At 65.2% G+C, this 55,773-nt stretch carries 60 protein-coding genes, 1 tRNA gene and 1 pseudogene (1 of these 62 only partly in view); 13 read left to right on the top strand and 49 right to left on the bottom strand.

The features are described 5' to 3' along the window. Positions 1–132 precede the first annotated feature (132 nt). The 6 genes from AC1AYN_RS04300 to AC1AYN_RS04325 form a co-directional block, all read right to left on the bottom strand. Complete coding sequence (locus AC1AYN_RS04300) at positions 133–1,617, bottom strand: hypothetical protein (RefSeq protein WP_476532328.1); 1,485 nt, start codon at positions 1,615–1,617, stop codon at positions 133–135. After that, complete coding sequence (locus tag AC1AYN_RS04305) at positions 1,617–2,984, bottom strand: hypothetical protein (RefSeq protein ID WP_476532329.1); 1,368 nt, start codon at positions 2,982–2,984, stop codon at positions 1,617–1,619. Before AC1AYN_RS04305 ends, AC1AYN_RS04300 begins: the two co-directional genes overlap by 1 nt. Next, on the bottom strand, positions 2,981–3,934 hold the full coding sequence (locus tag AC1AYN_RS04310) for a heme ABC transporter ATP-binding protein (protein WP_476532330.1): 954 nt from the start codon (positions 3,932–3,934) through the stop codon (positions 2,981–2,983). The genes AC1AYN_RS04305 and AC1AYN_RS04310 overlap by 4 nt, the downstream gene beginning before the upstream one ends. Then, positions 3,931–5,031: a FecCD family ABC transporter permease gene (locus AC1AYN_RS04315; RefSeq protein WP_476532331.1), complete on the bottom strand. Its 1,101-nt coding sequence runs from the start codon at positions 5,029–5,031 to the stop codon at positions 3,931–3,933. Before AC1AYN_RS04315 ends, AC1AYN_RS04310 begins: the two co-directional genes overlap by 4 nt. Further along, entirely contained in the window at positions 5,028–6,236 is a 1,209-nt protein-coding gene (locus AC1AYN_RS04320) for a heme/hemin ABC transporter substrate-binding protein (RefSeq protein ID WP_476532332.1), read from the bottom strand. The genes AC1AYN_RS04315 and AC1AYN_RS04320 overlap by 4 nt, the downstream gene beginning before the upstream one ends. Positions 6,237–6,502: 266 nt before the next feature. Further along, positions 6,503–8,719, bottom strand: a complete 2,217-nt coding sequence (locus tag AC1AYN_RS04325) for a fibronectin type III domain-containing protein (protein WP_476532333.1) — start codon at positions 8,717–8,719, stop codon at positions 6,503–6,505. A gap of 357 nt (positions 8,720–9,076) precedes the next feature. Here AC1AYN_RS04325 and AC1AYN_RS04330 point away from each other — a divergent pair, with 357 nt between their 5' ends. Further along, positions 9,077–10,204: a ribonuclease H family protein gene (locus tag AC1AYN_RS04330; protein ID WP_476532334.1), complete on the top strand. Its 1,128-nt coding sequence runs from the start codon at positions 9,077–9,079 to the stop codon at positions 10,202–10,204. Positions 10,205–10,299: 95 nt separating this feature from the next. Next, complete coding sequence (rpiA, locus tag AC1AYN_RS04335) at positions 10,300–10,998, top strand: ribose-5-phosphate isomerase RpiA (protein WP_034527071.1); 699 nt, start codon at positions 10,300–10,302, stop codon at positions 10,996–10,998. A 361-nt stretch (positions 10,999–11,359) separates the two neighbouring features. On the opposite strand, the gene AC1AYN_RS04340 is transcribed toward rpiA, so the two are convergent. Together AC1AYN_RS04340 and AC1AYN_RS04345 are read right to left on the bottom strand one after the other, a co-directional pair. Continuing rightward, positions 11,360–11,449, bottom strand: coding sequence for a 30S ribosomal protein bS22 (locus AC1AYN_RS04340; RefSeq protein WP_004268639.1), 90 nt, complete (start codon positions 11,447–11,449; stop codon positions 11,360–11,362). 147 nt (positions 11,450–11,596) lie between these two features. Further along, entirely contained in the window at positions 11,597–12,211 is a 615-nt protein-coding gene (locus AC1AYN_RS04345) for a hypothetical protein (protein WP_476532335.1), read from the bottom strand. A 147-nt stretch (positions 12,212–12,358) separates the two neighbouring features. Here AC1AYN_RS04345 and radA point away from each other — a divergent pair, with 147 nt between their 5' ends. Next, positions 12,359–13,852 carry a DNA repair protein RadA gene (gene radA, locus AC1AYN_RS04350; protein WP_476532336.1) on the top strand — a complete coding sequence of 498 codons (1,494 nt, stop codon included), beginning with the start codon at positions 12,359–12,361 and terminating at the stop codon, positions 13,850–13,852. Next, a complete protein-coding gene (locus tag AC1AYN_RS04355) occupies positions 13,849–14,619 on the top strand; it encodes a DUF1829 domain-containing protein (RefSeq protein ID WP_476532337.1) in 771 nt (256 codons plus the stop codon). The genes radA and AC1AYN_RS04355 overlap by 4 nt, the downstream gene beginning before the upstream one ends. Positions 14,620–14,658: 39 nt before the next feature. Here AC1AYN_RS04355 and ribF read toward each other — a convergent pair whose 3' ends face one another. From ribF to AC1AYN_RS04370, 3 genes are all read right to left on the bottom strand, one after another. After that, positions 14,659–15,783, bottom strand: coding sequence for a bifunctional riboflavin kinase/FMN adenylyltransferase (gene ribF, locus AC1AYN_RS04360; RefSeq protein WP_476532338.1), 1,125 nt, complete (start codon positions 15,781–15,783; stop codon positions 14,659–14,661). Positions 15,784–16,387: 604 nt separating this feature from the next. Continuing rightward, positions 16,388–17,257, bottom strand: coding sequence for a hypothetical protein (locus AC1AYN_RS04365; RefSeq protein WP_476532339.1), 870 nt, complete (start codon positions 17,255–17,257; stop codon positions 16,388–16,390). Positions 17,258–17,515: 258 nt separating this feature from the next. Next, a complete protein-coding gene (locus tag AC1AYN_RS04370) occupies positions 17,516–18,181 on the bottom strand; it encodes a LuxR C-terminal-related transcriptional regulator (protein WP_476532340.1) in 666 nt (221 codons plus the stop codon). 145 nt (positions 18,182–18,326) lie between these two features. Between AC1AYN_RS04370 and AC1AYN_RS04375 the strand changes: the two genes are divergently transcribed. The 5 genes from AC1AYN_RS04375 (at position 18,327) to AC1AYN_RS04395 (ending at position 23,189) form a co-directional block, all read left to right on the top strand. Beyond that, the gene (locus AC1AYN_RS04375; RefSeq protein WP_476532341.1) at positions 18,327–18,665 is read left to right on the top strand and encodes a hypothetical protein; all 339 of its coding nucleotides are present in this window, start codon (positions 18,327–18,329) and stop codon (positions 18,663–18,665) included. A 138-nt stretch (positions 18,666–18,803) separates the two neighbouring features. Continuing rightward, positions 18,804–19,727 carry a hypothetical protein gene (locus tag AC1AYN_RS04380; RefSeq protein ID WP_476532342.1) on the top strand — a complete coding sequence of 308 codons (924 nt, stop codon included), beginning with the start codon at positions 18,804–18,806 and terminating at the stop codon, positions 19,725–19,727. Continuing rightward, complete coding sequence (locus AC1AYN_RS04385) at positions 19,724–21,136, top strand: peptidoglycan-binding protein (protein ID WP_476532343.1); 1,413 nt, start codon at positions 19,724–19,726, stop codon at positions 21,134–21,136. Before AC1AYN_RS04380 ends, AC1AYN_RS04385 begins: the two co-directional genes overlap by 4 nt. A gap of 17 nt (positions 21,137–21,153) precedes the next feature. After that, a complete protein-coding gene (locus tag AC1AYN_RS04390) occupies positions 21,154–21,858 on the top strand; it encodes an ABC transporter ATP-binding protein (protein ID WP_476532344.1) in 705 nt (234 codons plus the stop codon). 62 nt (positions 21,859–21,920) lie between these two features. Next, on the top strand, positions 21,921–23,189 hold the full coding sequence (locus AC1AYN_RS04395) for an ABC transporter permease (protein ID WP_476532345.1): 1,269 nt from the start codon (positions 21,921–21,923) through the stop codon (positions 23,187–23,189). A 75-nt stretch (positions 23,190–23,264) separates the two neighbouring features. Here the strand turns inward: AC1AYN_RS04395 and AC1AYN_RS04400 are convergent. The 4 genes and pseudogenes from AC1AYN_RS04400 to nusA all read right to left on the bottom strand — a co-directional run. Further along, positions 23,265–24,635 (bottom strand): annotated as a pseudogene (locus AC1AYN_RS04400) (tRNA pseudouridine synthase B); the annotation flags it as partial. Positions 24,636–24,681: 46 nt separating this feature from the next. Further along, entirely contained in the window at positions 24,682–25,221 is a 540-nt protein-coding gene (rbfA, locus tag AC1AYN_RS04405; protein WP_476502895.1) for a 30S ribosome-binding factor RbfA, read from the bottom strand. A 223-nt stretch (positions 25,222–25,444) separates the two neighbouring features. Then, positions 25,445–28,462 carry a translation initiation factor IF-2 gene (gene infB / locus AC1AYN_RS04410; protein ID WP_476502896.1) on the bottom strand — a complete coding sequence of 1,006 codons (3,018 nt, stop codon included), beginning with the start codon at positions 28,460–28,462 and terminating at the stop codon, positions 25,445–25,447. A gap of 183 nt (positions 28,463–28,645) precedes the next feature. Further along, on the bottom strand, positions 28,646–29,749 hold the full coding sequence (nusA, locus tag AC1AYN_RS04415; protein ID WP_476502897.1) for a transcription termination factor NusA: 1,104 nt from the start codon (positions 29,747–29,749) through the stop codon (positions 28,646–28,648). A gap of 78 nt (positions 29,750–29,827) precedes the next feature. Between nusA and AC1AYN_RS04420 the strand changes: the two genes are divergently transcribed. Continuing rightward, positions 29,828–30,931 (top strand): hypothetical protein, encoded by a 1,104-nt coding sequence (locus tag AC1AYN_RS04420; RefSeq protein ID WP_476502898.1) that lies wholly within the window; start codon positions 29,828–29,830, stop codon positions 30,929–30,931. A gap of 366 nt (positions 30,932–31,297) precedes the next feature. On the opposite strand, the gene AC1AYN_RS04425 is transcribed toward AC1AYN_RS04420, so the two are convergent. The 3 genes from AC1AYN_RS04425 to AC1AYN_RS04435 form a co-directional block, all read right to left on the bottom strand. Then, a tRNA-Ser gene (locus tag AC1AYN_RS04425) sits at positions 31,298–31,383 on the bottom strand. A gap of 118 nt (positions 31,384–31,501) precedes the next feature. Beyond that, complete coding sequence (locus tag AC1AYN_RS04430; protein ID WP_476502899.1) at positions 31,502–32,302, bottom strand: transglutaminase family protein; 801 nt, start codon at positions 32,300–32,302, stop codon at positions 31,502–31,504. A 72-nt stretch (positions 32,303–32,374) separates the two neighbouring features. Further along, entirely contained in the window at positions 32,375–34,558 is a 2,184-nt protein-coding gene (locus AC1AYN_RS04435; RefSeq protein ID WP_476532346.1) for a circularly permuted type 2 ATP-grasp protein, read from the bottom strand. Positions 34,559–34,756: 198 nt separating this feature from the next. Here AC1AYN_RS04435 and AC1AYN_RS04440 point away from each other — a divergent pair, with 198 nt between their 5' ends. Continuing rightward, on the top strand, positions 34,757–35,698 hold the full coding sequence (locus AC1AYN_RS04440; RefSeq protein WP_476502942.1) for a tRNA pseudouridine synthase A: 942 nt from the start codon (positions 34,757–34,759) through the stop codon (positions 35,696–35,698). 325 nt (positions 35,699–36,023) lie between these two features. Here the strand turns inward: AC1AYN_RS04440 and rplQ are convergent, their stop codons facing one another. The 31 genes from rplQ to AC1AYN_RS04595 form a co-directional block, all read right to left on the bottom strand. Further along, positions 36,024–36,527, bottom strand: coding sequence for a 50S ribosomal protein L17 (gene rplQ, locus AC1AYN_RS04445; protein ID WP_101622008.1), 504 nt, complete (start codon positions 36,525–36,527; stop codon positions 36,024–36,026). Between the two features lie 90 nt (positions 36,528–36,617). After that, positions 36,618–37,616 (bottom strand): DNA-directed RNA polymerase subunit alpha, encoded by a 999-nt coding sequence (locus tag AC1AYN_RS04450; protein ID WP_476502901.1) that lies wholly within the window; start codon positions 37,614–37,616, stop codon positions 36,618–36,620. Between the two features lie 79 nt (positions 37,617–37,695). After that, positions 37,696–38,097 (bottom strand): 30S ribosomal protein S11, encoded by a 402-nt coding sequence (gene rpsK, locus AC1AYN_RS04455; RefSeq protein ID WP_034527262.1) that lies wholly within the window; start codon positions 38,095–38,097, stop codon positions 37,696–37,698. A 90-nt stretch (positions 38,098–38,187) separates the two neighbouring features. Then, positions 38,188–38,565: a 30S ribosomal protein S13 gene (gene rpsM / locus AC1AYN_RS04460; RefSeq protein ID WP_034527264.1), complete on the bottom strand. Its 378-nt coding sequence runs from the start codon at positions 38,563–38,565 to the stop codon at positions 38,188–38,190. 149 nt (positions 38,566–38,714) lie between these two features. Further along, positions 38,715–38,828, bottom strand: a complete 114-nt coding sequence (gene rpmJ / locus AC1AYN_RS04465; RefSeq protein WP_003814578.1) for a 50S ribosomal protein L36 — start codon at positions 38,826–38,828, stop codon at positions 38,715–38,717. A 20-nt stretch (positions 38,829–38,848) separates the two neighbouring features. Next, positions 38,849–39,067 (bottom strand): translation initiation factor IF-1, encoded by a 219-nt coding sequence (gene infA / locus AC1AYN_RS04470; RefSeq protein WP_004268611.1) that lies wholly within the window; start codon positions 39,065–39,067, stop codon positions 38,849–38,851. 157 nt (positions 39,068–39,224) lie between these two features. Continuing rightward, positions 39,225–39,791 (bottom strand): adenylate kinase, encoded by a 567-nt coding sequence (locus AC1AYN_RS04475; RefSeq protein ID WP_034527267.1) that lies wholly within the window; start codon positions 39,789–39,791, stop codon positions 39,225–39,227. A gap of 24 nt (positions 39,792–39,815) precedes the next feature. Then, positions 39,816–41,150 (bottom strand): preprotein translocase subunit SecY, encoded by a 1,335-nt coding sequence (gene secY, locus AC1AYN_RS04480; RefSeq protein ID WP_476532347.1) that lies wholly within the window; start codon positions 41,148–41,150, stop codon positions 39,816–39,818. A 257-nt stretch (positions 41,151–41,407) separates the two neighbouring features. Next, positions 41,408–41,857, bottom strand: coding sequence for a 50S ribosomal protein L15 (gene rplO / locus AC1AYN_RS04485; protein WP_476532348.1), 450 nt, complete (start codon positions 41,855–41,857; stop codon positions 41,408–41,410). A gap of 2 nt (positions 41,858–41,859) precedes the next feature. Further along, positions 41,860–42,042, bottom strand: coding sequence for a 50S ribosomal protein L30 (gene rpmD, locus AC1AYN_RS04490; RefSeq protein ID WP_476502905.1), 183 nt, complete (start codon positions 42,040–42,042; stop codon positions 41,860–41,862). A 3-nt stretch (positions 42,043–42,045) separates the two neighbouring features. After that, the gene (rpsE, locus tag AC1AYN_RS04495) at positions 42,046–42,798 is read right to left on the bottom strand and encodes a 30S ribosomal protein S5 (protein ID WP_084686093.1); all 753 of its coding nucleotides are present in this window, start codon (positions 42,796–42,798) and stop codon (positions 42,046–42,048) included. Beyond that, positions 42,795–43,166 (bottom strand): 50S ribosomal protein L18, encoded by a 372-nt coding sequence (gene rplR, locus AC1AYN_RS04500; RefSeq protein ID WP_034527275.1) that lies wholly within the window; start codon positions 43,164–43,166, stop codon positions 42,795–42,797. Before rplR ends, rpsE begins: the two co-directional genes overlap by 4 nt. Position 43,167: 1 nt before the next feature. Next, a complete protein-coding gene (gene rplF / locus AC1AYN_RS04505; RefSeq protein ID WP_034527278.1) occupies positions 43,168–43,707 on the bottom strand; it encodes a 50S ribosomal protein L6 in 540 nt (179 codons plus the stop codon). A gap of 17 nt (positions 43,708–43,724) precedes the next feature. Further along, positions 43,725–44,123, bottom strand: a complete 399-nt coding sequence (gene rpsH / locus AC1AYN_RS04510; RefSeq protein ID WP_034527281.1) for a 30S ribosomal protein S8 — start codon at positions 44,121–44,123, stop codon at positions 43,725–43,727. 91 nt (positions 44,124–44,214) lie between these two features. Further along, the gene (locus AC1AYN_RS04515) at positions 44,215–44,400 is read right to left on the bottom strand and encodes a type Z 30S ribosomal protein S14 (RefSeq protein ID WP_003814530.1); all 186 of its coding nucleotides are present in this window, start codon (positions 44,398–44,400) and stop codon (positions 44,215–44,217) included. A gap of 1 nt (position 44,401) precedes the next feature. After that, a complete protein-coding gene (gene rplE / locus AC1AYN_RS04520; RefSeq protein WP_476512467.1) occupies positions 44,402–44,977 on the bottom strand; it encodes a 50S ribosomal protein L5 in 576 nt (191 codons plus the stop codon). Beyond that, positions 44,974–45,309 (bottom strand): 50S ribosomal protein L24, encoded by a 336-nt coding sequence (gene rplX / locus AC1AYN_RS04525; protein WP_034527286.1) that lies wholly within the window; start codon positions 45,307–45,309, stop codon positions 44,974–44,976. Before rplX ends, rplE begins: the two co-directional genes overlap by 4 nt. A 1-nt stretch (position 45,310) precedes the next feature. Then, the gene (rplN, locus tag AC1AYN_RS04530; protein ID WP_034527288.1) at positions 45,311–45,679 is read right to left on the bottom strand and encodes a 50S ribosomal protein L14; all 369 of its coding nucleotides are present in this window, start codon (positions 45,677–45,679) and stop codon (positions 45,311–45,313) included. A 114-nt stretch (positions 45,680–45,793) separates the two neighbouring features. Continuing rightward, a complete protein-coding gene (gene rpsQ, locus AC1AYN_RS04535; RefSeq protein WP_034527291.1) occupies positions 45,794–46,063 on the bottom strand; it encodes a 30S ribosomal protein S17 in 270 nt (89 codons plus the stop codon). Between the two features lie 2 nt (positions 46,064–46,065). Then, positions 46,066–46,317: a 50S ribosomal protein L29 gene (gene rpmC / locus AC1AYN_RS04540; RefSeq protein WP_055428029.1), complete on the bottom strand. Its 252-nt coding sequence runs from the start codon at positions 46,315–46,317 to the stop codon at positions 46,066–46,068. A gap of 1 nt (position 46,318) precedes the next feature. Beyond that, positions 46,319–46,738 (bottom strand): 50S ribosomal protein L16, encoded by a 420-nt coding sequence (rplP, locus tag AC1AYN_RS04545; RefSeq protein WP_055428030.1) that lies wholly within the window; start codon positions 46,736–46,738, stop codon positions 46,319–46,321. A gap of 6 nt (positions 46,739–46,744) precedes the next feature. Next, positions 46,745–47,545: a 30S ribosomal protein S3 gene (rpsC, locus tag AC1AYN_RS04550; protein WP_034527300.1), complete on the bottom strand. Its 801-nt coding sequence runs from the start codon at positions 47,543–47,545 to the stop codon at positions 46,745–46,747. Between the two features lie 2 nt (positions 47,546–47,547). Then, positions 47,548–47,907 (bottom strand): 50S ribosomal protein L22, encoded by a 360-nt coding sequence (gene rplV, locus AC1AYN_RS04555; protein ID WP_101622003.1) that lies wholly within the window; start codon positions 47,905–47,907, stop codon positions 47,548–47,550. A gap of 15 nt (positions 47,908–47,922) precedes the next feature. Further along, on the bottom strand, positions 47,923–48,201 hold the full coding sequence (gene rpsS, locus AC1AYN_RS04560; RefSeq protein WP_003814508.1) for a 30S ribosomal protein S19: 279 nt from the start codon (positions 48,199–48,201) through the stop codon (positions 47,923–47,925). 15 nt (positions 48,202–48,216) lie between these two features. Further along, positions 48,217–49,047, bottom strand: coding sequence for a 50S ribosomal protein L2 (gene rplB, locus AC1AYN_RS04565; RefSeq protein WP_034527305.1), 831 nt, complete (start codon positions 49,045–49,047; stop codon positions 48,217–48,219). Between the two features lie 36 nt (positions 49,048–49,083). After that, a complete protein-coding gene (gene rplW, locus AC1AYN_RS04570; protein ID WP_476532349.1) occupies positions 49,084–49,380 on the bottom strand; it encodes a 50S ribosomal protein L23 in 297 nt (98 codons plus the stop codon). A gap of 5 nt (positions 49,381–49,385) precedes the next feature. After that, on the bottom strand, positions 49,386–50,042 hold the full coding sequence (gene rplD / locus AC1AYN_RS04575) for a 50S ribosomal protein L4 (protein ID WP_476532350.1): 657 nt from the start codon (positions 50,040–50,042) through the stop codon (positions 49,386–49,388). 6 nt (positions 50,043–50,048) lie between these two features. Beyond that, complete coding sequence (gene rplC / locus AC1AYN_RS04580; RefSeq protein WP_034527320.1) at positions 50,049–50,699, bottom strand: 50S ribosomal protein L3; 651 nt, start codon at positions 50,697–50,699, stop codon at positions 50,049–50,051. Between the two features lie 17 nt (positions 50,700–50,716). Further along, on the bottom strand, positions 50,717–51,025 hold the full coding sequence (rpsJ, locus tag AC1AYN_RS04585) for a 30S ribosomal protein S10 (protein ID WP_003827292.1): 309 nt from the start codon (positions 51,023–51,025) through the stop codon (positions 50,717–50,719). Between the two features lie 265 nt (positions 51,026–51,290). Continuing rightward, complete coding sequence (locus tag AC1AYN_RS04590; protein WP_476532351.1) at positions 51,291–52,163, bottom strand: YwiC-like family protein; 873 nt, start codon at positions 52,161–52,163, stop codon at positions 51,291–51,293. 45 nt (positions 52,164–52,208) lie between these two features. Next, positions 52,209–53,756: an MDR family MFS transporter gene (locus tag AC1AYN_RS04595; protein WP_476532352.1), complete on the bottom strand. Its 1,548-nt coding sequence runs from the start codon at positions 53,754–53,756 to the stop codon at positions 52,209–52,211. 198 nt (positions 53,757–53,954) lie between these two features. Between AC1AYN_RS04595 and budA the strand changes: the two genes are divergently transcribed. After that, positions 53,955–54,722, top strand: coding sequence for an acetolactate decarboxylase (gene budA, locus AC1AYN_RS04600; RefSeq protein ID WP_476532353.1), 768 nt, complete (start codon positions 53,955–53,957; stop codon positions 54,720–54,722). A 146-nt stretch (positions 54,723–54,868) separates the two neighbouring features. Further along, positions 54,869–55,773, top strand: the 5' portion of a protein-coding gene (locus tag AC1AYN_RS04605) for an amino acid permease (RefSeq protein ID WP_476502913.1). Its footprint extends 619 nt past the window's final position; only the first 905 of its 1,524 coding nucleotides appear in the window; the start codon lies at positions 54,869–54,871; its stop codon lies off the right edge, out of view.

Below are 55,773 nucleotides of genomic sequence, written 5' to 3' on the forward strand. Positions count from 1 at the left end.
GCCGTAGGCCGCGGGAGATGCGGTATCGACCGAAGGTCGATACCGCATCTCCCGCGGCCTACGGCCGCTCTTCTTCTCTCCCCCAGTCAGCCTGCGGCTGACAGCCCCCTCGTCAGAGGGGGCCACAGTGTCCTACAGCCCTAATCGCCGGTCCAATTCGGCGGCGGCGTCGAGGCCGAGGCGACGGCGGATGAGCCAGCCGGCCGCCAGCGGCAGGCCGGAGGCGACGGCCACCGAGCCGGAGCCGACGGCGATGGTGCGCGCGTTGTCGGCGACGAGCAGCGCGCCCGCATCACCCGAATCCGCGGAATCCGCGGAATCCGCCGCATCATCACCGGCGACGCCGCCGTCCGCATCGTCGCCCGCGCCATCACCGCCATCACCGCCATCACCGGAAACCGCACCCGCCGTTCCCGTGCCGTTCGTGCGCGCACCGGAACCAGTCGCACCGGACGCGGCCTTCCCCGTCGCGCCACTCGCGCCACTCACGCCGGAACCCGAACCGCCCGAACCGCGCGCGCTCCCCGACGCCGCTCCCCCGGCGGCGGTCCCGGCGTCCGGGCTCCCCTCGCCGGCGTCCACGACATACGACGCGTCGTACTGCACGCTCACCGGCAACGCGGGTTTCGCGAAATCGCGCGCGCTGTCCGACGTGTACCAGTACGCGGACTGGCCGGTTTTGAGCTGGAAGTCGACGAACGATTGCGGGAACGAGCCCCAATAGGCGGCGTTCGCGTCGCTTTTCGCGGCCTGCGAGCCGTGGTCGCCGCTCGCGTTCACCGCGACGCCGAGATAGTCGGGCGTCGCGGTGAAGCCGTGGTCGGCGAGCGCTTTCGCGACGTCCACCGCGTTGCCGCCGGTGAAGTCGGCGAGGTGGATCTCCTGCGGTTCGAGCGTGAGCCACTTGCTCGCGTCGTTCATGTCGGCGCCGTAGCCGGAGGCGGTGGCGGTGAGCGCGCCGGTGCCGTCCGCCGCGAGCGTGAGCGTCGGATCGGTGACGGACCAGTAGGTCATGCCGCCGTAGTAGGCGACCGTCCACGAGCCTTTCCAGCTGATGGTCGTCGTGCCGTCCGATTTCACCGTGCCGGTGCCGCCGCCGAGCACGACCTGCGATTCGGTGTTGATCGACCGGCCGTCGGCGCGCTTGCCCATCGTCACGTTCCTGCCGTCGCGGGTGAGGCATTTCGACGCCCAGGTCGCCTCGGTCCAGGTGCCGTTCGCGTCGGGTTTCTGGATACTCACCTTCCCGTCGCTCGCCTGGTAGAGGCTTTCATCCCAGGTCTTCGAGCCGCCCGTATTCGCGGCGACTCCCGCGGAGAGGAAGTTGCAGCCGCCGTAGAACGCGGCCGAGTTGGTCTCGTCGTTCACGCCCCAGCGCAGCGTCACGTCGGCGAGTTTCGTGGCGTTCCCGGAGTCGCCGGAATCGTCGCCGTCGCCGGAATCCCCGTTATCACCGGAACCGTCCGCACCGTCCACATTGTCAGCACCGCCCGCACTATCCGCACTGTCGGCGCCCACGGCGAACGCGGGCGCGACGACGGCTACTGAACCAGCGCACACGGTCAGCGCCACGGCGAATGCGCACAGCATCCTCAGCATCATGCGCCACACTCCCATCACGCGCCCTCCTGTGCCGTCACCGCGCCGGTCGCCGCATGACGGGTGAAGAACCCGCGGATGTCGGCCACGCGACGCGCGACGGCGGGCATCACCGTGGTCTCCCCCGTTGGAGGCGCGAGCACCTGCGTCTCGTCGCCGGCGGCACCCGCGACGACCGGCATCGTCCTGCCCGGCACGGCATCACCCGCCGCCGTAACGTCACCCGGCACGGCGACGCCATCCGCCGCCTCCGGCAGCGTGGCGTGCGTCATCGCCGCATCCGCGTCCGCCAGCAGGCCCTGCGCGCGACCGGCCTTCGCCTGTTCGCGCGCCAGCCGTTCGGCCTGCCTGCGGCGTCGTTTCGCCGATTTGAGTTCCTCGCGCACACGCACAGCCTCGGCACGACGCTCACGCCGCGCCATCTCCTTCTCCAACGCGGCCGGCGAGACGCCGAGCAGCAGCGACTTCGCGGCGAGATATCCGCCCATGCCCGCCGCGAGCACGATCACGGCGATGCCGAGGATGACGCCCGCCGCAACGATCAGCGTTCCCGCGACGCCGAGCGTCGGCGCGGCGATGGCTCCCATATCCGTTCCCTCCACTGCGGCGTCGGCGGCGGTCGCGCCCGTGCCCGCATCCGTCTTCGATGCCGTCGTCTTCTTCGATTGTGATCGCGGCGTGGCGGCCGTCGCGGCGGACTGTCCGCCCGAGGCGGAACCGTCGCCCGCGGCGGCCGTCTCCCCCGAGCCCGACGCGTCGGCCGCGCCCGCATCCTGCGCGGCCGCGGCGGACGCGCCGAACGTCAACGGCGTGAACGTCTCGTTGTTCGCGTTCGCGACGCCGTGCGCGCCGATCGTGATGATGCCGCACTGGACGGTCGTGCAGTCCACGTCGGACGGGTCGCCGTTGCGGTCGTAGCTCGTGAACCGCGCGCCCGGCACGGTGATCGTCGCGCTCCACGTGCCGTCGGACGCAATCGTGCCGCCATTCGCCGCGCTCGCCGTCGAACTGCCGGGAAACGCGACGAACACGTCGTAGCCGGCCGGATCGTTCTCGTCGTCCGGAACGTACTTGTAGCTTTCGCCGGTGACGCCGCCCTGCGACGGCTTCCACGAGCCGCCTGACGGATCGTTCACCCATCCGAACAGCACGTAGATGCCGCCGAACCCGTTCTTCACGGACTGGAATCCGCTGCCGGACAGCGCGACCGCCGTGTTCCCGTCCGGATTGAGCGTGCCGCCGTCCACGCTGACGGCGACGCTCGCGCCGGCGGCGTGCGCGGCGGGCACGCCGCCGAGCGTGACCGCCGTCGCGGCCGCGGCGAGCGCGAGCGCGGCGGACAGCGCGCATGCGGCCAGACGCGTCATCGTCCTCTTCACCATCATCGCGTCTCCTCCCCATGACCGGACATCTGACCGGACACATGATCGAACTGCGGCAGGTTCGCGCGTCCCTCGAGCGGGAACGCGCGGCGGCCGTACACGTGACGACTCACGGCCGGACGCTCCGGCAGGATCACGAGACTCCCGTCGCCGCGGCGCAGCACCTCGATCGGGCACTGGTACACGGCGGACAGGCGCGCGGACGTGAACACCTCCTCGGGCGCGCCGAGCGCGGCGATCCGGCCGCGCTCCAGCAGCGCCACGCGATCCGACCATGCGGCCGCCGCGTCCAACGCATGCACGATGACGACGACCGCGCAGCCCGCCTCGGCGTAGTCGCGGCCCAGGCGCATCAGCATCTCCTGATGCTTCACGTCCATCGCGGCGGTCGGCTCGTCGAGCAGCAGGATCGGCGCGGCCTGCGCGAGCACGCGAGAGAACGCGGCGCGCCCGCGCTCGCCGCCGGACAGGGACGTGTAGACGCGTTCCGCGAGCGGCGTGGATTCGGTCATCGCCATCGCCGACGCGACGATCATGTCGTCGTCGAGCTCGTCGGGCGTGCCCTCCCACGGCGAACGGCCCATGCGCACGATGTCGTCGACGGTGAACGGGAACGTGACGTCCACGTTCTGCGTGAGCACGGCCCGGCGCATCGCGAGCTCGGTCGCGTCCCACGCGGCGAGCGGTTCGCCGAACAGGCTGATCGAGCCGGACGTGACCGGCACGTCGCCGGTGATTGCGCCCAGCATCGTGGATTTGCCGGCGCCGTTGGGCCCGGCGATGGCGAGCAGTTCGCCGGCGCGGATGTCGAGGTCGATGCCGTCGAGGATTCGCCGGCCGTCGATCTCGACATCGACGCCGTCCAGTTCCAGCACGGTGTCGCCCGGCTGCGGCGGGACCGGCGGGCGATGCGTGCGGTTCGGGCTCAGGACGTTCATGGCCGTTAGTTTCATGCCCAACCTCCCGACTTGGAGCGGCTGCGGCGCAGCAGCCAGAAGAAGAACGGTCCGCCGACGAGCGAGGTGAGCATGCCGATCGGCAGGTCCGCGAATTGGATCGTGGTGCGCGCGGCGAAATCCGCGATGGTGAGCAGCAGCGCGCCGCCCAGCGCGGAGGCGGGCAGCAGCGCGCGATGCCCGGGACCGATGATGATGCGCAGCAGATGCGGCACGACGAGACCGACGAACGCGATGATGCCGCAGAACGCGACGGCCGACGAGACGAGCAGCGCGACGACGAGCATCGAGCAGAAGCGCAGACGCTCCACGTCGACGCCGAGATGGCGGGCCGGCTTCTCGCCGAGCGCGAGCAGGTCGAGACGATGCGCCATGAACTGCACGGCGATGACGCCGACCACGCACATCGGCGCGACGAGTGCGACCTGGTTCCAGCGCGAGCCGTTGAACGAGCCCATCTGCCAGAACACGATCTGGTCGCGGGCGGAGGTGGGCGCGGCGAACGTGCAGAACGAGATCAGCGCGCCGGCCACCGCGTTGACGGCCACGCCGGTGAGAATCAGCGTGACGACCTCGGTGCGGCCGTCACGGCGGGCGAGCAGGTAGACGGACAGGGTGGTGAACAGGCCGCACGCGAAGGCGAGCGCGGGCGTGGTGAGCGCGCCGAGGAAATCCCATCCCATGAGGATCGAGCAGCTCGCACCGACGGCCGCGCCGGAGGAGACGCCCACCGTGCCCGGCTCGGCGAGCGGGTTGCCGAACACGCCCTGCATGAGCGCGCCGGCCACGCCGAGCGCCGCGCCGACGACGATCGCCATGACGATGCGCGGGAAGCGCACGTTCCACAACGCCTCCTCGCCGAACGCGCGGGTTGGGCCTTGGAGCCAGTGGAGGCCGACTTTGTTGAGCACGGAGCCGAGCACCTGGTCGAAGGGGATGATGAGCTGGCCGAGCGACGCGGAGACGACGGTCATGACGACGAGTCCCGCGGCGAGCACGATGAAGGTGAGGGCGGTCCTGCCGACGCGTGGGGTGCGGGCGGCGAGGCCGAGGTCGGCCGCGTTGGCGCGGATGCGCGCGTCACGTTCGGTCATGACTTGTTCTCCTCCTGCATCTCGTCGAGTCGTTTCTGGATGACTTCCGGCTTGTCGTCCGGCTGGTAGCTGTGTTCGGGCGCGTAGACGGCGGTGGCGAGCGCGGCCAGCACCTGCGCGGTCTGCGGACCGAAGCTCATGATCTCGTAGTCGCTCATGTCGACGATGCGTCGGTGCCGGCCGGCGGGCGTCTCCGCGATGCCGGGCAGGGCGAGCATGCCGTCGACGCCGCCCGCGGATTGGACGCCGAGGGTCATCGCGAGGATTACGTCCGGTTTCGCTTTGATGAGTGCCTCCGAATTGGTGGGGGCCATGCCAGTGAAGCCGACCTCCTCGGCCACGTCGACCGCGCCGATCGATTGGATGAGCGAATCCGCGCCGGAGCCTTCGCCGAACCAGTAGTAGATCGATTTGCCGCGCACGTAGAGGAACACGATGCGGGGACGTCGCTTCTCGTCCGTGGGAACGAGCGTGCGTTGGATGTTCTGGATGGTCTGGCCGATCTCGCTGTTCGTGCGTGTGACGAGCTGTTTGCCGAGGTCGGATACGCCGAGCGCGTCGGCGACGGCCTGGATCTGCGCGCCCACGCCGGACACGCCCTTCTCGCTTTCCAACGGCACGAACACGACCGGAATCCCGGATTGGCGCAACTGCAACTGCACGTCGTACGGGCCGATCGACGTGTCGGTGATGATGACGGTCGGTTCCAGCGCGAGGATCGCCTCCGCGTTCAGGTCCATGCCGTTGACGGTCACCTTGGGCAGCTTGTCCATGCCGGACGATCCGGTGGCCGTGTCGCGGCCGACCAGGTTGCAGCCGAATCCGAGCGCGTACACGGCCGCGGCGAGACCGCCGTTCTGGTTGAGTGCGAGGATGCGCGTCGTGTCCGTCACGGTCTGTTCCGGCCCGTCCGCGCTTTCCACGGTGACGGGCAGCCGCTGCTCCTCGAACGGCACGTTCGTGATCGGGATGATCTGGTCCGACCGCGTGTACGCGGTGGTGAGGCCTTCGATCGCGCGCGGGTCGGTGAGCTGCGCCTGCGTGACGTCGGGCAGCTGCGGCGGATTCGGCTCGGTGGAGGCGGTCGGCACGTCGCAGCTGTCGAGGCTCGCCTCGGAGATCGTGCCGATGTTCGCGCATCCGCCGAGCATCAGCAGGCACGCGGCCACGAAGGCCGCAGTCGCGATCGCATGTCCGCTGGGCATCGGTATTCCTTCCGGGAGTGACGGGGAGATGGGTGATGGAGATGAGGGTGAGGGGCGGGATGCCCCCTCAGTCGGCTTCGCCGCCAGCTCCCCCACATGCGTGGGGGAGCAAGAACGGAACGTGCCTCCGGCACATGCCATCACTCTGCTCCCCCTGTCAGGGGGAGCTGTCGAGATCGACGGTCTTTCGGGCCGGCCCTTTGCGCCCCCTTATAGGGGGAGCTGGCCGGCCGGAGGCCGGACTGAGGGGGTACTCGCGCCACCTATCAGGCGTTGCGGCGACGCAGAATGGTCGCTCCGGCCGCGCAGGCGGCGAGGGCGATCATCACGGCGGCGAGGGCGGCGACGGAGGCGCCGGTCGAGCTCAGCGTGGCGGAGCCAGCGGCGTTCGTCGTGGTGTTCGCGGTGCCGGTGCCGGTCGTGGCCGAACCGGTCGTGCCGGACTGCGTGGTGCCGGTCGTGCCGGAGCCGGTGCCGTTGCCAGTGCCACCGGTGGTGCCGTTGCCGGCATTGCCGCCGGTCGTGCCGTCGCCATCAGTGGAACCGGAACCATCGCCATCGGTGGAACCGGAACCGTTACCATCACCATCACCGTTACCATCACCATCACCGTCATCATCAATCGTGACCGGCGCGGAGGCCGGGGACGCGGCGGACGCGCCGATCGCGTTCTTCGCAACGACGCTGGCCGTGTAGGCGACGCCCTTGGCGAGGCCGTCGAACGTGACGGACGTGGCGTCGGCAGCGACGTCCTGGGTCTTGACGTCGCCCGTGCCGCTGGCCGGGGTGAGCGTCACCGTGTAGCCGGTAATCGCGGAACCGTTGTCGGCCGGGGCGGTCCAGGTGACGGTGGCGCTGGTGCCGTTCGCGGCGAGCGTGGGCTGGGCCGGGGCCTCGGGGGCCTTCGGCTGGGCCTTGAGCGTGATCGCCGTGGCGGTGTCGAGGCGACGATCGGTCAGGGACAGACCGTGCGCGGCGGTCGTGCCGACCACGTAGGTCTTGCCGTATTCGAGCGAGCCGGCAGGCACGATGACGGTGGCGGTGAACGCGCCGTCCTTGATGTCGGCGGCCTTGACCCACGCGGCCTTGACGAAGTCGTTCGGCGAGGCCGGGTTCTGGCCGGCGTTCCACTTGCTCGTGTCGGCGACGACGGCGTACGCGCCGTAGAAGGCGGCGCCACCGGTGAAACCGGTGCCCTTGACGGTGAACGTGTTCTCCACGGCCGGGTCGATGCCGTCGGTCGGTTCGACGGTGACGGCCGGCGTGGCGGTCGGATCGGCGTTCGGGGTGACCGGGTCGGAGGCGGCGGAGGCGGCGGAGGAGCCTTCCGCGTTCTTCGCGACGACGGACGCCGTGTAGGAGACGTTCTGCGCGGTGAGCTTGCCGAACGTGGCGGTGGTGGTCTTCGCGTCGACGTCCTGGCTGACCGGGTCGCCGGTGGACGGGGTGAGGGTGACGGTGTAGCCGGTGATCGCGGAGCCGCCGTCCTTGGCCGGGGCCTTCCAGTCGACCTTCACCTGGTACGGGTCGGCCATGGTGCCGGCGACGGTCACGGTCGGCTTGGCCGGCACGTCCGGCACGGTGGCCTGCGGCTCCGGGGTCTTCGCCGTGTAGGCGACCTGGATCTCGGCGGGCGCCTTGCGCTGGTCGGCGGCGCCGCCGGAGGCGTACCAGTACGGGCCGGAGCCGGTCTTGGTCACGAAGTCGAGGAACGGCTTCGGCCAGCTCTTGAACATCGTGCCCTGGCCGTCCACATCGGTCTCGTTGAAGTCGGGGGTGACGACGGTGCCGTCGTCCTTCACGTCGACGTTGGAGAGCGTGGCGATCTCCACGTCCTTCTCCTCGTCGAGCACGGAGAACTTGCTCGTGTCGTTCATGTCGGTGCCCCAGCCGCCGAGCGTGGCGGTGAGCGTGCCGGAGCCGTTCGTCACGGTGAGCTTGAGGTCCTTCGCGTACCACTGGTTGAGGCCGGAGTAGTAGACGACGGTGAACGCGCCATCCCACGAGATCTCGGCGTCGTCGTTCGCGGCGTCGATCGTGCCGGAGCCCTTGGTAAGCTTGACGCGGTTGCCGCTGCCCTCGCCGGTCGCCGTGTAGGCGGCGGGCAGGTCCTTGCCGTCCGGCGTGGTCTTGAGGCCCGCCCAGGTGGAGGCCTTGTACGTGCCGTCCGCCTGCTTCTTCTCGATGGACACGTTGCCGTCCGTCTGCTTCCACTCGTTCTCCTCGACGGAGTCGTCGGCCGAGGTCTTGTCGACGATGCCGGCGGACAGGAAGTTGAACGTGCCCGGCGCGTAGGCGCGCCAGTTCGATTCCTTGTTGAGGCTCCACGTGAGCGTGGCGTCGCTGGTGGTCTTCTGCGTGTTCTGCGTGGATTCGGCGGCGTTCGCGGTCGGCGCGACGAGTCCGGAGCCGAGCGCGGCGACGGCCGCGAACGCGGCGATTACGGCGCTGGCGGCGTGCGCGCGGTGGGATGATGCGGTCATCCTGGGTTCCTTTCGTTCCTTCGTTCCCTTGCGGAGGTTCCCGTGCGGAGCCTCCTGTGCGGAGGTTCGCTTGCGGAGGTTCGCGGATTCCGCCCCTGATTCCCTGGAGTCGCTGGCAGGCGGCCGCGAAAGCATTTCGCAATCTACGAAGGATTCTTTGGGAAGAACAGTCTTGTGTCCACGGGATTCCGCCGCTATTCGCACGCGCGCGATGGCAGATTCCCGCCCCGAAATCAATAGGTGTGATAAACCTCACATTTGCCGGTTCGCCTCGGACTTCCCGCCGGCGGGGACTCCCGCGAAGCGGGTGGGACGGTCGTTCCCCGTCACGCCCGCGGGTGCCGTTAGGGTGGAGGCATGACTGACACGATTGTGGTATCGACGGACGGCTCCGCGCTCGGCAATCCGAACGGGCCGATGGGCTGGGCGTGGGCCGACCACGCGAAGGACGCGGGCGACGGCGGCGAACCGGGGCATGAGCACGACTCACGCGGCTACGATGCGGGCGGCGCCACGAACGGCACCAACCAGATCGGCGAGCTGTGCGCCGTGCTGGAGGCGCTGCGCACGCATCCGGGACCGCAGAAGCTCATCATCGAATCGGATTCGCAATACGCGATCAACTGCTCGACGAAATGGGTCAAAGGCTGGAAACGCAACGGCTGGAAGAACTCGCAGAAGAAGCCGGTCAAGAACCGCGAACTCATCCAGGCGATCGACGAGGCGATCTCACAACGCCCCGGTCCCGTCGAATTCAAGTGGGTGAAGGGGCACGCGGGCAACGCGGGCAATGAACTCGTCGACGAACTCGCGCGCACGTACGCCGGCGACTGCCGGTCGGGCGCGCGCGACGGCTATCTGCCGATCGAGGGGTGGCGCTCGCTGCTGAACTCGGAATACTCGCGCGGGACCGACGTGCCGCCGGACGTCCAGCTCGTGCTGGACGGCAAGGCGGACGCGGCGAGCCTGCGCGAGCACGCGGCCGGCGACGGGGCGACGACGGGGCGACGCGGCGGGGCCGGCACGGCCGCCGCGACGGGGCGCGTACGTCGCGACGCGATGGCCGGCTCTCGGGCGACGACGCGGACGGAATCACGGAAGAGTCTCGCGGATCTGCTCGCCGAACCGGAAGGCGTGCCGGACGATCTCGGCGGCGCGGGCGGCGACGCGCCGGATGCGGCGACGTCGCCCGCGGAGGCGACCGTCGCAGAGACGGCGACCACGCGGAGTGCGCAGACTGCGCAACCCGACGCGTCGCGTGTCACCGCGCAACCCGCACAGTCCGCGCAACCCGCGCAGTCCGCGCCGCAACCCGTGCCGAGTGGGCTGAAGGTGTCGGGGGCGGTGCGCTTCTCACCGGCGCCGAAGACGAGCCCGTTCTACGACGGCACGGCGATGCACGTGCACGGGTACATCGCGGTGGACGGATTCGTGGACGGCGACGGCAATCTCACGATTGTGAACGCGGATTTCCTGCGCAACTGAACACTTCGCGAACACGAGCGCACACAGCCGCGCACAATCTTCCACCCGCGTTAGGATGGAAACGACTTTTCACATGGAAGGAAAGGATTCACATCATGGATAAGGCACAGCAGGACGCCCTCAAGAAGGCCGCCGGCATCGAGGCCGCCAAGCTCATCGAGAACGGCATGATCGCGGGCCTGGGCACCGGCTCCACCGTCAAGTTCCTCGTCGACGAGCTCGGCCGCCGCGTGCAGGAGGAAGGCCTCCAGTTCACCGGCGTGACCACCTCCCGCCGCACGCAGGCGCAGGCCGAGAGCTACGGCATCAAGATCGTCGACATCGACGACGTGGACCACATCGACGTGACCATCGACGGCGCGGACGAGGTCGACAAGAACTTCAACGGCATCAAGGGCGGCGGCGCGGCCCTCCTGTGGGAGAAGATCGTGGCCACCAACTCCGACAAGATCGTGTGGATCGTCGATGAGTCCAAGGTCGTCGACACGATCGGCAAGTTCCCGCTGCCGGTCGAGGTGATCCCGTTCGGCGCCGGCCACGTGATCAAGAAGTTCGAGGCCAAGGGCTACAAGCCGGTCCTGCGCCTCGACGCCGAAGGCAAGGAGGTCCGCACCGACGAGAACAACTACGTCGTGGACCTGCACCTGGAGAAGATCGAGCACCCGTTCGAGCTGGCCGAGGACCTCATCAACACGGTGGGCGTCGTCGAGCACGGCCTGTTCCTCAACATGGTCGACAAGGTGATTGTCGGCGACCCGAACGGCCCGCGCGTCCTCACCAACGGCAACAAGTGAGATAGTTCGACCGACGTCGGACCGAGTCCGATGAACTAAGGGCTCCTGCGGTTCGGAACCGCAGGAGCCCTTGTCGTTAGCGTCCCGGCCGACCTGTTTCTCGGCTCCCCTTGACAGGGGAGCTGTCGGCGAAGCCGACTGAGGGGTAGACCACAGTTCGTCCCGGGCCGCCACGCTCCCCTCCCGATTCGTCACGGTTCACTCCGGAGCTGTCCACGTTTTCCCGTGGAAAATCCCGGAGTGAACCGTGATATCACCGGAACGACCATTACGTCCTCCCCTCCGACCCCGCAAAACAAACGAAGACCCCCGCGAACCTTCCGGTCCGCGGGGGTCTTCTCATGCCTTGATGCAGGTAAGACTACTTGCGCTGGTGGCGGGTCTTACGCAGCAGTTTGCGGTGCTTCTTCTTGCTCATCCGCTTGCGGCGCTTCTTGATGACGGAACCCATCTGAAGCCTCCAATCCGATTAATCGTAAAAGTTGCAACTCGCACGAGTATACACGTTCTCGCGGACTACGCCACCCGTGCGTCGCGGGAGACCATGCCGGGCGCGATGAAGGGCCTTACGCCTCACCGGCCGGGCGCCGGCCATGCGTCACAGCGGGAACTTCTCGTAGAACCGCTGGATCGAGGCCTTCGTGCCGGTGGCCTGGAACACGACCGTGTCGTTGCGCCACAGGGCGGTGGCCTTCTTCGCATCGTCCTTGTCGGTCTTCACCACGTAGTCGCCGGTGGTGTCGCCCTGCACCTTCACCGAACCCGAGGCGATCGACTTGCCGTCCAGCGCCTTGGCGAGCGCGTCGTACTGGGTCTTCGCCGGGTCGGACGTGCTCCATTGGGCGACGATGAGCGTCACGTCGGCGGTCTTCTTGCCGGTCGAATAGGTGAGCGTGTACTCCTCGAGCGGCGTGGCGGAGTTCCATGTGGTCGAGGCGTCCGCCTTGGTGCGCGCGAAGTTGAGCACGCTGTCCGGCATGGCCTTGAGCAGTTCGGTCGCGTTGTCCGGCAGCGCCGTGGCCTTGATGCTCGGCGTGGTCGGTTCCGAGGTCTGCTGCGTGCCGTTCTGTTCGCCGGCGGCGTTCTTGTTGAGCGCCCAGCCGGGCCAGACGAAGGCGGACAGCAGTGCGAGGATGACGACGAGCGCCGCGGCGATGATGACGGCGATCAGTTTGCCGTGGCCGTGTTGCGAGGAACTACGAGTATTCGACATGATTCCGATTGTGGCACAGCCTTGTGACGCTGCGGAAGGCGCGGAACGCCGGGGATGGGGAGACGGGATACCAGCGCGACACACCGGAAGCGGACGGAAAACGGTACGTATGCACCGATTCGCGGATCGCGTGCGTATCGTCGAGGCATGGCGAAGACGAATGTGCAGTACCTGTGCTCGGAATGTGGCTGGACGGGCACGAAATGGTATGGGAAATGCCCCGAATGTGGCCAGTGGGGCACGGTGGACGAGTTCCATGAGGCCCGGCCGGCCGCCGCGCGGCGCAGCGGCGGCTCGGGTGTGGCCGGCGGTGCCGGCGTGGGTCGCGGCGCGGCGGGCGGCGGGCGCGTCGGGCACACGCAGGCCTCGGTGGTGGCGGAATCGGCGGCGGTGCCAATCACCGAGGTCGGCACGGACGATGTCACGCGCATCCCAACGGGGTTCTCCGAGTTCGACCGGGTGCTGGGCGGCGGCATCGTGCCGGGTTCGGTGGTGCTGATCGCCGGAGAGCCGGGCATCGGCAAGTCGACGCTGCTGTTGGAGACGGCGGGCAACATCGCGCGCGCCCATGCGGCGGCGGGCGGCAGGGTGCTGTACATGTCGGGCGAGGAGTCACAGGGGCAGGTGCGCCTGCGCGCGACGCGCATCGACGCGGTGGAGCCGAACCTGCTGCTCGCCGCCACCACCGATCTGGGCACGGTGCTGGGCCTGATCGAGCGGGAGCGACCGACGTTGGCGATCGTCGATTCGGCGCAGACGATCGTCTCGCAGGATGTGGATGGCATTTCGGGCGGTTCCACGCAGGTGCGCGAGGTGGCGAGCGCGCTGATCGACGTGGCGAAGACGCTGGACGTGCCGGTGCTGCTGGTCGGCCATGTCACGAAGGATGGTTCGATCGCGGGACCGCGCACGTTGGAGCATCTGGTGGATGTGGTGTGCCAGTTCGAGGGCGACAGCGAGACCGCGCTGCGCATGCTGCGCGCGGTGAAGAACCGTTTCGGGCCGACGGACGAGGTGGGCTGCTTCGACATGAGCGGCGAGGGCATCGAGGAGGTGACCGATCCGGCCGGGTTGTTCCTGTCCGGCGGCGGCGGTTCAGGCGACGGTACTGACGGAGATGGCGGCGCAGGCGACGGCGCCCCCTCCCCCGTGGAGGGCACGTGCGTGACGTTCACGTTGGATGGCCACCGCTCGTTGCCGATCGAGATCCAGTCGCTGGTCACGAATTCGGTGCTGCCGACGCCGCGCCGCGCGGTGAACGGCGTGGATTCGAACCGCATCGCGATGCTCGTGGCAGTGTTGTACCGGCATGGTCACGTGAACCTGCTGCAAAACGACCTGTATATCTCGACGATCGCGGGCGGGCTCGCGAAGGAGCCGGCGTGCGATCTGGCAATCGTGGCCGCGTTGGCGAGCGCGGCGAAGCATGCGCCGATCCCCCGCACCACGTGCGCGATCGGCGAGATCTCCCTGACCGGTCAGGTGCGCCCCGCACCGCGATTGGAATACCGTCTGCGCGAGGCGGCTCGTCTGGGCTTCACGACGGCCGTGGTGCCGCGCATGCGCAAACGCGTCGAGATCCCCGGCCTCACCATCGTCCAGGTCGCCACCCTCAAATCCGCCTTGGGGGTCCTGCTATGACCGTCATCAATGCCGAAACCCTCGTCGAGGAGTATGGAGAATGGCTGGCACGTGAATCCTCCTTCCGCATGCTCGGCGATTGGCAGGAAATCACGCTGCCGTTCCTCGACCGTTCTAACGACGACCTGTGTTTCTACGCCAAGACCGATGGCCCTTCCATCAGTTTCACCGATGACGGTTATACGCTCGAGGCGTTCCATCAGAACGGCATCACACTCACCGAAACACGACGAGGGCGTGTGGAACGCATCGCCCGCAAATACGGTGCCCGCATCGAATCGAACGGCAGCGTCACTCTGTCCTCAGACGAGGGGCGCGCCGACGCGTTGAACCGGTATGTTCAGGCCTTGAACGGCATCGGTGCCGTCATGGAGGCGTCCCAGCGTCGTGTCTCCGAGTATTTCGCCGAGGATGTCGCCACTGAACTCACCGATTGCGGGGTGTACTACACGGAGAACGTGCAGGTGCGTGGCATATCCGGTTACGATGTGAATTTCGATTTTCTGTTCCAGCGTAGTGCCAATCACCCCACACGGTTCTGTCAGGCTCCCAACCGATTGGATAAGGCCACCATGCAGAGCATCATGTTCGGTTGGAACGACACCGTAGGAGACCCGCAACGGCAGGATTCCAAACTCATCGTCATCGGTGACGACCGGAACGGCGATTTACGGGATGGGGCCGTACAGGCGTTCCGTAACTACGGGGTGAGTGTCATCGCCTATTCGGAGCTACGGAAACGAGCCCCCATCGAGCTGGCGGCATAGGCGTATGCCCTATGCCGCCTGCGCGAACCTGCGAGCGTGTCAGGCGGTGAGGCGCTTGGTCTCCTCGACGTTGCGGGCGAGTTCGGCCTTGAGGGCGTCGACGCCGTCGAACTTGACCTGCGGGCGCAGGAATCCGGCGAATTCGACGCGCACCTTGTGACCGTAGAGTTCCAGCCAGTCGTCGGTGATCGCATACGCTTCGACCACACGCTCGTTGAGGCCGGTCTTCTCGCTGAACGTAGGCTTCGTGCCGATGGAGATGGCGGCGGGCCAGCGCTGGTCGCCGTCCACGAGCCAGCCGGCGTACACGCCGTCGACCGGTAGGTAGCCGATCACGTCGTCGCCGAGGTTCGCGGTCGGGAAGCCGATGGTGCGGCCGCGCTCCTCGCCGTGCACGACCTCGCCGACCACGCTGTGCAGGCGGCCGAGGATCGCGTTCGCGTCCTTGATGCGGCCGTGGCCGAGCAGGTAGCGCACGTTCGTGGAGCTCCACGCGCGCGCCAGCTTCGCCTGATGCTTCTTGCTCCACGCGCGGCGTTCCGCCTTGGTCGCGTTCGCGAACGGGTCGGCCGGCTCGCCCCACTCGGCGGGCATTTCCGGCTTCCAGTCGCGCGGGATGCGCACGTCGCCGGGACCGCGGTCGTCGACCACGTCGAGTTCGAACACGCCGGCACCTGCGGCCAGGTTCGAGATGGCCTTCACGTCGCCCTTGCGGCCCGCGCCCATCGCCGCGTCGGAGCCGAGCACGAGCGTGCGCATGCCGATCTTGCCGACCAGTCGGCCGAGGAAGAAGATGTACGATTTCGCGGCGAATGCGAGCGTATAGCGCACGACGAGCACGTGTTCGACGCCCGCCTGCTCCAGGTAGGCGAGACGGTCGTCCACGCCGCTCAGCGCGTTCGCATCGATGACGTCCGTGCCCGGCTCCTCGCCGTCGTGCGCGGCGGCCCACCCGTGCACGAACGCGGGACGCGGGTCGAACAGGATGACGATGGAGAACGCGTCATGCTTGCGCGCGAGTTCGACCACGCGGTCGACCACGGCCTGATGCCCCCGGTGCATGCCGTCGAACGCGCCGACCGTGACGACCGATCGCTTGTCGTTGTCGAAGGACGGCCACTCGACGTCGCCGGTCTCGTCAGGGGTCAGATAGGTGATGTCCATTGCGCTCCTCATACTCGTCGCCGCGGTGATGACCGCCGTGATGCCCACGGCGCCGCCCGCGGCGCTATCCGCGGCCGATCGCGGCCCGATTTCGCCGCGACCACTCTAGCAAACGCCGACGAAGTGGCAAAGCATGCACAATGACAATACCAGTTCCTTCGCAAGGTACTGTACACATGCATATCAAACATCCCCACAGATGGACGAATATCTTCATCCTTTAAAGCAAAGACCCAAGTAAAATGGTTGTTCAAACAAATCTCAAACTGCTATCAGATGCTAACCACCGCATCGATATCAATCAAATACTAAATGCAGTTTTCTGCATTTAGCTATATATCATTCACATGCAATGGTAAACATATTATAGAAAATAGTTTATTTAATAGGAGCAGTGCAAATTATGCATCACAAAACGACGATACGAAAACTACTATGCTACATTATCGCAACTATGATTTCGCTCAGTACATTATCACCCACAGCATTAGCAGTCACATCTCACAGAGAAAAAACCGATGACATTTCTCCGAGATATGTCCCATGCCCCTTATGGATACCCTGGATATGCAATCACAGTTAACTCAATCAATATAGTACTGCCCTATTCCATAGGAATATGAGCATACAAATTCCATCGATTATCGCGGCACTCTATTTCACACTTTCCACCCAGATTCACAATAATCTGTCTATAATATTCCAAGCCTGATTTTGAAGTAGGCACCGCCTCAACATTCCTTCGATAATCCGATAAACCAATCATCACCGACGCATCGGATATAGAAATTATCATGCAGTATGGATGACAGGGATCAGAATGCTTTACTATATTACCAAATAATTCTCTCAAGAACCCCTCTATAAGACAAATAGAATTGGCATAAATGACATCAAAATTACCAAACACAAGAACATCCCCCTTGTACCCGAGGCTACCCAATCTATCCCGATAACGCTCAATCCACTCTGATGAGAATCTACTTTCGGCGCAATCATTTTTATCCATCCCACAAGGGCTATCATTTTCCAATGATTGCATTATCGCGCGTATACCTGAAAGCGCAGACATGGCAGTTGTTTTAACCAGCAACAGGTTATCTTTAGTATTGTCGCGAATCATATTATCAGAAAGCATAATAATGTCAGCAAGATCATTTGTCACGTAGTCATGCAATCGTCTTGAAAGAACGAGATTCCTTTTTAAAGCATTACTTTTTTGCTGTTCCACACGCATATCACCAACAGCCCTAACAAGAGCACCCATACAAATAAATGTAATTATAAACGCCAGGAAAGAATAAGCACCACCTCCTTTCATCATCGACTTAGGAATAAATTCACCACTAATAAAAGCACATACTAATATCACAGCTCCGCAAAAAACACCACACCAAATACGATAATAACTTATTATTGACAATGCAAGAAAAGTTAGCATAAGAGTCGTAAACGGCGTTTGTATGTTTGACATCAGCTCCAATGACCCAAGTAGGCATATTATATACGCGCCCCATTTTGGCAGAATGACAAATAACGTAATGCAGATTATTCTACATATAAGAAGAACCAGCGCCTCATAGCTACCATCTACCACTATATATAAATAAATGCTTTCACTAAGACAAAGACCGCCGAGAATTAAAATAGAAAACGTAACATATGTGCTACCGGGATTAGTTTTCGACATTCTCCCACATATCCCCTCGTACCAGAGAATATATATATTTATTTATGCAATATGCAAAGAGCGGCATAAATCCATAGCCTCATACCATGTATCAACATTTAATTTCTTTTTAATATTACGTCGATGTGAGTAAACCGTATCAGTAGAAATATTTAGCCGTGCGCCGATCTGCTCAGCACTTAACAAACCAAGACTCAAAGAGATTACCTGCACTTCCTTGGGAGTCAGCATACGTTTTATACCTACCATATTATCCAATGGGGAAGAAATGTCATGTCGGACACATACCTCATCACTCTTCTTTATTTTACTATTTATCGCAGGCATGAGGGTATCTTCAAGCGTTGCTTTATCTAGCAGGACATCTATACCCGAGCAATAAGCAGCACTCCTATATGTTTCCAGATTATAGGAGGTCAAACCAATGAGCCGTGTTGTCGGTGATTTTTTGAGGATTTCCGGAGCAAGCTGTGCGCCGGTCATTCCATTAAGCGCCATATCAATCAGCAATATGCTTGTAGTCTTTGTCCTATCAGCACAAATTTGCAATGCCTCCGTTGGAAAAATAGTTCCCCATACTTCAATTTTTTGATTGAGGAATCGAACATGCGATTGCACCATATGAACAATGCAATCTAATGCACATGCATCATTGTCCAATACTCCAATTCTTAGCATCTTCATCTTTGCCCGCTGTACTATCACCATAATCGATATTATTATTCACCTCTTCTTACTTATCTGTTCGTTTTGCAGTTTCCTGCATACGCATAGAAATCATTGAATCCACACGTTATTGTTGATGTTGTGGTGGACGACGATGTACATCACCATAGAATCGAAAGGAACTCAAATGAAACGCAGACTGATGAAGGCGCTCGCTGCAGTGTTGATTGCGGTATCGCCTCTAGCTCTTGTTACTCCGGCAACCGCTGCACCGATCTCCGTCACCGCAGGTGGAAATGGCGACTATACCGCGAACGGCGTCCGGATCCGCAACCGGGGCGGCTACAACAGCACGACCGTCGGCATGGGGTACATAGGACAGGGGCTATACGCCTTTTGTTATGTGTGGAACTATGCAGAGAACAGCGGCGACTGGATTTACCATCGTAACACCACCACCGGCGTGTACGGTTACTCTTACTACACCTATGTGTACAGCAGGGCCAATCTTCCCAGCGGGTGCTGATAGCATCTTCAACAAATAGGCGCTTGCAATCGTCGAGGAGGACTAATGGGCGGACTCAGGAAATCGGTAATCACAGCTGTGGTGATGCTACTGCTCTGTACAGGGTGCGGGCAGGGCAATGCAACAGACAGCAGCAGGTTGACGTCCGAGGATATCTATAAGCAGGGCAACGACTCCGCGCAATCCCGGTCCAGCAATGAGTCCGCCGACTCCTCCGAATTGGACGACCTCAAAACCGAATCGCCGTTCGACCAGTACTTCCTGCAGGGCGACAAGAAGGACACGGTGAACCAGGCCCTCGTGATGATGAACACCGCGTGCATGGTGGAGCGCGGTTATCGTTACGAAGACACGGGCGGCATGGAGGCCGCGACCGACGATCCCGAAGCGATGTACGCGCCGCAGTGGGGCCCGCTGACCACCGCATGGGCACGCAAGTACGGTTACGCCCCGCAATACGACAAGCTCTACAAGTCCACCAAAAGCGCACAGTCCCAGTCATCAACAACAAAGAAGAACACGCAACAGTCCCCGAACGACGCCTCCCTCAAAGGCCCCTCCTCCTCCGGCTATGTCAAGGCGCTGGCGAATCCGGACGGCACCGGCTGCGACAATCAGAACACCACCGCCCTGGGATACAACGACGAATGGTTCGCCCAGATCGGCACCTACGACACGGCCCGGCGCAACGCCGATGAGAACGCCCTGCAGGATTCCCGCGTGGCCAAGGCGATCGGCGACTGGAAGACGTGCATGGGCGGCAAAGGCTACGAGTACAACGACCCACGCGACATCGTCAAGCACTACACGAACGGCGCATCCGGAAACGGTTCGGCAGGCGGCGGCACGCACACCGTCACCGACGAGGAACGGAACATCGCCGTCGCCGATGCCGGATGCAAGGCGTCCAGCGATTTGATGCGCACCGTGACCGATGTGACCTATGAGTACGAATCGCAGGCAGTCCGTGACAATCAGGCGACGATGGACACCATCAAGCGCCTGTCGGACGCCATGTTCCTCAAGGCGCAGGAGGAACTCGCCAAAGGTGACGGACAGTGAGCAATCGGACAGTGATCGACACTTCCAAGAGCGACGACCGCCGCATCGGCGAGCGTCTGCGCCGCCACTGGCTGGTATTGGTCGCCGCGATCTCCGTGGTCGCGGCGATCGTCGGCTTCGTGGCAGGCATGGCCATCAAATCGCCGCAGGATATCGCCGCGCATTCCGCCGCACCCACGCCATCAATCATTTCCGCGAAGGTGGAGCGGAAAGTGGTCAGCGACGTCATCGCCGTCCAAGGCACCGTCGAAGCCGAAAACACGGTTTCCGTCACCGGTTCCGGGCAGGGAGCGGCGACGAACGGAACCGGCGCCGTCGCATCGGGCACCGGCGCAGGCGCGCCCGACACCAATACGAACTCATCCGGCGACACTTCCTCCACTCAGCAAATCCCAAGCACACCAGACGCTACGGGCTCCACAATCGTCACCGCACTGCCGCTCGCCAAAGGCGCGGCGGTCAACGACGGCACGATCGTGGCGGAGGTCTCCGGCCGACCGGTGTTCGCGTTCCGTGGTGCGCTGCCGGCCTGGCGCGATATGAAACCCGGTATGAAAGGCCCCGACGTCATACAGTTGCAGACCGGACTGACCGCGCTGGGACTGTTGGACGGCAGCGGCATCACTGGCTATTACGGTCCACTCACCAAGGCGGCGGTCGCACGGCTGTACGCCGATAACGGCTATGACGCGACGCAGGCCGACGGCGGCACCGGCGCCGACGACGAGTCGCTTCGGCAGGCGCGCGCCGCCGTGCGCGCAGCCGAAGCGGCGGCATCCGGCGGCGACGCCACGTCACAGCAGGATCTCGCCGATGCCGAGGCCTCGCTGGAGGCGGTAGAGGCGCGTTCCGGCGCGACGATGCCGCGCGCCGAAATCGTGTTCGTCCCGAACATGCCGGCGACGGTCGCCGACGTCACGTCACAAGTCGGCGGCGACGCGTCCGGCACGGTGCTGACGCTCGCCTCGTCCGCGCTGGTGGTGCACGCCACGTTGGATTCCGCGCAGACGGACGGACTCGAGCCGGGTGCGAGCGCCATCGTGGAGACCGGAACGGGCGATGGATCGCCGTGCAAGGTCGGCGGCATCGTCCACACGGACGCGACGATCGTCACCGTGAACTGCGACCAGCCGCTTGACGCCGCGCTGTCGGGACGACCCGTGACGGTGTGTCTGACACGCGCCACCACGGGTGACGCCGTGCTCGCCGTGCCGATCGGCGCGCTCACCACCGCGACGGATGGCGGCGACGCGGTCATCAAGGTCACGGGCGGCGGGAGCGGCGAGGAGGATAAGCTCGCGCGCGTGCCGGTGAAGGTCGGTGTGCAGGCGAACGGGTACGTGCAGGTCACGCCGACGCATGCGAAGGACCTGCGCGCAGGCGACCGCGTGGCGGTAGGCGGACGATGACGGGAGCAGTGACGCCGATGGATGATACGAGAGTCCTGCCGGAACCGGTCATCGAACTCGAACACGTCGACCGGGAGTATGGCGGCGCGGTGCCCGTCCACGCGCTACGCGACGTGACCCTGACAATCCACGAGGGCGAGTTCGCGGCGATCGTCGGCGAGTCGGGATCCGGCAAATCGACGCTGCTGAACATCATCGGCCTGTTGGACGCGCCCACGCGGGGCGTCTACCGGTTCGAGGGGCGTGACGTGAGTGCGATGGACGCCGCGGAATCGGCGTATCTGCGCGCCTCGCGCATCGGATTCATCTTCCAGGCGTTCCATCTCATCGCCGCTCGCAGCGTGCTGGACAATGTCGCGATGGCGGGACTGTACGGCGGCGTGCCGCGCGACGTGCGACGCCGTCGCGCGTTGGAATCGTTGGAACGTGTGGGATTGGGGAGCAAGGCGCAGTCGTTGCCCCGCGATCTGTCCGGCGGCGAGCAGCAGCGCGTCGCGATCGCGCGCGCAATCTGCGGCAGACCGCGGCTGATTCTATGCGACGAGCCGACCGGCAATCTCGATTCCAAACGCGCCGAGTCGATCATGCGTCTGTTCGCGCAGCTGCATGACGACGGCATGACGGTGGTGATGGTGACGCACAACGAGCGGCAGACGCGGTTCGCCGACCGTGTGTTCCGTACGGAGGACGGCGTGGTTCGGGAAGAGCGGCGCGCATCATGAGGCCATGGTTCAAGTCGCGTTCCGCGTCGCGGGCGAAATCACGCGCGACATCGCGTATCACGATGTCCGATTTCATCTACGAAGTGGTGTCATCACTGTCCGGACGCCCGTCGCGCACACTGATGACGCTGGTCGGTACCGTGCTGGGCATCGCGGCGTTCATCGGCATCATCGGATTGACGCAAAGCGCGAACGGCCAGATCAGCGAGGGGTTCGACGAACTGGAGGCGACCACCGTGCATATCACGGACAGACCGGGTGCCGGGGATACGAACAGCGATGATGATGCCAGCGGTACCGGTACCGGCAACCTGATACCGGGTCTGGGATTCCCGCTGGACTCCGGTGAGCGTCTGGAACGGCTCAACGGCGTCGAATCGGCGACGCTGTTCTGGCGTGTGTCGACTGGTTCCGGGGATGACGGCAGTCCGGCGGCGATACGCACATCGCCATCGTCGGCCGCAGCGGCGGGCGCTTCCGGCAGCCGGGCCTCATTCCCCGTGTACGCCGCGGATACGGGGATCTTCGGCATCGGGGCCGGCATGAAGTCCGGCGTACCGTTCGACGCGGTGCATGTCCGGCATCGTTCACATGTGATCGTGCTGGGCACGAAGGTCGCGCAGGCGCTCGGCATGGACGGCAATCCGACGATGCCGCGGTCGGTCTATATCGGCGACGAACCATACACGGTGATCGGCGTCATGCACGCGGTACCGGAGATTCCGCAACTGTCGACCGCAGGCGTCATTCCCGTCAGCGCGGCGATCGGCATGTACGGCGCTCCCTCCGCGGATTCTCCGGCGGAGATGATGGTGCACACGCAACTGGGCGCGGCGCAACTCATCTCACGTCAGGCACCGTATGCGTTGCGGCCGGACGCCCCCGACCGATTCGTCGTGGATGCGCCACCGGACTGGTCGAAGGCGACCGGCGGCGTGAAATCATCGATGTCCGGCCTGTTGCTGGGGCTGGCGGCGATGGCGCTGCTCATCGGCTGCGTGGGCATCGCGAACGCGACGTTGACATCGATTTATGAGCGTATCCCGGAGATTGGATTGCGCCGGGCGTTGGGCGCACGTCCCACCCATATCGCCGCCCAGGTGCTGGGCGAGACCGCGGTGCTCGGCGGCATCGGCGGTCTGCTCGGCATGAATCTCGGTTTGGCGGCGGTACTCGTCGTATGCGTGGCGCAATCATGGACGGCCGTCATCGACCCGCTGCTGCTCGCATTGGGCCCCGCGCTCGGCATACTGACGGGCGTGCTCGCGGGGCTCTATCCCGCGTGGAAGGCGTCGCGCATCAGCCCGGTCGCCGCGTTGCAGCATCTGTGACGGACGACGATTCGGGTGGTCGACGAGGAGGTCGGCATTCGGCCGCCACGCCGCCCACCGTCGTTCCGCGGCCCACGCCGCCGGGAAGACGACGGCGGGCTTGGCTTGGGTGCGGTTGGCGCGTTCGATGATGGCGGCCACGTCGGCGGGGGCGATGGCACCGGCCGCGTCATCGCGCGTTTCTGCCACGATGGCGGCGTAGTGGACGCCTTTCTCCAGTTCGCGGTCGATGCGGCGGCCGAATCGCAGTTCACGCGCCTCGTCGGCGGTGATGGCGACGACCGGCATCGCGCCGCACGCCGCGTCGGCCATGCCGACGGCACGCGCGCGCAGCCAGTCGCCACGCGCGTCGCCGGACAGTCCTGCGGGCGTGTCGAGCACGCAACGGTTGCGCGTGACGGTCTCGCCGTCGCGGTTCGTGAACGTCTTCGGCTCGGCGTGCGCGGCGATGGCCTGCATCGCGGCATCGCCGGTCCCGGTGGTGCCAGCGGTCCCAGCGGTGCCAGCCGCATCGTCGCCGATTCCGGCGGCGTCCGCGACGGCCGGGAGGACGGTCACCTGCGCGAGACCGGAACGGTCGTCGGACAGCGCGAACCGGCCGACGCGCGTGCGCCGCAGGCGGGTGAGATACCCGCCGATGCCGAGCGCCTCGCCGAGGTCGCGGGCGAGCGCGCGGATGTACGTACCGGACGAGCAGCTCACGCGCACGTCCACGTCGATGACGGGGACGACGGCTTCCGTTTGTTCGACTTCGGGACCACCCTCGGGACCACCCTCAGTCGGCTCCGCCGACAGCTCCCGCCAGCGGGAGCGGGAAGTGGAGTCAGTTTGCAGCGGGGAGGCGGCGTCGCTCGTGCTCGCGACGCCGTCGCGCGTGGCGAGCACGGTGAACTCGCTGATGTGGACGGGACGCGCCTTCAGTGCGACGTCCTTGCCGGCGCGCGCGAGGTCGTACGCGCGTTGGCCGTCGATTTTGATCGCGGAGAACGTGTTCGGAATCTGTTCGATGTCGCCGGTGAACCGTTCGGCGATCGTCGATGCGATGACGGCGCGGAGACGGGCGGCGTTCGTGGCGTCGTCATCCGCCGCGTCCGGACGACCACCCTCAGTCGGCTGAGCCGACAGCTCCCGCCAGCGGGAGCGCAGGGAAGCGGTGTCGGGCGCGATGATGTCGCCTTCGGCGTCGTCGGTGGTGGTGGCGAGGCCGAGGCGGATCGTCGCCTCATACGTCTTGTCGTGTTCGACGATGTACTGCAGGAGGCGCGTGGCGCGGCCGAACCCGATGACCAGCATGCCGGTGGCCATCGGGTCGAGCGTGCCGGCGTGCCCGACCTTCTTCGTGTGCAGCGCGGCGCGCACGGCCGCGACCGCGTCGAAGCTGGTCACGCCCTGCGGCTTGTCGACGATCAGCAGGCCGTCGGCGCATGTGGTGGTGGTCATCGGCATTCTGGGCACCTCCGCAGATCTCTCCCTCATCGGGGAGGCAATGTCGTCATTCGGCGTCGTTCGCGGTGACGTCGAAATCGTCCATGTCGTCGAAATCGTCGTCGGAATCCGCATCGTCGTCGAAGCCATCCGCCTCGGTGTCGGCGTCTTCCGGCTCATCGTGCTTGTACGGGTCGGCGTCGCCCGCGTACTGGGCGGTGGCGCGCGCCTTGGCGAGCTCCTCGTCGCGCTTGCGCGCGATGGCGAGGATGTCCTCGATCTCGTGGGCCTCGCCCGGCACCTCGTCGAACACGAACTGGAGCTGCGGGGTGAGGCGCAGGCCGGCCTTGTGGCCGACGAGCTTGCGCAGATGGCCCTTCGCCTGGTCGAGGGCCTGCTGGGCGCGCTTGCGCTCACCCGCCTCCTTGCCCTCGTGGCCGTACTGCGTCCAGTAGACCTTGGCGATCTGCAGATCGTTGGTCACGCGCACGTCGGTGATGGTGATGTTCGTCAGTCGCTTGTCATGCAGCTCGCGTTCGATGGAGGACGCGATGACGCGCTGGATCAAGGCCGCGATGCGCGCGGCGCGGGGATTCGTTCCTGCCATGAAAGTCCTTTCGATGATTCGCTCCCGCATCCGGGGAAGGGGGAGCCCATACAGGTTGCTCCCCCTGTCAGGGGGAGCTGTCGTCGTAGACGGCTGAGGGGGTCGACCGCCGGATGACGGCGATCGCCGGCCCCCCTCAGCCTCACTTCGTTCGGCAGCTCCCCCTGACAGGGGGAGCATGAAAACCGCCGCCTCCGCTTCCCGCGGAGGCGACCATTGTGCGCTACTTGCGCTCGACCTCGCGCATCTCGAAGGTCTCGATGATGTCGCCGAGCTCGATGTCGTTGAAGGTGCCGAGGTTGATACCCGCCTCGTAGCCTTCCTTGACGGACTGCACGTCGTCCTTGAAACGACGCAGCGAGGAGATCTCCAGGTCGTTGACCGTGGCGACGCCGTTGCGCAGGATACGGCACTTCGTACCGCGCTTGACCTCGCCGTCCTGCACCATGACGCCGGCGATGTTGCCGAACTTGGAGGAGCGGAAGATCTCGCGGATCTCGGAATGGGAGGTGACGACCTCCTCGTATTCCGGCTTGAGCATGCCCTTGAGGGCCGCCTCGATGTCCTCGATGGCGCGGTAGATGACCGAGTAGTACTTGATCTCCACGCCCTCGCGGTCGGCGAGGTCCTGCACCTGACGGTTCGGACGCACGTTGAAGCCGATGATGACGGCCTTGTCGACCGTGGCGAGATTGACGTCGTTCTGGGTGATCGCGCCGACGCCGCGGTGGATGACCTGGATGCCGACCTCGTCGGACACCTCGATCTTCATCAGGGAGTCCTCGAGCGCCTCGACGGAGCCGGAGGAGTCGCCCTTGATGACGATGTTGAGCATGTCCACCTCGGACTTGGCGAACTGCTCCTTCAGGGACTCGAGGGAGACGATCTTGCGGCGCTTCGCGAGCTGCGCGGCACGCTCGGTGGCCTGGCGCTTCTCGGCGATCTGACGCGCGGTGCGGTCGTCCGGGGCGACGAGGAACAGGTCGCCTGCGGTCGGCACGGAGGTCAGGCCCAGCACCTGGACCGGCGTGGACGGGGTGGCCTCCTTCATGTGCTTGCCGTTCTCGTCGAGCATGGCGCGCACGCGGCCGTACGAAGTGCCGGCCACGATCGCGTCGCCGATGTGCAGGGTGCCCTGCTGGACGAGCACGGTCGCCACGGCGCCGCGGCCCTTGTCGAGTCGCGCCTCGATGGTGGCGCCGCGGGCGTCCATATCCGGGTTGGCCCTGAGGTCGAGGTCCGCGTCGGCGGTGAGCAGCACCGCTTCGAGGAGCTTGTCGACGTTGATGTTCTGCTTGGCGGAGATGTCGACGAACATGGTGTCGCCGCCGTACTCCTCCGGCACGAGGCCGAACTCGGTGAGCTGGCCGCGCACCTTGTCCGGGTTCGCGCCCGGCTTGTCGATCTTGTTGACGGCCACGACGATCGGCACGTGGGCGGCCTTCGCGTGGTTGATGGCCTCGACGGTCTGCGGCATGACGCCGTCATCCGCGGCCACGACGATGATCGCCACGTCGGTGATTTCCGCACCGCGGGCACGCATGGCGGTGAACGCCTCGTGGCCCGGGGTATCGAGGAACGTGATCTTGCGCTTCTCGCCGTCCAGCTCGACCGTCACCTGGTAGGCGCCGATGCGCTGGGTGATGCCGCCGGCCTCGCCCTCAATGACGTTGGTCTTGCGGATCGTGTCGAGCAGTCGGGTCTTACCGTGGTCGACATGGCCCATGACGGTGACGACCGGCGGACGCGGCTTCAGATCCTCGTCCTCCTGCAGCTCCTCCTCGTCCAGGTTGATGTCGAACTGCTGGAGCAGCTCCTTGTCCTCCTCCTCGGCGGAGACGATCTGGATGTTCCAGCCGATCTCCTCGCCCAGGATCTGGAACGTGGACTCGTCGAGGGACTGCGTGGCCGTGGCCATCTCGCCGAGATGGAACATCACGGTGACGAGGGCCGCCGGATTGACGTTGATCTTCTCCGCGAGGTCCGCGAGGGAAGCGCCCTGGCGCAGGCGGATGGTCTGACCGTTGCCGCGCGGGATGCGCACGCCGCCGATGGTCGGCGCTTTGATCTCCTCGTACTCCCTGCGCTTCTGCAGACGGTTCTTACGCGCCTTGGAGCTCTTGCCGCCCTGACGGCCGAACGCGCCGGCCGCGCCGCCGCGACCGCGACCGCCGCCGCGCGCGGGACCGTTGCTCGGACCGCCGTTGTTCTGGAAGCCGCCGGTGCCGGTGCCGGAGCGGAAGCCGCCGCGGGCGCCGCCGCCCTGCGCACCGCCCTGACCCGGACGGTTGTGGCCCCACTGGCCCGGACGCGGAGCGCCGCCCTGCCCCGGACGACCGTTGCGGAAGCCGCCGCGGGCGCCGCCGCGACCACGACCGCCGCCGTTGCGGCTGTCGTTCACGGTCGGACGCGCCATCGGATGCGGACGCGGGATGTCACCGGGCGTAGGCGTGTGCATGCCCTGCTTGCGGCTGAACGGATTGTTGCCCGGACGCGGGCCCGGGGTGTGCGGACGCTGGCCGGCCTGACCCTGCTGGCCGCCGTGCTCCTGGCCGGGACGCGGAGCGCCCTGCTGGCCGCCGCGCGGCTGGTTGTTGCGCGGGCCCGGAGTCGGGGCGCCGGTCGGACGGCCCTGGCCGCCGCGACGCTCGCCGCCCGGACGCGGGGCGCCGGAACGGTTCTGGCCGGGGCGCTCACCGCGGCGCTCGCCACGATGTTCGCCGCGCTCGCCGCGATGCTGACCGCGATCGCCGCGCTCGCCGCGGGAGCCGGCGCCGGCCTGCGCGCCGCCCTGGCCGGGACGATGCTGGCCCGGGTGCGGGGCGGACGGACGCGCGCCCGGAACCGGACGCTGCTCGTGCTCGGCCGCGGCCGAAGCCGGGGTCGGCGCCGCCGGACGCGGGCCCGGAGTCGGCGCGGAGGACGTGTGGGAGGTGTGGGACGCCGCCGGGCCCGGAGTCGGGGCCGGAGACGGATGATGCTGGCCGGGACGCGGCGCGGACGGGGCCGCCGGACGCGCGCCCTTCGCGCCGTGCGAGCCGGCGCCGTTCTGACGGTTGCCGCCCTGGCCACCGTTGCCGCCCTGCTTCGCGAAGGCGGACTTGAGCTTGCGAGCCACCGGGGGCTCGACCGTGGAGGAGGCGGACTTGACGAACTCCCCCATATCCTTCAGCTTCTCCAGCGCGGTCTTGCTGTCGATGCCGAGTTCCTTGGCAATTTCATAAACGCGTGGTTTCGCCACTACTTGTTCTCCTATCCGTGACCACGCGCCTGCGCGGTCAAAACTTGAAGACGACGAGCCTGTTCATCGTGCGACCATGATCGTGTAATCCTCGTTCTTTGGCCGGGCATGCTTACGCCCGGCATACCGCATCAAGCATACTCAAAGCGCTGGATGTGGGCACGCCGGGCGCAAGCCTTCCGGTTACTTCGCTTCCGGGGCCGATTCCGGGGCGGAGGCGGCGTCGCCGGACGCCGCACCGGCAGCCTCGGCGGCCTCAGCGGCCTTCTCCGCGGCGACCTTCTTCGCGTGGGCCTCGGACGACTCGATGCCGATCTTCCAACCGGTAAGCTTGGCGGCCAGACGCGCGTTCTGGCCCTCCTTGCCGATGGCGAGCGACAGCTGGTCGTCATGGATGAACGCGATCGCGGTCTTGTTCTTCTCGCTGATCACCTGCACGCCGGTCGCGACGGCCGGGCTCAGCGCGGAGGCCACGAACTTCGCCGAATCGTCGGAGTAGTCGACGATGTCGATCTTCTCCGGTCCGAGGTTCTCCATGACGGCGCGCACGCGGGCGCCGCCGGGGCCGATCAGCGCACCCTTCGGGTTCACGCCGTCCGTGTTCGCCTTGACGGCAATCTTCGTACGGGCGCCGGCCTCACGCGCGATCGCCATGATCGACACGGCGCCGGAGACGAGCTCCGGGACCTCGCGCTCGAACAGCTTGCGCACGAGCTCCGGGTGGGAACGAGAGACGATGATCTCCGGGCCCTTCACGCCGCGGCCCACGTTCACCACGTACACGCGCAGACGCTGGCCGTGACGGTAGCGCTCGCCCGGCACCTGCTCGCGGCGGGGCAGGATCGCCTCGACATCGCCGACGGCGATGTGCACGTTGGACGGGTCCTTCACGTCCTGCTGGACGATGCCGGTGATGAGCTTGCCCTTCTGACCGGAGAACGCGCCGAACACGCGCTCGTCCTCGGCGCGGCGGAACAGCTGGGTGATGACCTGGCGCGCGGTGGCGGCGGCGAGACGGCCGAAGTCGCGCGGGGTGTCGTCGTACTCCTCGCCGAGCGTCGGTGCCGGGTGCGGGTCCTCCTCGGTGGGGGTGCCCGGAATCTCGTCGGCGGCCCACACGGTGAACGTGCCGGCGCGCTCGTCGAGTTCGACGCGCGCGTGCTTGGCCGGGTGCGAGGTCTTCATGTAGGCGAGGCGCAGCGCCTCGGCGAGGGCCGCGTCGAGCGCGGCCGGGTCGATTCCTTGCTCGGATGCGAGCTTGTGCATGCCTTGCAGGTCCAGTTCCATGTCGCAAGACCTCCCTTGAGTTCAGTTATATCGGCTCTTGGCCCATTTGGTCACAGTCGATGTTTACTCTACTGTTTTATGCAGACACTTCGAGATTCAGCCGTGGGCGCGCGGGGCACGGGCCCCGGCGCCGTCATCGCCCGTCTCGCCTCGCGCCGCAGGTCGCGTCCCCTATCGCATCCCACGTCATCGCGTCTCGTCTCGCGTCTCGCCGCATCCGTCGCCGTATGCGCATTCGTCGCGCCGCTGGCGGGATGCGCCACGCCGCATCTCGAAGCGCGCAACACGGACGCGACGAAACTCGGCGCCTGCGAAAGCGCCTACCTGACCGCGCAGGCCGGCACCGGCGGCGACGCCGGCACGGCCGACGCGCAGCCGACGATGATGCGTTACCTCAACGGCCTCGCGGCGACGGACGCGTGGCTCACCGTCGCCTCCGTCTGCACGTCGCGGTTCGCCGAAGGCGCGTTGCGCTCGGCGCAGGTCGCCTACCGCACCGAGACGCTCGGCGCGGCGCTCGGCGTCGCCTCGCCCACGCCGCCGACCGTCGACTACGGCGACGTCGTGCGGCTCGACGCGGGAGCCGACGCGTTGGCGGCGATGTCGCTGGCGGAGGACCGCGCCGGTTTCGCGCTCGAGGTGCTGGCGGCGCGCGGCGTCGACGACGCCACGCTCGCCGCCTCCGACAACCACAAGACCGCCGCCCAGCGCCTGTTCACGCTGTCCGGTGCGAGCCGGGACCCACGTCAGAAGGTGTACGCCGTCGACGAGCTTCTCGCGCATCCCGACACGATCGAGGATTCCGCGGCCGGCGTGACAGCGCCGACGGTGGCCGTCGTCGAGATGGACTGCGCCCGCGCCTACCTCGACGCGATCGGCGGCGTCGACGATGCGGATTCGTCCGATATCGCCGCCGAATCCGATACGTCCAACAGCACCGCCACCTACGATTCGACGACTGGTTCCACGACGGATGATTCCGGATCGGCCGCCGGCTCCGGCTCCGCGGAATCCGGCTCGGGCACCGCCGATTCGAGCGGCACCGGTTCGTCCGACGCCTCGGGCACGGCCTCGTCCCCGTCGCGCAAGACGCTCGCCTGGCTGGCCCGCATGGCCGCCGCCCGCGCCTGGCGTGCGATGGAGCTCGGCTACCCCTCCGCCGACTCCGCCCTCTTCCGCTGAGAGCCCGGCTTGGACCCCTCTCTACGGAACATCGCCTCCCTCTGACGGGACATCGCCGTGAAGCAAACGCCAGAGGCGTTTGCAGGCGATGTGCGAGCCGACAGGCGAGCCGATGCGAGGTCGGCCGTAGGCCGTCCGTGATTGCGGACGAGGTGTCATCGCGAAGCGATGACGGAGGGAGAGAAGATGAGCGGCCGTAGGCCGCGGGAACATCGAATCGGCCTGCGGCCGATGCCGTATCTTCCGCGGCCTGCGGCCGCTGTCTCTCCCCCAGTCAGCCTTCGGCTGACAGCCCCCTCGTCAGAGGGGGCCAGAGAACGGCCGCATACGAAAAGGGCTTCGGGAATCCCGAAGCCCTTGATATCGCGGATAAGGCGAGATTCGAACTCGCGGAGGGGTTCGCCCTCACACGCTTTCGAGGCGTGCTCCTTAGACCGCTCGGACACTTATCCAGTCGTCACGTAAAACGCAACCTGTTCATTATAAGCCTGTTCGTCCGATACGCAAATCACCGCGCGTCGCGCACGCACCACATGCATGCCGGCCCGCACCGCCGCGCGCGACCCGCCGCTACAGCTCCTGCTCGTGGACGGAGGCGTTGACCCACTGGCTCTGCTGGACGTTGTATCCGGAGAAAATGCCAATGTCGAGCATGCAGTCGCGGTAGTCGCGGCCGTGGGCGATCGTGATGTAGTTGTCGTCGACCATGCGGTTGTGGGTCGGGTCGAGGCCGATCCACCGGCCGTTGTGATAGATCTCCACCCACGCGTGCGTCGCGCCCTCGCCGCCCAGCAGGCCCGCGATGTAGCGCGCGATCAGCCCGCAGTGGCGCGCCACGGAGAGCATCACGTGCGCGTAGTCCTGGCACACGCCCTTGCGCTGCGCCAACGCCTGCTCGGCGGTCGTGCGGATCGTCGTGGATCCGGGCGTGTAGACGAACGCGCGGAACACCTCGTCCATGATCTCGCGCGCCTTGTCGATCGGCGAGGCGCTGTCCGGCAGGGCGGCGAGACGCCCGCGGCAAATCGCCGTCAGCGCCTCGACCGCGGGCCCCGGGATCGTCAGCGCGGAGTCGAACCGGTAGAGCGGCTTGTAGATCTCCGGCTTGATGTGCTCGTTGTCGACGAACGCGATGCCGGTCACCTTGTAGTTGAACACGTCGTGCGGCTCGGGGATGTACCCGGTCTTCACGACCGAATCGAACGAGTCGATGGTGGTCTCCAACTCCACGTCCGGTTCGATGTCGATCTCCACGTCCACGACCTGCTGGCGCGGGCCGGTGGCGGGGATGCACCGCAACTGGAACCGGTGGTCGGTGACGGGTGAGCTGAAGCTGAGCTTCATCTCATAATCAAACACCAGTTTTTTCATGCTTCAGGCTCCGGGAAAGTGGACGGCATAGGAACGACATACTGTCTTCCAACTTTACCAGTGTGACCCAGGTCACGGCCTGCGCGCGTCCATGTTCATCGAGCTCAGCGAGCTGCCGTCCTTGATGTCGCCGTGGATGGACCGCCGGCCGAAGTCGCTGAGGAACTCCTGCAGGCGCCCGTTGAGCTCCGGGTAGCCGCGCTGCGGCAGCTGGCCGAGCAGCCAGCTCACGCCCTCGGCGAAGCACTGCGGCAGCGGCATGCCGTCGAGCGCGTGCGCGTAGGTCTCCAGCTTGCGCAGCGGCGCCTCCATCTCCGCCATCGGCATGCCGAAGCGCGTGTACAGGTCGATGCGTTCGATGTACTTGCCGATGAAGATGAACGCCTTGAGCGTCATGTCCGCCGCCGAGTTCTCGATGCCGCCCCAGAAGGCGAGCATGTCGTCGGCCACGTCGCGCTGCGTGTAGATGTCCTCCGCGCTGGCGGAGCGTTCGGCCGCGTCGGTGATGTTCGTCATCGCGAGCTCCACGTACTGCAGCAGACGCGACGACAGTTCCGGACGCAGGATGACCGCGTTGTTGAACGCGGCGACGATCGCGGAGCGCACCGAATCCGGGTTCGTGCCGTCATAGAGGAACGAGTGGATGAACGTGTCGAAGTCCTCGAAATCCTCCGGCAGGTCGAGCGCGCGGGCGAACGGACGGAACGCGTCCGGGTTCTCGTCCATCACGCGGTCGTAGAACGGGAAGAACTGGACGAGCGTGGTGAACGCGCGTTCGGTGTAGCGGCCGAGCCAGTACAGGTTGTCGGCCTTGGATGCGGTGACGAGCTGGAGCGAGTGCTTGCGCGCATGCGGCATGAGGTTCACCGATTCGATCTCGGCGCCGCGCGCGAAGTCCTTGCTGCCGTCGGACGGGGCGAGCACCCACGTGTCCTTGAAGCCGCCGCCCTGCGAGGAGTTGACGATCATCTGGCCAGGCACGGACGAGTAGCGGGTCAGGCCGGAATACCACACGTGCGTGTTCTGGCCGGTCACGACGAACGCGCGCAGGTCGCACTTGCGCGGGCTCCGCTCCCCCGTCGCCGGGTCGACCACGTCGATGTCGCGGAACTGGATGATCTCCTGCGCGATGAACCGGCGCGGGTCGGTCTTGATCTTGTCGGCCAGCTCCTCGCGCTTCGCCTTGTCGAGGTCGCGGCCGAAGACCACGCCGTAGCCGCCTGCCTCGGCTACGTCCTTGATGACGAGCTCGCCCATGCGGTCGAGGACCTCCTTGCGGTCCTTCTCGAACATCGGCATGTAGGTGGGCGCGTTGTGCAGGATCGGCTCCTCGTTGAGGTAGTACTTGATCATGCGCGGCACGAAGTAGTAGATGGCCTTGTCGTCGGCGGCACCGTTGCCCGGCGCGTTGACGATCGCCACGTTGCCGGCGCGGTAGGCGGACAGGAGTCCCGGCACGCCGATCACCGAATCCGGGTTGAACGCGAACGGGTCGAGGAAGTCGTCGGCGAGTCGGCGGTAGACGACGCCGACGCGATGGCGGCTGCCCGCGTAGTCGAGGAAGAACAGTTTGTTCTCGACGACTTCGAGGTCCTCGGGGAAAGCGAGTGTCGCGCCGGTCTTCTCCGCCAGATACGCGTGCTCGAAGAACGCGGAGTTGTAGCGTCCCGGCGTGAGCACCACGGCGATGCCCTCGGTGGAGACGAAGTCCATCGACTTGCGCAGCAGGCGCGGGTAGTCGCGGTTGTCGCGCACGTGAATCTCGCGGAACAGTCGCGGATTCGTGCGTCGTTCGATGTCGCGGGCGAACAGCGGGTAGCTGGCGCCGGACGGGATGCGCAGATTGTCCTCGAGCACCCACCAGCGGCCGTCCTCGCCCTGCACGAGATCCTCGCCGGCGATGTGCGCGAACACGCCGCCGGGAGGCGTCACGCCGTTGACCTGCGGGTAGTAGCCGGCGGACGTGTACACGAACTCCTCGGGCACGACGCCGTCGTGGATGATCCGCTTCTCCGAATAGATGTCCCTGAGGTAGGCGTTCAGCGCGTTGACGCGCTGCTTCAGGCCAGCCTCCAGCTCGTCGAACTCGTCGGATTCGATGACGCGCGGAATCGGGTCGTAGGGGAACAGACGGTCCTTGTACACGCCGTCCTTGTACACGCCGAACCGCACGCCGTTGCGGCTCAGTTCGCGGTTGATCTCCTCACGTCGCGCCACCAGTTCCGCCGCAAGCCTGCTCGCCGCCGATTCAATCATCGTGCCACTTTCCTTGTGATGGGTCTTGTCTTTCGTACCCGACTCACCGTAGGAAGACCCGGTTTCGGCAAACGCGCGCCAATGTTACGAACACGTCACCGCCGCATCGTCGCAATCATCACAATCGTCGCATCATCGCGTCACTGCATCGCCGCACCATCACCGCCGCATCGGCGCTGAACCGTATACTCGTTGGCTATGACACGACTGCGCATCGACCTGGCATACGACGGCGGCGGCTTCTACGGATGGGCCACGCAACCGGACATCCGCACCGTGCAGGGCACCATCGAGGCGGCGCTGCACAAGCTGCTGCGCGTGCCCGAACACGACCCGGACGAGCCGCTTCGTCTCGTCGTCGCCGGACGCACCGACACGGGCGTCCACGCGAGCCATCAGGTCTGTCATCTCGACATCGCGGAATCGACGCTGGAACGCGCCGTCGGGCACATGAAGGTGCCGGCGGCCACCGCGCTGGAGCATCGTCTGCAACGTCTTCTGCCGATGGACATCGCGATCCATCGCGTGTCCGTCGCGCCGGACGGCTTCGACGCACGGTTCTCGGCGCTGGAACGCACGTACGTGTACCGGATCGCCGACCGCGCGAGCGAGGTGGACCCGCGTCTGCGCGGCTGCGTGCTGCACATCGACGACACGCTCGACCTGGACGCGATGAACCGGGCGGCGGCGATGACGCTGGGACTCCATGATTTCGGTTCGTTCGCGACGCCGAATCCGGGAGGCACGACGATTCGCGAGGTGAAGCGCGCCGCGTGGACGCGCGTCCCGTCGCGCCCGCTGGTACCGGCGCGCGACGACGTCGCGACGCACGGTACCGGCGACGACGCGACGATCGGGTACGTGACGCCGACGCTGGAGTCGGGACTGGTGTGCTTCACGATCGTCGCGGACGCGTTCGCGCGCAACATGGTGCGATCGCTCGTCAACGCATGCGTCGCGGTGGGCATCGGCAAACGCGATCTGGACTGGTTCGCCGGCAAAATGGCCGTGCCGAAGCGCGAGGGATCGACGGGACCGATCGCGCCGCAGGGACTCACGCTGGAACACGTCGCCTACCCGCCCGACGACGAACTCGCCTCCCGCGCCGAAGCGATCCGCGCCGTCCGCACGTTGCCGTAACGCTTCCCCGCGACTCACTTCCCCACTTCTCCACAACCCACCTTTTCACAACCCACCATCCCATCACTCACCTCCCCATAGCGCCATCTCTCCCATGGTGCGGCAACACACTTTCTCCACAACGGCGGAATTCCGCCATTTTCGCCTACCGCACCATGGGTGTTTTACCGCACCATGGGAGGTTGAGTGGGTGATGAGTGGGGTGGATAGGTGGGATAGGTGGGATGGAAGAGAAGGAAGAGGACTTGGGTGGGTATGCGAAAGGGGTCGGGAACCCTGGTGGATTCCCGACCCCTTGTATCGCGAGTCAGCTGACGCTAACGGCTCACTCGGCCTGCTCGGCCGGAGCCTCGGTGGCCTCGGCGGCGGTCTCGGCCGGAGCCTCAACCGGAGCCTCGGCAGCCGGAGCCTCGGTCTCGGCGGACTTGGCGGCGGCTTCGGCTTCCTTCACGACGGCCTGCTTCTTGCTCACCGGCTCGGTGACGAGCTCGATGATGGCGGCGGGCGCGTTGTCACCCTTGCGCGGGGCGATCTTCACGATGCGGGTGTAGCCACCCTCACGCTGCTCCATCTGCTCGGCGATCTGGGTGAACAGCACGTGCACGACGGACTTGTTGCGGATGACGCGCATCACGCGACGGCGGGAGTGCAGATCACCGCGCTTGGCGAAGGTGATCAGGCGCTCGGCCAGCGGACGAAGGCGCTTGGCCTTCGGCAGCGTGGTGACGATGCGGCCGTTCTGGAACAGGCTGGTGGCCATGTTCGCGAGCATCAGGCGCTCGTGCGCCGGGCTGGAGGCCAGACGCGGGCCCTTCTTAGGTGTGGGCATAGTAACTCCTTATGTCAGGCCGGTTCAGGTGGGCAGTGGCCCGAACATCCGAACCGGTCGGACGGTTGGTCGAATGCGGCTAACGGGTTCTCACTCGTCTTCAGGCGAGAAGAAGGTGCCGCCTTCGAGATTGTTGGCATCGAAGCCACCCAGCGGGGAGGCCTTGAGGGACATGCCCAGAGACTGGAGCTTCTCCTTGACCTCGTCGATGGACTTCATGCCGAAATTGCGGATATCGAGCAGATCCTGCTCAGTGTGGGAGACCAGCTCGCCGATGGTGTGGATACCCTCGCGCTTCAGGCAGTTGTAGCTGCGCTGGGTGAGGTTGAGATCCTCGATCGGCACGGCGAGTTCGGGGTTGGACTCCTCCGCCACCGGGGCGGGGCCGACCTCGACGCCTTCGGCCTGGGTGTTGAGCTCACGGCACAGGCCGAACAGCTCCACCAGGGTGGAACCGGCAGAAGCCACCGCGTCGCGCGGGGAGATGGCCGGCTTGGTCTCCACGTCCAGGATGAGCTTATCGAAGTCCGTGCGCTGTTCCACACGGGTCGCCTCGACCTTGTAGCTCACCTTGAGCACCGGGGAGTAGATGGAATCGACCGGGATGCGACCGATTTCGTCATTGTCCTGCTTGTTCATCGCAGCCGGCACGTAGCCACGGCCACGCTCGACGGTGAACTCGATCTCGAGCTCGCCGTCCTCCGCGAGGGTGGCGATGTGCATGGTCGGGTTCGCGATGGTCACGCCCGCCGGCGGGGTGATGTCACCGGCGGTGACCTCGCCCTTGCCGCTCTTGCGCAGGTACATCACGACGGGCTCGTCGTACTCGCTGGTGAGCACGATGCCCTTGATGTTGAGCAGGATCTCAGTCACGTCCTCCTGGACGCCCGGCAGCGTGGTGAACTCATGCAGGGCACCGGAGATACGCACCGAAGTCACAGCGGCTCCCGGAATCGAGCTCAGCAGGGTGCGGCGCAGCGAGTTGCCAAGCGTGTAGCCGAAGCCCGGTTCGAGCGGCTCGATGGTGAAGCGGGAGCGCTGGGGGTTCAGCGATTCCTCGGTAAGAGTCGGACGCTGTGCAATAAGCACTGTGGTATCCTTTCAGCTTTTGGCCGGTGGTGCACTCACCGGGCCAACAGCGGGTTGGATGAATATTGTCTAGTAGTGCTCAGACGCGACGACGCTTCGGAGGACGAACGCCGTTGTGCGCTTGCGGGGTGACGTCGGTGATGGAACCGACCTCGAGACCAGCGGACTGCAGGGAACGGATGGCGGTCTCACGACCGGAACCCGGGCCCTTCACGAACACATCGACCTTCTTGACGCCGTGCTCCATCGCCTTACGGGCGGCGGACTCGGCGGCCATGCCGGCAGCGTACGGCGTGGACTTACGGGAGCCCTTGAAGCCGACGTCGCCACCGGACGCCCAGGACACAACCGCGCCGGACGGATCGGTGATCGAGATGATCGTGTTGTTGAAAGTGGACTTGATGTGAGCCTGGCCCACCGGGATCGACTTGCGATCGCGGCGACGAGCGGGCTTACGAGCGGCTTGCTTAGGCGCTGCCATTGACCCTCGTTTCCTAGTAACGAACTTGTTTGCTTGGGGTTGCGGCTCGGGCGATGGGTGTCACCCCGTGGCCCGTGCCAATGCCACCTATTACTTGGTGGCCTTCTTCTTTCCGGCGACCGTGCGCTTCGGGCCCTTGCGGGTGCGGGCGTTGGTCTTGGTGCGCTGGCCGCGCACAGGAAGTCCCCTGCGGTGACGCTGGCCCTGGTAGCAGTTGATCTGAATCTTGCGACGGATGTCCGCGTCGATTTCACGGCGCAGATCGCCCTCGATCTTGTAGTTGGCCTCGAGGTAGTCACGCAGCGTGATCAGCTGCTCGTCGGTGAGATCCTTGACGCGGATGTCCGGGTTGATACCGGTCGCGGCAAGCGTTTCCTTCGCACGAGTGCGGCCCACACCGAAGATGTAGGTGAGGGCGATCTCGATGCGCTTCTCATTGGGGATGTCGACTCCGGCAAGACGTGCCATTGCGATTCCTTCTGGTTGACGTAGGTCTTGCACCCACTCGTCCGGCTGTCCGGCACGGGCCTACGTACCCGTGGTTCAGTGTCGTTCCCTTGCGGGAAGCACTGTGAGTGAGCGCCTGATTTTCAATTGTGCCGCTGGAGAATCTGCTCTCAGCCCTGACGCTGCTTGTGGCGGGGGTTGGTGCAGATCACCATGACGCGGCCGTGACGACGGATCACGCGGCAGTTCTCGCAGATCCTCTTCACACTAGGGCTGACCTTCATGGTTATCCTTTGCTTGTACCTTACTTGTAACGGTACGTAATGCGACCGCGGTTGAGATCGTACGGGCTCATCTCGAGCACGACGCGGTCCTGCGGGAGGATGCGGATGTAGTTCTTCCGCATCTTGCCGGAGATGGTGGCCAGCACGATGTGCTTGTTTTCGAGTTCAACGCGGAACATCGCGTTGGGCAGCGCTTCGACCACCCGACCTTCGACTTCAATCACACCGTCTTTTGCCATGAGCTCCCGGCTTCCGTTTCGTTGGTTGCATTACATTGACGTATCCGAAGACACACCAATCTACTAGAATAGCGAAGAGCCGGACGAAATCGACACTCGGCGTGTCATTTCGTCCGGCTCTTCGGTCGTGTGGTATACGCGCGCTATGCCGCTACACTCAGCGGGCATCGAGCGCGGCGACGATGTTCTTCTGGATCTCATCGATCTCGCCGACGCCGTCGATGGCGACCAGCTGGCCACGGGACTTGTAGGTGTCCAGCAGCGGGGCGGTCTCCTTCGCGTAGGTGGCGAGGCGCTTGGCGATGGCCTCCGGATTGTCGTCGGTGCGGCCCTGCTCCTCGGCGCGCTTGGCGATGCGCTGCATCAGCACGTCATGGTCGGCGTCGAGCGCGACGACCGCGTCGAGCGGGGTGCCGAGCTCGGCGAGGATGGCGTCCAGCGCCTCGACCTGGGAGGCGTTGCGCGGGTAGCCGTCGAGGATCCAGCCGTTCTTGGCGTCGTCCTGGGCGAGGCGGTCCTTGACGATCGAGTTGGTCAGCTCGTCCGGCACGAGTTCGCCCTTGTCGGTGTACTCGATGACCTTGAGGCCCAGCTCGGTCTTGCCCTTGATGTTGGCGCGGAAGATGTCGCCGGTGGAGATGGCGGGGATGCCGTAGTGCTCGGCGAGCAGCGCGGCCTGGGTGCCCTTGCCGACGCCCTGCGGGCCCATGATGAGAAGACGCATGTCGTTGCTCCTTGTCTTGTTGGCTCAGTTTTCCTTGTGGTCGATGTCCTCGAGCAGGAATCCGGCGTACTGGAACTGCTCGGTCTGGGCCTTGGCCTGGCGCAGGGTGTCGAGGCCGACACCCGCGATGATCAGGATCGTCGTGCCGCCGAACGGCAGCTGCGTGTTGAGGCCGAGGGCCATGATGAGGACGGTCGGGATGAGCGCGACGAACAACAGGTAGACGGCGCCCACCGTGTTGAGGCGGTTCATCACGTAGCTCAGGTAGCGGCTGGTCGCGTTGCCGGCGCGGATGCCGGGGATGAAGCCGCCGTACTGCTTCATGTTGTCGGCGGTCTCGTCCGGGTTGAACGTGATCTCCGTGTAGAAGAAGCAGAAGAACACGATCATCAGCGCGTACAGCGCGATGTACCACACGCTGGTGGTGTTCGCCAGGTTGGCGTTGATCCACTTGACCCAGCTCTGGTCGGTCTTGCCGAACTGCGCGATGAGCGTCGGGATGGCGAGGATCGAGGAGGCGAAGATCGGCGGGATGACGCCGGACATGTTGATCTTGAGCGGCAGGTAGGTGGAGGAGCCGCCGTACATCTTGCGGCCGATCATGCGGCGCGTGTACTGCACGGGGATGCGGCGCTGGCACAGCTCGACGAAGTCGACGAAGATGAGGATGACGACGAGGACGGACACGACGATGCCGAACTTGGTCCAGTCGCCGTCAGTGCCGTTGGTGCCCCAGCCGATCTCCCACAGCTGCGGCAGGAAGCCGGAGCAGATGGACATGAAGATGAGGACGGACATGCCCTGGCCGATGCCCTTGTCGGTGATGAGCTCGGCCATCCACATGATCAGGCCGGTGCCGCCGGTCATGATGAGGACCATCACCACGAGGTTCCACACCGAACCGTCGGGGATGACCTGGGAGCAGGCGTAGTTGAACAGCGCGCCGGAGCGGGCGGTGACGAGGATCGTGGTGGACTGCAGCACGGCCAGACCGATGGTGAGGTATCGGGTGTACTGCGTCAGCTTCGCCTCGCCGGACTGGCCCTCCTTGTGCAGGGCCTCGAAGCGCGGGATGACGACGCGCAGCAGCTGCACGACGATGGACGCGGTGATGTACGGCATGACGCCCAGCGCGAAGATCGACAGCTGCAGCATGGCGCCGCCGGAGAACAGGTTCACCAGTCCGATGAAGTTCTCCTGGCTGCCCTGCAGGGTCGCCACGCACTTCTGCACGACGGTGTAGTCCACGCCCGGGGTCGGGATTAACGAACCGATGCGGTAGATGATGATGATGAACAGGACGAAGAGGATCTTCTTCCTCAGCTCCTTCGTCTTCAGGGCCTGAATTAACGTCCTCACCTGAAATCCTCCCATGCGCCCAAGGCGCTACAGCTATGCTCATGTGTTCGTGTTTTGAACGCTAACGCACGAGCATATCGTATCGTGCCTACTTAGCGCTAACAATGCGTCGGAATCGCGGGAAAAACACGGGGAAAATCACGGGCCCCGACGCGGGTAGAAGTCATCGGAAACGACATGACCCCCTCGCTCACGAGGGGCGAGAGGGTCATGTTCGTGAAGTTATCTCACCGAAGTGAGTGATCCGCGAAGGCGAATCAGGCTTCGATGCTGCCGCCGGCGGCCTCGATCTTGGCCTTGGCGGAGGCGGAGGCCTTCACGCCCTTGAGCGTGAACGCGACGGAGACGTCGCCGTCGCCCAGGACCTTCACCGGGGCGTTGCCGCGAACGGCGCCCTTGGCGACCAGGTTCTCGACGGACACCTCGCCGCCCTCCGGGAAGAGCTCGACGAGACGCGCGATGTTGATGACCTGGAACTCGACCTTGAACGGGTTCTTGAAGCCACGGAGCTTCGGCAGGCGCATGTACAGCGGGAGCTGGCCACCTTCGAAGCCAGGACGCACGTTGGTGCGCTTGGTCTGGCCCTTGGCGCCGCGACCCGCGGTCTTGCCCTTGGAGCCCTCACCGCGGCCGACGCGGGTCTTCGCCTTGTTGGCACCCGGAGCCGGCTTCAGATCGTGCATCTGCAGGATTTCGTTGTCTGCCATAATCAGTCGACCTCCTCGACGGTGACCAGGTGGCGAACGACGTTCACCAGACCGCGGTTGGCCGGGATGTCCGGACGGACAACGGTCTTGCCGATCTTGTTCAGACCCAGGGTCTGCGCGGCGGCACGCTGCTTCGGCGTGCGGTTCACGAGACCGTGGTGGAGCGTGATCTTCAGGTTAGCCATCTATCACTCACCATCCTTCGCTTCGGCGGCCTTGGCGGCCTGAGCCTCTTCACGGGCCTTGCGGGCCTCGGCGATGCCGGCGGCGCGGGCGCGCAGCAGGGCATCGGGGGCGACCTCGTTCAGGGCGAGACCACGACGGGCGGCGATCTCCTCCGGCTCCTCAAGCTGCTTGAGGGCGGCGACGGTCGCACGGACCATGTTGATCGCGGTCGGGGAGCCCATGGACTTGGTCAGCACGTCGGTGATGCCGGCGCACTCCATGACGGCGCGCACCGGGCCACCGGCGATAACGCCGGTACCGGGGGCGGCCGGACGCAGCAGGACGGTGCCCGCGGCGTCGTGACCGATCACCGGATGGGTGACGGTGCCGCGGACGCGCGGCACGGTGAACATGTGCTTCTTGGCATCCAGCTGGCCCTTGGCGATGGCCGCCGGGACCTCACGGGACTTGCCGTAGCCGACACCCACGGTGCCGTTGCCGTCGCCGACCACCACGAGGGCGGCGAAGCTGAACGTACGGCCACCCTTGTGGGTCTTGGACACGCGGTTGATGGTCACGACGCGATCGAGGAGCTCATCGCCCTTGTTCTCTTCGCGACGGTTGCGACGCTCACCGCGACGGCCCTCGCCGCGACGACCGCCACGGCGGCCGCCACGACGCTCGTCGTTGGCGTTGGCGTTGTTCTCGTCAGCCGGGGCAGCCTGAGTGTTCTGAGTTTCTTCAGCCACTTGGGTTTCCTTCATTTCTTCGCTCACAGTGCCAGACCTCCCTCACGGGCGCCATCGGCGACGGCGGCGACACGGCCGGTGTACTTGTGACCACCACGGTCGAAGACGACGGACTCGATGCCGGCGGCCTTGGCCTTCTCGGCGATGAGCTCGCCGACCTTCTTGGCGGCCTCGACCTTGGTGCCCTCGAAGCCGGCGAAGTCAGCGGTCAGCGTGGAGGCGGAGACCAGGGTGATGCCCTTGGTATCGTCCACGACCTGCGCGACCATGTGGCGGTTGGAACGGGTGACCACCAGGCGCGGACGCTCGGCGGTGCCGGAGATACGCTTGCGGATGCGGGCGTGACGACGCTTGAGCGCGGCCTTCTTGCCCTTGCCGAAAATAGTGACGCTCATATCACTTACCAGCCTTTCCAGCCTTGCGCAGAATATGCTCGCCGGCATACTTGATGCCCTTGCCCTTGTAGGGTTCCGGAGCGCGCAGCTTGCGGATGTTGGCGGCCACCTGACCGACCATCTGCTTGTCGGTGCCCTCGACGACGACGTGCGTCGCGTCGGTCACCTTGAGCGTGATGCCTTCCGGCGGGTTGACGGTGATCGTGTGGGAGTAGCCGAGGAAGAACTCGATGCCCTTGCCCTTGGCGACGGCGCGGTAACCGGTGCCGACGATCTCCAGGGTCTTGGAGTAGCCGTCGTGCACGCCCTTGACCATGCCGGCCATGATGGAGCGGGCCAGACCGTGCTTGGCACGGGTCGGACGCAGGTCGTCGGCCGGGGTGACGATGATCTCGTTGCCCTCGACGGCCGCGGTGATGCCTTCCGGCAGGACGTAGGAATCGGTGCCCTTCGCGCCCTTGGCCTCGAAGTTCTGACCGTCGATCTTGACCTCAACGCCAGCGGGGATGGCGATGGGGAGCTTACCAATATGCGATGCCATGTGTCAGCTCTCCTTTCTCACCACACGTAGGCGACGATCTCGCCACCGATGCCTCGATCGAGGCATTCCTTCTGGGTCAGCAGTCCCGACGAAGTCGAGATGATCGCGATGCCGAGGCCACCGAGCGGCATCGGCAGGGAGTCGGACTTCGCGTAGCGACGCAGGCCCGGCTTGGAGATGCGCTTGATGCCCTGGATGGAACGCTCGCCGTTCGGACCGTACTTGAGGGTGACCTCAAGGGTCTGACCGACCTTGGCTTCCTTGGCGGTGTAGTCCTTGATGAAGCCTTCGCGCTTCAGGATCTCCGCGATGTTCTTCTTGAACTTGGAGTACGGCATATCCACGGTCTCGTGCTTCGCCGCGCTCGCGTTACGCAGACGCGTGAGCATGTCTGCGATCGGATCTGTCATTGTCATGTGGGCTTATGCCCTTTCTCGCCGTGGTTTCCGCCGCCGGCTCCCCTGGGGCTCCAGGAGAGCTACAGCCGCGGACCTTCAGCGTCGATGTTTACCAACTGGACTTCGTAACGCCGGGCAGCTCGCCGCGGTGGGCCTTCTCGCGAAGGCAGATGCGGCACAGGCCGAACTTGCGGTACACGGAATGGGGACGACCGCAGACCTGGCAACGCGTGTAGGCGCGCACCTTGAACTTCGGCTTGCCGGCCGCCTTGTTCTTAAGAGCGGTTTTTGCCATATCAGTTCTCCTTGAAGGGGAAGCCGAGGTGCTTGAGCAGCGCGTAGGCTTCCTTGTCGTCCTTGGTGCTGGTCACCACGGTGATGTCCATGCCACGCTGGTGGTCGATGGAATCCGGATCGATCTCGTGGAACATGGACTGCTCGGTGAGACCGAAGTTGTAGTTGCCCTGGCCGTCGAACTGGTGGCCGTTGATGCCACGGAAGTCGCGGATGCGCGGCAGGGCCATCGTCAGCAGACGATCGAGGAACTCCCACATGCGGTCGCCACGCAGGGTGACGTACGCACCGATGGCCTGGCCCTCACGCAGGTGGAACTGCGCGACGGACTTCTTGGCCTTGGTGATCTTCGGCTTCTGGCCGGTGATCAGGGTGAGGTCCTTGACGGCGCCCTCGATGAGCTTGGAGTCGCGAGCGGCGGCACCGACACCCATGGAGACGACGACCTTCTGGACGCGAGCGACCTGCATCGGGTTGGAGTACTTGAACTCCTTCTCGAGCTCAGGCACGATCTGCTCGTTGTACTGCACCTTCAAGCGCGGGGTGGCCGGCGCTTCGACGGTAGTGGTGTCGGTCATGCCAGCTCCTTTCCGGACTTCTTGGCGACGCGCACGCGCACGGTCTTCACCTTGCCGTCACGCGCCTCTTCCTTCACGATGACGCCGACGCGGGTCGGCTTGCCGGTCTCCGGGTCGATGACCATCACGTTGGAGCGATGGATCGGAGCCTCGACGGAGACGATGCCGGCCTGCTGGCCCTGCTGGGTGGCGCGGACGTGCTTCTTGACGATCTGAACGCCCTCGACGATCAGACGGTCGTTCGGCAGCACGCGAAGGACCTTGCCCTCCTTGCCGCGATCCTTGCCGCGGATGACCTTCACCTGGTCGCCGCTCTTGATCTTGGCTACCATGTCAGATCACCTCCGGGGCGAGGGACACGATGCGCATGAACTTCTTGTCGCGAAGCTCACGGGCGATCGGTCCGAAGATACGAGTGCCCTTCGGTTCACGGCCGGAGCCGAGAATCACCGCGGCGTTCTCATCGAACTTGATGTAGGAGCCGTCGACACGACGGTGCTCCTTGACGGTACGGACGACGACGGCCTTGACCACGTCACCCTTCTTGACCGATCCGCCAGGGATCGCGTCCTTGACCGAGGCGACGATGACGTCGCCCAGGCCGGCATAGCGTCGCTTCGAGCCACCGAGCACGCGGATGGCAAGGATTTCCTTGGCACCCGTGTTGTCGGCGACATGAAGCCGCGTTTCCTGCTGAATCATTGATTCTCCTTAGCCGAGCTGGTTCTCCCCGCACACCGGGCGCGGTGGATAGACGCACAGAACATCTATCTAACCGCGCCCGGTGGACGGCGAGCCTTGCCGAACTTATTTTTTTTACTTGGCGCGCTCGATGATCGACTCGAGACGCCAACGCTTGGTCTTGCTCAGAGGACGAGTCTCCATGATACTCACGAGGTCGCCAATGTGCGCCTCGTTGTGTTCGTCATGGGCCTTGACCTTCTTGGTGGTGCGGACGACCTTGCCGTACAGCGGGTGGGTCTTGCGGTTCTCCAGCTCCACGGTAATCGTCTTGTCCATCTTATCGGACACGACGTAGCCGCGGCGAACCTTGCGGAAGTTGCGCTCCTGCTGCTCTTCAGCCATGATCACTGCTCCTTAGCGGTTTCGTCGGCCGGCTCGGAGGTGATGCCAAGCTCACGCTCGCGCAGCACGGTGTACATGCGGGCGATGTCGTGCTTGACGGCCTTGAGGCGGGCCGTGTTCTCGAGCTGACCGGTGGCGGACTGGAAGCGCAGGTTGAACAGCTCTTCCTTGGACTTCTTCAGGAAGCCCTCGATCTCCGCGTTGGTCTTCTCGTTGAGATTCTTGATGGAGTATTCTTCGGTTCCGACTGCCATATCAGATGTCACCGCCTTCACGAGCAATCACACGGCACTTCATGGGGAGCTTGTCGATGGCACGACGCAGGGCTTCCTTGGCGACGTCCTCGGAGACACCACCGATCTCGAACATCACGCGACCAGGGTGGATGTTGGCGATCCAGAACTCCGGAGTACCCTTACCGGAACCCATTCGGGCGCCGAGCGGGTGCTTGGTCAGCGGACGATCCGGGAAGATCGTGATCCACACGCGGCCACCACGCTTGATGTAGCGGGTCATGGCGATACGCGCGGCCTCGATCTGGCGGTTGGTCACGTAAGCCGGGGCCAGCGCCTGGATGCCGTAATCACCGAAGTTGATCTCGTTGCCGCCCTTGGACATGCCGGAGCGGACGGGACGGTGCTGCTTGCGGTACTTGGTCCTCTTTGGGATAAGCATTCTTGCTCACTCCTTCGTTTCCGTGGCAGCGGGGGCCGCGGCGGCCTCGGCCTTGGGGGCCTCGGCGTTGCGGGCGGCACCGGCGTTGCGGTTGCCACGGCGCGGACGGCGATCGCCGCGACGGCCGGGACGGTTGTTCTGCTGGGCCTGCTGCTCTTCGAACTCACGTTCGGTCATGTCGCCCTTGTAGATCCAGACCTTGACGCCGATGCGGCCGTAGGTCGTCTTGGCCTCGAAGAAGCCGTAGTCGATCAGGGCGCGGAGGGTCTGCAGCGGGACGCGACCCTCGCGGTAGAACTCGGAACGGCTCATTTCGGCACCGCCGAGACGGCCGGAGAGCTTGATGCGGATACCCTTGGCACCGGCGCGCATGGCGTCCTGCTGGGCCTTGCGCATCGCGCGGCGGAAGGTGACGCGGTTGGTCAGCTGCTCCGCGATGCCCTGAGCGACGAGCTGGGCGTCCAGCGCGGCGTTCTTGACCTCGAAGATGTTGAGCTGGACCTGCTTGCCGGTCAGCTTCTCGAGCTTGGCGCGGACCTTCTCGGCCTCGGCGCCGCGGCGGCCGATCACGATGCCCGGACGGGCGGTGTGGATGTCGACGCGGACGCGGTCACGGGTGCGCTCGATGACGATCTTGCTCACGCCGGCGCGCTCGAGGTCCTTGTTCATCTCCTTGCGGATCTTGTCATCCTCAAGGACGAAGTCGCTGTAGCGCTCGCCGGCCTTGTTGGAATCGGAGAACCACTTGGAGCGGTGGTTTTCAGTGACGCCCAGGCGGTAGCCAAAGGGATTGATCTTCTGACCCATCTTTAGCGGTTTCCTTCCTTGTTGGCGACGACGACCGTGATGTGGGAGGTGCGCTTGTTGATACGAGCGGCACGGCCCTGGGCACGAGCGCGGAAACGCTTGAGCGTCACGCCCTCGTCCACGTAGGTCGCCTTGACGACCAGGTCGTTCTCACGGAACGGCTCGCCGGCCTTGTCGGCCTTGACGCGCGCGTTGGCGATGGCGCTCTCGAGGACCTTGCGAACCGGGATGGACGCGTCCTGCGGAGCGAACTTGAGGATGGTGAGGGCTTCGGTCGCCTGCTTGCCTCGGATGAGGTCGACCATGCGGCGAGCCTTGCGCGGCGTCACGCGGACGTGACGGGCGATTGCTTTAGCTTCCATAAGTCATTCTCTCCTTTAGCGGCGGGCCTTCTTGTCGTCCTTCACGTGACCCTTGAAGGTCTTCGTGGGGGCGAACTCACCCAGCTTGTGGCCGACCATGGCCTCGGTGACGAACACCGGGACGTGCTTGCGACCATCGTGGACAGCGAACGTGTGTCCGATGAAATCGGGGGTGATCATCGAACGGCGGGACCACGTCTTGATGACGTTCTTGGTGCCCTTCTCGTTCTGCTCGTCGACCTTCTTCTGCAAGTGGGCGTCGACGAAGGGGCCCTTCTTGATGCTACGAGTCATCGCTTCGAATCTTCCTTACTTGCGGTTCTTGCCGGACGGACGGCGACGGACAATCATCTTGTTCGAAGCCTTCTTCGGACGACGGGTACGAACCTCGCCCTTGCCCCACGGGGAGACCGGCGGCTTGCCGCCGCGGGTACGACCGCCGTGCGGGTGGTCGACCGGGTTCATGGACTCACCACGGGTGATCGGGCGCTTGCCCATCCAACGGGCGCGGCCGGCCTTGCCGAGCTGGACGTTCGCGTGGTCCTCGTTGCCGACCTCGCCGACGGTCGCGCGGCAGCGGGCGTCGACGTTGCGGATCTCGCCGGACGGCATACGCAGCTGGGCGTAGGCACCGTCCTTCGCGACGAGCTGGACCGAGGTGCCGGCGGAACGGGCGATCTTGGCACCGCCGAGCGGCTTGAGCTCGATGGCGTGGATGACCGTACCGGTCGGGATGTTCTTCAGCGGCAGGTTGTTGCCCGGCTTGATGTCGGCCTGGGCACCGGTCTCGATGACGTCACCCTGCTTGATGCCCTTCGGCGCGATGATGTAGCGCTTCTCGCCGTCGGCGTAGTGCAGGAGGGCGATGCGGGCGGAGCGGTTCGGGTCGTACTCGATGTGAGCGACCTTGGCCGGCACGCCGTCCTTGTCCCAGCGACGGAAGTCGATGAGACGGTACTGGCGCTTGTGGCCGCCGCCACGGTGGCGGGACGTGATACGGCCGTAGGAGTTACGACCGCCGGTCTTGGAGAGCGGACGAACGAGCGACTTCTCAGGCGTGGAACGCGTGATCTCGGAGAAGTCCGAGACGGAGGCGTTGCGGCGGCCGGCGCTCGTCGGCTTGTAAACGCGGATAGCCATAATGTAGTTCTTCCTTTAACTTTTCTCGGCTAACCTTCAGTTACCGAAGATGTCGATGGTCTGGCCCTCGGCGACGGACACGATCGCGCGCTTCTGGGAAACGCGGCGACCGAAGCCGGTGCGGGTGCGAGTGCGCTTGCCCTCACGGTTGAGGGTGTTGACCTTCGTCACCTTGACATTGAAGATCTGTTCGATAGCCTGCTTGATCTGCACCTTGTTCGCGTTCGGGGCCACCACGAAGGTGTACTGGCCACGATCGGAGGCGGCGTAGCTCTTCTCGGACACGACGGGCTTGATGATGATGTCGTGAGCCGGCTTGTGAATAGCGACCATGGAAATCAGGCCTCCTTCTTGGTCTTCGCCGCCACGAAGGCCTCGAGGGCCTCCTTGGTGAAGACGACGTACTGCGCGGTCACCACGTCGTACGTGTTGAGCTGATCGACGAAGATCGGGTGGACATACGGAAGGTTGCGCACGGAGAGCCACTCGTTGACCTGATCACGGGTCAGCGCGATGGTGGCGAACTTCTCACCGATGACCGGGTTCAGGGCGGCGATGGCGGCCTTGGTGGACGGCTTCTCGGAGACGCCGAAGTCGACGACGGCCACGCGACCGGCGTTGGTGCGGTCGGAGAGCACGTACTTGAGGGCGGCGGCCTTCATCTTCTTGGGGGTGCGCTGGGAGTAGTCACGCGGCTGCGGGCCGAACACGACGCCGCCGTGGTACCACTGCGGGGCGCGGATGGAGCCCTGGCGGGCACGACCGGTGCCCTTCTGCTTCCACGGCTTCTTGCCGCCGCCGGAGACGTTGGCGCGGGTCTTGGTCGCGTGGGTGCCGGCACGACGGGCGGCGAGCTGCGCGATGACGACCTGGTGAATCAGCGGGATGCGGGACTGGACCTCTTCGGCGGAGAAGCCGAAGAGCTCGGCCGGGGCCTCGACGGTGCCGGCGGCCTGGCCCTGCGGGTCGGTGACGTTCAGAGTAACGTTAGCCATGGCTTATCAGGCTCCCTTCACGGCGGAGCGAACGAGAACGATGCCGCCCTTCGGGCCCGGGATGGCGCCCTTGATGGCGAGGATGCCGTTCTCGACATCCGCGGAGACGACGGTCAGGTTCTGCACGGTGGAGGTCACATGACCCATGCGGCCAGCCATGCGCTTGCCCTTGAGAATGCGGCTCGGAGTCGCGCACGCGCCGACGGAACCGGGGCGACGCTCGTTCTTGTGGGAGCCGTGGGTACGGCGGTAGGACTTGAAGCCCCAACGCTTGATGGTGCCGGCGAAGCCCTTGCCCTTGGTGGTGCCGGTCACGTCGACCTCAGCGCCCTCGGCGAAGACGTCGGCGTTGAGCTCCTGGCCCACCTCGTACTCGGTGGCGTTGTCCTCGCGCACCTCGACGAGGTGACGGCGCGGGGTCACACCGGCCTTGGCGAAGTGGCCGGCGAGCGGCTTGGTGACCTTCGTCGGGTCGATCTGGCCGTAGCCGAGCTGGACGGCGGTGTAGCCGTCGGTCTCCGGGGTCTTGATGGCGGTGACGACGTTGGTGGAGACGTCCACCAGCGTGACGGGCACGAAGAAGCCGTTCTCGTCCCACACCTGCGACATGCCGAGCTTCTTGCCCAGCAGCGCCTTGCGATCCTTATGTTGCGACATAGCGGTTCCCTCCTCCCTTACAGCTTGATCTCGATGTTGACGTCCGCAGGCAGATCGATGTGCATCAGGGAATCCACGGCCTTCGGGGTCGGGTCCACGATGTCGATGAGACGCTTGTGCGTGCGCATCTCGAAGTGCTCGCGAGAATCCTTGTACTTATGAGGAGAACGGATAACACAGAAAACGTTCTTCTCGGTCGGCAGCGGAACGGGGCCAACAACAGTTGCGCCCGCGTTCGTCACCGTTTCGACGATCTTCTTCGCCGATTGGTCGATGACCTCGTGGTCATAGGACTTAAGCCTGATGCGGATTTTCTGTCCCGCCATTGCCGTCCGCCCTTTCTAGCGATTCGTGTACTGGTTTCCAGCCTGCTTCTTCAGGGCACCGGCGCGCATGGCCTCCCTTGGACATACGTCCTCTGGCGGTCATCCGACATCAGTGCACGGCACCACGAATCGCGCTGGCGATCCGCCGGCCCGTGCTCGCTTTGTTATTTCCAATGTGCGAGCCCAAATCAGGCAACTTGAGTATCTAATCACCGGGCTTGGACGAGCGCGCCCCCGCGACACGCCGTCACCGTATAAGGCAGGCTCATGCCGTCGTCACCGCCAGCACGGCGACGAAGATCAGCAGGGTGGAGACCATCTCGACCATGCCGGCGACGACCGGCTTCACCCGTCGGCGCGAACCGATCCACGGCAGCGCGACCGCGCGCGCCAGCAGCCAGACCGCGGCGAGCTGCGCCCACAGAAACCGCGCGTGCATCCACGCATCGGACCCGAAACCTGCCGCCGCGGACCACGCCCACCAGGTCACGCCCGCGAACAGTGCCGCATGCCACGCGATCGATGCGACGAGGTACGCGCGGCTCCCCCGCTCGCGAATCATCGTCTTGACGAACAGCACCGAACCGAACTGCGTCACCGCGAACACGGCCGACATCATCACCGCCGTGGACGGCATCATCACATGCAACGGATTATGCGCCCCATACGAGGCGACGACCGTGGCCATCAGCGACGAGGCGAGCACGGCCACCGCGTTGCCCCACAGGCTGCGTTCGCGCCTGAACCATGCGGCGAGGAACGAGAGCGCGGCCAGCACCATATATAAGGGAGCCCAGCGCAGTATGCCCGGATTGACGATGATGAATGGAATCCCGAACACGGCCAGCGCCGCCCCATACCCCGCCACGGGCATCCGGTACCGCCGCGCAAACCGGGATTTGAGCCACCGCGCCGCAACGAACTGCACGCAGTAGCACAGCGCCCACAGCACGACCAGCCACACGGAATCCCGGGTCGGACCTCCTGCGACAAGCCCGGCCGCCGCGGGCGCAAGCGCCATCACCCACGCTCCCGGCTGGTCGGGAATCCAATCCCGCACGCCCGTGGCGCGGGACTTTGCGGGAGAGCCGACGGGAGATTTCACAGGGGCCTTCACCGGCTTGGGCACATCACTCATACGCCCAGTCTAACGGTGCTAACAGTGCTAACAGTGCTAACAGTGCTAACGGTGCAGGCGGTTCAGGGCGCGGCGGGCCACGTCGTGCGAGGAGCCCGCGCCGTTGCCGCGCACGCCGAAGGCGACGAGCAGCACCATGACGAAGCACAGCGTGGCGGAGATGCGCAGCGCCCACTGGATGCCGGCGATGTTCGCGAGCGTCGCGGACATGCCACCCGCATGGTACATGGCGGTGAACGTCTCCATCAGGATCACGAGGATCGGCGCGCCCATCGCGCCCGCCACCTGACGGGCCGTGTTCGTCACGGCCGAGCCGGCGGAGATACCGGAGGGCTCGAGGCAGTTGAGCGACCACGTGGTGATCGGCATCAGCAGCGACCCCATGCCGATCTGACGCACGAACTGGCAGATCGACACCCACCAGATCCACGTGTCGGACGAGATGAGGCTCATGCCGATCGTGCCGACGGTGAGCATGATCGCGCCGAACAGGGCGACGGGCCGCGCGCCGAAGCGGTCGAGCGCCTTGCCGCCGAACAGCTGGGAGATGCACTGGCCGATCGCGCCGGGCAGCATGATGAGGCCGCTCATCGTCGCGGAGTAGCCACGGTCGTTCTGGATGTAGAGCGGCATGATCACCAGAATCGAACTGAACGCGAAGAACGCGAGCGACGCGGTGATCGTGCCCACGGTGAACGAACGGTTCCTCAGCACGCCCAGGTCGAGCAACGCCGGCTCGGGCCTCTCCCCACGCGCGACGCCCTCACGGTAACGGCGCGAACGGCGCACCTGACGCGCGACGAACCAGATGATGCCGACCACGCCGACGAGCATCGACGCCCACACCATCGGATGCGTGAACGGATAGTTCTCGATGTTCGTGAATCCGAACATCAGTCCACCGAAACCGAACACGGACAGGGCGACGGAGAAGAAGTCGGCCCGCGCGGTCGCGTCGTTCTCGCCGAAATCATGCAGCCACAGCACGGCGGCGACGAGCGAGAGCGCACCGATCACCGTGAGCGTGAGGAAGATGGAACGCCATCCGTTCGCGTCGGTCTGGAGGCCGCCGAGCGTCGGGCCGATGGCGGGGGCGACGCTCATCGCGATGCCCACGGTGCCCATCGCGGCGCCGCGGCGCGACAGCGGGAATATCGAGAACACGGTGATCTGCAGGACCGGCCACATCACGCCGGTGCCGACGGCCTGCAGCACGCGGCCGGCGAGCAGGACGAGGAACGTGGGCGCGAGCCACGCGCACACGGAACCGAGCGTGAACACGATCATCGACGTGATGACGATCTGGCGCGTGGAGAAGCGGCGCGTGAGGAACGCGGTGAGCGGCACCATCACGCCCATCACGAGCTGGAACACGGACGTGAGCCACTGTCCGGTGGTCACGTTGATGCGGAATTCGTCGACGATCGACGGCAACGCGGCGGACAGCTGGAGCTGCGTGAAGTTGCCGACGAACGTGATGAACGTGAGGATGGCGAGCGAGACGAACGCCGTGTGCGTCAGATGCCCGTCAACGTATGATTCCTCACGCGTGAGCGTGCGCTTCGATCCCAGCTTCGTCACCATATGCCGCATACTTCTTCCCGTGCGATTCCCGAGGGGATTCGGCCGCCCTCGACCACGATGCGGCTCCCCCAAAGCACGCGAATACGCTATACCCAGCCGTGCCCAATCCACACGCAATCATGCTGTGAGCGAGGTCACGGCGGCGGATGCGGGAATCCGCGACATCTTCCTTGCCTCGCCGGAGGCGGTCATTTATATTACGGAATCGTGAGCGAACTGAAGGGCAAATCGATCGAACCGATCCACGATCACCGCGCGAACGTGCTCTACCAGCACGGCACGCTCGCATTGCTCGTGCCAGGGCTGCTGGAAGGCACCACGACGATGGGCGAACTGCTCACCCACGGCGACACGGGCATCGGCACCGGCGAAGGGCTCGACGGCGAGATCATCGTGCTCGACGGACGCGCGTGGAAGGTGGGACGCACCGGCGAGGTGGAGGCCGTGCCCGACGACCTCACGCTGCCGTTCGCGAACATGCACCGGGCCGCGTTCCAATACCAGTGCGAACGCAGCGACATCGGCCTGGAGGAGCTCAACCGGCGCATCGTCGAGGCGAACGGACGCGCGAACACGTTCTTCTCCGTCATCGTGCGCGGCACGTTCAGCTTCATCAAGACGCGCGCCGTCATCAAACAGCAGGCGCCGTACCCGACGCTCGAAGAGGTCGCGGACCGGCAGGCGATCTTCCTCGGCCACGACGTGCGCGGCACGATGCTCGGCTACTTCTCCCCCGTCATGTTCCACGGCGCGGCCGTCGCCGGATTCCACGAGCATTTCCTCGCCGACGACCACTCGATCGGCGGCCACGTACTCGACGCGGTGCTCGAGCGCGGCGAAATCCTCAGTCAGGTGTTCGACACGATGGTCACGCACCTGCCCGTCGACAATCCCGACTACCGCAATCACGACTTCACACGCGACAACATCGCCGAGGCGATCACCAACGCGGAAGGCGACGTGAAGGCGGACTGAACCGGACCGGCCGGCGCGTGCACGTCCGCGGCGTCGCGGCACGCGCGCCGACGGAACGTCGCGCCGGAACCGGCGTCCCGCTCGTGACCGGCCTAGCGTATACTGTCTGCGATTCGACCGCAACCGCGAGACAGAGGACGAGAGAGATGAGCGACAACGAAGCCGGAACGACGGCGGAAGCGCGCGCCGACGCCATGACGGCGACGGCGACCGACGCACCGGCCACCACCCCGCCGGACGACCCGACCACCGGCACCGAGAAACACACGAGGCACGCGCTGCACACGAACCTCAAGCGCGGCATGGAGGCGCGGCATCTGCAGATGATCTCGCTGGGCGGCGTGATCGGCACCGGTCTGTTCCTGAGCTCCGGCTACACGATCCAGCAGGCGGGGCCGATCGGCACGATCCTCGCCTACGCGATCGGCGCGGTCATCGTGTACCTGGTGATGCTCACGCTCGGCGAACTGTCCGTGGCGATGCCGGTGACCGGCTCGTTCCACGTGTACGCGGAGAAGTTCATCGGACCGGGCACCGGCTTCGTGATCGCCATCCAGTACTGGCTCACGTGGACGGTGGCGCTCGGCTCCGAGTTCACGGCGGCCGGCCTGCTCATGCAGCGGTGGTTCCCGCACACGCCCACATGGATATGGTCGGCGGCGTGCATCGCACTGATCTTCACGCTGAACGCCCTATCCGTGCGGTTCTTCGCCGAGGCGGAGTTCTGGTTCGCCTCGATCAAGGTGTTCGCGATCTGCGCGTTCATCCTGATCGGCACGCTCACGATCTTCGGCATCATCCCGATGAAGGGGTACACACACGCGCCGATGTTCGACAACCTGTTCAAGGACGGCGTCTTCCCGAACGGCTTCATGCCCGTGTTCGCGACGATCCTCACCGTGAACTTCGCGTTCTCCGGCACCGAGCTGATCGGCGTGACCGCCGGCGAGACGCGCGACCCGGAGAAGGCGGTGCCGAAGGCGATCCACACGACGCTGTGGCGTCTCGTCCTGTTCTTCATCGGCTCGATCGTCGTGATGAGCGCGCTGAT

Source organism: Bifidobacterium sp. LH_413 (assembly GCF_056357015.1).

Excerpts from the sequence above, each read along its gene's own strand:
- AC1AYN_RS04390 (WP_476532344.1), top strand. The coding sequence starts at position 21,154 with ATGGATGATACGAGAGTCCTGCCGGAACCGGTCATCGAACTCGAACAC.
- rpsS (WP_003814508.1), bottom strand. The coding sequence starts at position 48,201 with ATGACTCGTAGCATCAAGAAGGGCCCCTTCGTCGACGCCCACTTGCAG.
- rplC (WP_034527320.1), bottom strand. The coding sequence starts at position 50,699 with ATGTCGCAACATAAGGATCGCAAGGCGCTGCTGGGCAAGAAGCTCGGC.
- rpmJ (WP_003814578.1), bottom strand. The coding sequence starts at position 38,828 with ATGAAGGTCAGCCCTAGTGTGAAGAGGATCTGCGAGAACTGCCGCGTG.
- rplF (WP_034527278.1), bottom strand. The coding sequence starts at position 43,707 with ATGGCATCGCATATTGGTAAGCTCCCCATCGCCATCCCCGCTGGCGTT.
- AC1AYN_RS04310 (WP_476532330.1), bottom strand. The coding sequence starts at position 3,934 with ATGAAACTAACGGCCATGAACGTCCTGAGCCCGAACCGCACGCATCGC.
- rbfA (WP_476502895.1), bottom strand. The coding sequence starts at position 25,221 with ATGGCAGGAACGAATCCCCGCGCCGCGCGCATCGCGGCCTTGATCCAG.
- rpsJ (WP_003827292.1), bottom strand. The coding sequence starts at position 51,025 with ATGGCGGGACAGAAAATCCGCATCAGGCTTAAGTCCTATGACCACGAG.
- AC1AYN_RS04340 (WP_004268639.1), bottom strand. The coding sequence starts at position 11,449 with ATGGGTTCCGTCATCAAGAAGCGCCGCAAGCGGATGAGCAAGAAGAAG.
- AC1AYN_RS04475 (WP_034527267.1), bottom strand. The coding sequence starts at position 39,791 with ATGCGTCTTCTCATCATGGGCCCGCAGGGCGTCGGCAAGGGCACCCAG.
- AC1AYN_RS04320 (WP_476532332.1), bottom strand. The coding sequence starts at position 6,236 with ATGCCCAGCGGACATGCGATCGCGACTGCGGCCTTCGTGGCCGCGTGC.
- AC1AYN_RS04590 (WP_476532351.1), bottom strand. The coding sequence starts at position 52,163 with ATGAGTGATGTGCCCAAGCCGGTGAAGGCCCCTGTGAAATCTCCCGTC.
- rpsC (WP_034527300.1), bottom strand. The coding sequence starts at position 47,545 with ATGGGTCAGAAGATCAATCCCTTTGGCTACCGCCTGGGCGTCACTGAA.
- rplO (WP_476532348.1), bottom strand. The coding sequence starts at position 41,857 with ATGGCAGACAACGAAATCCTGCAGATGCACGATCTGAAGCCGGCTCCG.
- AC1AYN_RS04595 (WP_476532352.1), bottom strand. The coding sequence starts at position 53,756 with ATGCGGCATATGGTGACGAAGCTGGGATCGAAGCGCACGCTCACGCGT.
- rplQ (WP_101622008.1), bottom strand. The coding sequence starts at position 36,527 with ATGCCCACACCTAAGAAGGGCCCGCGTCTGGCCTCCAGCCCGGCGCAC.
- rpsM (WP_034527264.1), bottom strand. The coding sequence starts at position 38,565 with ATGGCACGTCTTGCCGGAGTCGACATCCCCAATGAGAAGCGCATCGAG.
- rplW (WP_476532349.1), bottom strand. The coding sequence starts at position 49,380 with ATGGTCGCTATTCACAAGCCGGCTCACGACATCATCATCAAGCCCGTC.
- nusA (WP_476502897.1), bottom strand. The coding sequence starts at position 29,749 with ATGGAACTGGACCTGCAAGGCATGCACAAGCTCGCATCCGAGCAAGGA.
- rplV (WP_101622003.1), bottom strand. The coding sequence starts at position 47,907 with ATGGAAGCTAAAGCAATCGCCCGTCACGTCCGCGTGACGCCGCGCAAG.
- rplR (WP_034527275.1), bottom strand. The coding sequence starts at position 43,166 with ATGAGCGTCACTATTTTCGGCAAGGGCAAGAAGGCCGCGCTCAAGCGT.
- rpsH (WP_034527281.1), bottom strand. The coding sequence starts at position 44,123 with ATGACAATGACAGATCCGATCGCAGACATGCTCACGCGTCTGCGTAAC.
- AC1AYN_RS04345 (WP_476532335.1), bottom strand. The coding sequence starts at position 12,211 with ATGTCGAATACTCGTAGTTCCTCGCAACACGGCCACGGCAAACTGATC.
- AC1AYN_RS04305 (WP_476532329.1), bottom strand. The coding sequence starts at position 2,984 with ATGATGGTGAAGAGGACGATGACGCGTCTGGCCGCATGCGCGCTGTCC.
- ribF (WP_476532338.1), bottom strand. The coding sequence starts at position 15,783 with ATGGACATCACCTATCTGACCCCTGACGAGACCGGCGACGTCGAGTGG.
- rplX (WP_034527286.1), bottom strand. The coding sequence starts at position 45,309 with ATGGTAGCCAAGATCAAGAGCGGCGACCAGGTGAAGGTCATCCGCGGC.
- rpiA (WP_034527071.1), top strand. The coding sequence starts at position 10,300 with ATGGATAAGGCACAGCAGGACGCCCTCAAGAAGGCCGCCGGCATCGAG.
- infA (WP_004268611.1), bottom strand. The coding sequence starts at position 39,067 with ATGGCAAAAGACGGTGTGATTGAAGTCGAAGGTCGGGTGGTCGAAGCG.
- AC1AYN_RS04325 (WP_476532333.1), bottom strand. The coding sequence starts at position 8,719 with ATGACCGCATCATCCCACCGCGCGCACGCCGCCAGCGCCGTAATCGCC.
- AC1AYN_RS04440 (WP_476502942.1), top strand. The coding sequence starts at position 34,757 with ATGACACGACTGCGCATCGACCTGGCATACGACGGCGGCGGCTTCTAC.
- rplE (WP_476512467.1), bottom strand. The coding sequence starts at position 44,977 with ATGACCGACACCACTACCGTCGAAGCGCCGGCCACCCCGCGCTTGAAG.
- AC1AYN_RS04355 (WP_476532337.1), top strand. The coding sequence starts at position 13,849 with ATGACCGTCATCAATGCCGAAACCCTCGTCGAGGAGTATGGAGAATGG.
- AC1AYN_RS04420 (WP_476502898.1), top strand. The coding sequence starts at position 29,828 with ATGCAGACACTTCGAGATTCAGCCGTGGGCGCGCGGGGCACGGGCCCC.
- rpmD (WP_476502905.1), bottom strand. The coding sequence starts at position 42,042 with ATGGCTAACCTGAAGATCACGCTCCACCACGGTCTCGTGAACCGCACG.
- rplP (WP_055428030.1), bottom strand. The coding sequence starts at position 46,738 with ATGCTTATCCCAAAGAGGACCAAGTACCGCAAGCAGCACCGTCCCGTC.
- AC1AYN_RS04330 (WP_476532334.1), top strand. The coding sequence starts at position 9,077 with ATGACTGACACGATTGTGGTATCGACGGACGGCTCCGCGCTCGGCAAT.
- AC1AYN_RS04370 (WP_476532340.1), bottom strand. The coding sequence starts at position 18,181 with ATGGTGATAGTACAGCGGGCAAAGATGAAGATGCTAAGAATTGGAGTA.
- AC1AYN_RS04515 (WP_003814530.1), bottom strand. The coding sequence starts at position 44,400 with ATGGCAAAAACCGCTCTTAAGAACAAGGCGGCCGGCAAGCCGAAGTTC.
- AC1AYN_RS04395 (WP_476532345.1), top strand. The coding sequence starts at position 21,921 with ATGTCCGATTTCATCTACGAAGTGGTGTCATCACTGTCCGGACGCCCG.
- AC1AYN_RS04300 (WP_476532328.1), bottom strand. The coding sequence starts at position 1,617 with ATGGGAGTGTGGCGCATGATGCTGAGGATGCTGTGCGCATTCGCCGTG.
- AC1AYN_RS04375 (WP_476532341.1), top strand. The coding sequence starts at position 18,327 with ATGAAACGCAGACTGATGAAGGCGCTCGCTGCAGTGTTGATTGCGGTA.
- radA (WP_476532336.1), top strand. The coding sequence starts at position 12,359 with ATGGCGAAGACGAATGTGCAGTACCTGTGCTCGGAATGTGGCTGGACG.
- AC1AYN_RS04365 (WP_476532339.1), bottom strand. The coding sequence starts at position 17,257 with ATGTCAAACATACAAACGCCGTTTACGACTCTTATGCTAACTTTTCTT.
- rpsQ (WP_034527291.1), bottom strand. The coding sequence starts at position 46,063 with ATGGCTGAAGAGCAGCAGGAGCGCAACTTCCGCAAGGTTCGCCGCGGC.
- rpmC (WP_055428029.1), bottom strand. The coding sequence starts at position 46,317 with ATGGCAGTCGGAACCGAAGAATACTCCATCAAGAATCTCAACGAGAAG.
- AC1AYN_RS04430 (WP_476502899.1), bottom strand. The coding sequence starts at position 32,302 with ATGAAAAAACTGGTGTTTGATTATGAGATGAAGCTCAGCTTCAGCTCA.
- AC1AYN_RS04315 (WP_476532331.1), bottom strand. The coding sequence starts at position 5,031 with ATGACCGAACGTGACGCGCGCATCCGCGCCAACGCGGCCGACCTCGGC.
- AC1AYN_RS04435 (WP_476532346.1), bottom strand. The coding sequence starts at position 34,558 with ATGATTGAATCGGCGGCGAGCAGGCTTGCGGCGGAACTGGTGGCGCGA.
- rplB (WP_034527305.1), bottom strand. The coding sequence starts at position 49,047 with ATGGCTATCCGCGTTTACAAGCCGACGAGCGCCGGCCGCCGCAACGCC.
- rplN (WP_034527288.1), bottom strand. The coding sequence starts at position 45,679 with ATGATTCAGCAGGAAACGCGGCTTCATGTCGCCGACAACACGGGTGCC.
- rpsK (WP_034527262.1), bottom strand. The coding sequence starts at position 38,097 with ATGGCAGCGCCTAAGCAAGCCGCTCGTAAGCCCGCTCGTCGCCGCGAT.
- rplD (WP_476532350.1), bottom strand. The coding sequence starts at position 50,042 with ATGGCTAACGTTACTCTGAACGTCACCGACCCGCAGGGCCAGGCCGCC.